We start from the raw sequence: 53259 nt of genomic DNA on the forward strand, positions 1-53259 counted from the left end.
GTACTACGCATACGACGCCGGACATGCGCCCACTTGGCCGGGCATGGAGACGTTCGCGGGGCGGGTGGTGCATCCGCAGCACTGGCCCGCCGGGCTCGACTATCGCGACAAGCGCGTCGTGATCATCGGCAGCGGCGCCACGGCCGTCACACTGCTGCCCAGCCTGGCCGTCACGGCGGCGCACGTCACCATGCTGCAGCGCTCGCCGAGTTACATCCTGTCGATGCCCCAGCGCGACGGGGTGGCCGACCGCCTTCGCGCCTGGCTGCCCGCCGGGGTCGCACACCGTATCGTTCGCATGAAGAACGTGCTGGTCACGCTGGCCTTCTACAACGCCGCGCGACGGTGGCCGAACGCCGTTCGCCGGGTGTTGATCCGGCGTGCGGCGCAACAGGTTCAGGGCCATGCCGACGTGGCCCGCGATCTCACCCCGCGCTACAACCCGTGGGACCAGCGGCTTTGCCTCGCGCCGAACGGAGACATCTTCAAGGCGCTGCGCGGCGAACGCGCCGCCATCGTGACCGACGAGATCGCGTCGTTCACGCCGCGCGGGCTCATGCTCAAGAGCGGCAAGACGCTCGACGCCGATATTGTCGTCACGGCCACGGGGTTGCGCGTGCAACTGATGGGCGGTGCGCGCCTGCTCGTCGACGGCAAACCCGTGGTGCTGTCCGAATCGGTCGCCTACAAGGGCATGATGTACAGCGACGTGCCAAATCTCGCGTCGATCTTCGGCTACACCAACGCCTCGTGGACGCTCAAGGCCGAACTCATCGCGCAGTACGTGTGCCGTCTCATCAATCACATGAACGCGTTGGGCGCGGATACGTGCGTGCCGCGTCTGCGCGACGGCGAGCATGCGGCACTGCCCGCCATCGGCCTCACCTCGGGCTACATCCAGCGCGCCGCCGGCGTACTGCCGAAGCAAGGCGGACGCAGGCCCTGGGTGTTCTATCAGAGCTATCTGCGCGACCTGAGACTCATGCGGTGGGGGCGCCTCGAGGACGGCGCGATGCAGTTCGAACGTCGCGCCACGCGAGCGGTCGAACGGGACGGACCGAAGGCTTCGGGGCCGGACGTGTCGAATGTGCCGGACGCATCAAACGTGTCCGATGCACCGACGGCGTGCCGCGAAGCCGGGGCGGTGTCGCGATAGCGCGCGCCCCGCCGCGCACTGCCCCAGCGAGCCCGGCGCCGCACGCCGACGATGCGGATTGACGAACGCTCTCCCCTCTCTTTTACGGCTGCCACCACATCATGCTTATCGCTTACCTTCTTGCCTGCCTCGTCCTCGTGACTGCCGTCGTCGTGCTGGTGCTCATGCGCCTGACACGCCGCGTGGCGCGTCGCGCGCAAGCGGCGATTCCGCCGGACGGCAAATTCCTGGAGATCGACGGCGAGCGTTTGCATTATGTGGATTTCGGCCATGGCCCGGCCGTCGTGTTCATTCATGGCCTGTGCGGCCAATTGCGCAACTTCGCCTATCTGCCGCTCGACGCACTCGCGCGCACCCATCGGGTGATCCTCGTGGACCGCCCAGGCTCCGGATACTCGACCCGTTCGCAACCTGACGACGCCGCGATCGCGACGCAGGCCGGCGTCGTGGCCCAACTGATCGACAGACTCTCGCTCGACCGGCCGCTGGTCGTGGGCCACTCGCTGGGCGGCGCGATTGCGCTCGCGCTGGCGCTCGACCATCCGGAACGCGTGGGTGCGCTCGCGCTGATCGCGCCGCTCACGCAGCCGGTACACGACGTGCCGGGGCCGTTCCGGGCGCTCGCGATTCGTAGCGCCTGGTGGCGCCGCTGCGTTGCCCACACGCTGGCCGTTCCCATGGGCATGCTGACGGGACGCGCGACGCTCGCGCACGTCTTCGCGCCGGAAGACCCGCCCGGCGACTTTCTCATTCGGGGCGGCGGCGTGCTCGGCTTCCGGCCGGGCAACTTCGAAGCGAGCAGCGGTGACCTGCTTGCAGCCGAGCGCGACATGCCCGGCCTGGCCGCGCGCTACAGCGCGCTGGCGGTTCCGGTCGACATTCTCTACGGCCGTCAGGACCGCATTCTCGACGCCCGAGTGCATGGGGAGTCGATGCCGTCGATCCAACCCCGTGTGCGGCTCTCGCTGGTGGATGGCGGACACATGCTGCCCGTGACGCAACCTGAAATGACGATGCAGTGGCTCCTGGACGTGGCGGCGCGCAACCCATCGGCGACGTACTACGGCGTACGCAACGCACCGACCGTCTCGACGCATACGGCCAACGACGCGGCTTGAGCGCCGCTTGTCGGCCACATTCCGGGAGAGTGCTGCCTGCGGTGGCGCGCATCCGGTGGCACACTACGGACTTCCTGACTTCGCACGCCGCGCCGCGGCTCGCCCCATGTCCGATCGTCCCGAAGCTTCTTCGGCCCCGTCCAGCCTTCGCCTGGCGGCCAGCCTCGTGGTGCTGCGCGAACGCGCGAGCGGCATGGAGGTGCTATTGCTGCGACGCGCCGTTCGCGCCAACGATCACAGCTCCGATGCGTACGTCTTTCCCGGCGGGGTCGTCGATGCCGGCGACCGGCGCGCCCACCTCACCTGCCCCCGGCTCGACGACGCCACGGCAAGCCGGCGACTGAAAGTGCCGCAGGGCGGTCTCGATTACTTCATCGGCGCGATCCGCGAGTGTTTCGAGGAGACGGGCGTGCTGTTTGCAGACGACCTCTCGGGTGCGCCGATCGACGGCGCACGGTTGGCGGCCATGCGGGCACAACGCGACGCCCTGCACGACGGCAAGATCGACATCGCATCGCTGTGCCGCGCGTTCGACGTCCATCTCGCGGTGCAGCGGTTGCAGTATCTGAGCCATTGGGTCACGCCGCTGAACCTGCCCAAGCGTTTCGATACGCGTTTTTTCCTGGCATCGGTTCCCGAGGGCCAGAACGTCGAGGTCGATGCGCTCGAGACCGTTGCACACCGGTGGATGCGTCCGGCCTACGCGCTCACGTATGCCGATCAGCTGCGATTGCTGCCGCCCACGCGCAAACTGCTCGAATGGCTCACTCGCATGAAGACGGTCGACGAAGCGATGTCGGCTGCCGCGGCGTTGGACCACGTGCCACGCATCCAGCCGCGCCTCGCGCTGGGCAAACGCGGGCGGTGGCCCGTCGCGCCCGACGATCCGGCATGGGCCGAGTTGGTGCTCACCGATCCGCAGGACACCGCCACCGGCAGTTACGAAATCGTGCCGGGCCGCGTGACGGCACTGATACCTGGCGTGCTGCGGGTGACCGCGGCCAATCCCGGGATGATGACCGGCCCCGGCACGAACACGTATCTGGTGGGCGGTGGGCCGGAGAATGCATGGGCGGTGATCGATCCGGGCCCCGACGATCCCATGCACATCGATGCGATCCTGGCGGCGGCGCCCGGCCCCATCCGGCAGATTTTCGTCACGCACACGCATCGCGATCACTCACCCGCCGCCCGAGCGCTGAAGCAGACGACCGGTGCACTGACCTACGGCATGCGCGCCCTGCATGACGACGGGCAGGACACGTCATTCGATCCGGACGTCGCGCTCGCGGACGGGGATGCCGTCACATTGCCCGATGGCCGGATCCTGCAGGCGATACATACGCCCGGTCATGCCGCCAATCATCTCTGTTACGCGCTTGACGGGGCGGGCCTCGTCTTCACGGGCGATCACGTCATGCAAGGCTCGACCGTCGTCATCAATCCGCCGGACGGTCACATGGCGACCTATCTCGCCTCGCTCGCCAAGCTCGCGGCACGGGCGCCGGCATGGCTGGCGCCGGGGCATGGCTTCGTGATGGATCGTCCGGCGCAGCGCATCGCACGGCTCGTCGACCATCGGCTTGCGCGCGAGGCCCGCACGGTCGACGCGCTTGCGCAACTAGGTGCGACGACGCTCGACGCGCTCACGCCGGTGGTGTATCGCGACGTGCCCGTGGGACGTCATGGGGTTGCACGCCGCTCGCTGCGCGCCCATCTCGACAAGCTGCGGGAAGACGGTCGGGTGCGCTTATCGGCGGATGGCGAATGGCAGCTGACGGGCGACGGCTGACCGTGGCGGCGATCAGGCGTCGCCTTCGCCGTCGCCGAGCAGTTCGTCGACAATGCGCTCGCCGGCCTTGCGCCCGGCCATTTCGGCGTCCTGGCGGTTGTCGCGATGCCCGTCCGGCGAGCGCACCTCCGGGCCTTCCGGTTTGCCGTGACGGATCACCTGCACCCGATAGTCCCAGGGTCCGGCGTATTCGTTCTGGAACGCGTGTACGCGAATCTGATAGCCCGCGCGATAGTCATAGACCTGCTCATGCGATGCGTAGCTCATGACGGACTCCGGTGGCGATGAGGACGGAATGCGGAAATGATGCCGGGGTGGCGGATATGTGGGACGAGATGCGCTCAGGCAACGTCGACGACGATCGGCTCGACGCTGGCGCCGCCCAGGATGGTGCGCGCAGCGCGCTGCACGATCTCCTCCTCGAGTGCTTCGAATCGCTCGAAGAGTGCCTGGTCGCCTGCCTGCGCGTCGGTGGCATCGGCGGCGTTGGCCAGACGATTGAGCGAGGCGCGGGCGATGTGGCAGGTCCAGACCTTGCCGTCGACGTTGACATTGAAGCGCACGAACTCGCCCCCGGGGACCAGTCCGATGCCACCATGCAGAAAGGGATCCATAGCTGTCTCCGCGGGGTTCTGGAATTCGAAAAACGTCCGGCTCGTCGAAAAATCGTAGCACGTTCGAATTCGATGGGTGACATCCAGCGCGACGTCGACAGCGCGGCCAGGGCGGCGCGCCCATGAAAAAAGACCCGCCTGAGGGAGGCGGGTCTAAAAGCCGGGATGCATGGGGCACCATGGCAACCCCGGGAAGACAGGGTCATGTGAACATGACGAGTCCATTATGGACGGGCAAATCCGCTGTGGCGCCGACCGGCGTACGCGGAATTAGACGTAGATCAAGGTTTGTGAATTTGCCGACCCTGGGCCGCCCTCGACGCGGGCGGAACCGTTTATCTCGGGCAGCCGGCAGGTGCGGCAACGGCTCGGAGGGTGCGCCAAAAGTGCCCACCTGCACCGGTCGCCGCCGCACTTGCCGGCGGAAGCCACCGATCGTGCCGGGCCTGCCGGGCCTGCCTGACTTGCCGGAATTCGGTCGCACCGGTTGATACGGACGGTCCATATGGGCGATCATGCCCTCCTCGGCCCTGCGATCCGGCAAGCGGCGCGATGCGAAGACGGCGCCATGGCGTTTACGGTTGCCGAACGCCCAGCGACATTGCGTCTCGCGATGAGATGCGCAGGCTTCAGGGCGTGCGGCCTGCGTCGCGGCTGTCGCGAGAGACAACAATATTCGACGAGTCTGATAACAACGGGGAATCTGGCATGAAAGCGAAACTCGCGCTGTTGCTGGCGTTGCTGTGCACATCCTTCGGGGCCGACGCCGCCGGTGAATTCACACTCTCATATTTTGGCGACGGCAAGCCAGTGGATTTGCCGACACTGGTCAGCGACCTCATCACACCGGAATACGTGAAGCGCTTTCCCGCGAACCAGTACGAGATCGTCCTGATTTACCACTGCACGCCGGTCTCGGCCCGGGGAGACATCGCATGCACGGCCACGTCCGGGGTGTCCCCGAAGATCAATGCAGCGGGCCGGACGGGTGGACTCGTGCCCCTGGTGCGCTTCAACACGGCGGCGATTGCGCCGAAGGGCGCGTCGGTGAGCGACATCGACGAAATCCGAAGCAAGGTGATCAGGGAAAGCATTCGCGCCATGATGGCGGATCTGCCCGCCGCCCCCAAGCCCCGAACCGACCGCCCTCGGATGTAAGCGGATTGCGTTGAGCGCGGCGACGCTGTGTTCCCCTGCGAAGTCAAGCGGCGACGGGTTCGCCATGAGGCTGCGCAATTGGCTTGGTCGCCACCATGGCGCAGTGAGTGTAGGGAATCCAGGTTCGGTGGCGAACCCGGCACTCTGCCACCGGGAAATGCGATGAGAACAAGGCCTGATAGCCCAGTGCGTCTCGGACGTTCTGGCCTCGATCCTTGCTCACCAGATATCGCGCGATGGCGGATTGTTGGGTGTCGTAGCAGGGATCGAGCGTAACGAGTCGACCGCCGGGGCGAAGCGCGTCGCGTGCAAGCGCAATGAATTCCGATGCGTCTTCGTCGTTCAAATGGTGCAGCAAGCCCACAGCCAGCACAATGTCCGCGGGCTGGATCCTGTTCGCATCGTCCCTGGTAAAGAGACGACAGTGAAATCGCCCTCGGCCTGCGTGACGCTGCTGCGCGGCAGCGATGTACCCGGGACTGATGTCGAACCCTTCGTAATCGACCTCGGGAAGAAACGGCAGTATCTCGGCGGTCCCACACCCTATGTCGAGAATCCGCTGGCCCGGCACGGGCCGCACGAATTCGGTGACAAAGTCACGCCGACCTCGCTTGGCACCCAGTGCATTCTGAACGAAATCGTAAACTGCTGGCGAAGAGAGAATCGCACGAATGCCGGTGGTGATCTGGGCCATCGATGAATGACGCGCTGCGGGCAGGAAAATGTTCCGCGATTCTATCAGTCAGGATCTTCCTGGAGACATGACGCCTCAATATTTGGCGATGCGACCGCGCGCGGCGTCATCCGCGAACACGGCAAATGCCGCGTGCCGCGGCGGCCCGGAGAGTCCCGCGCCGGGGCTCCAGATTTGCCAGAAATCGCCACTTCTCGACGCTACGTTTCTTCGGGGAGGAGGAGGTCATCCGGTATCTCCCCCCGCTCTTCCACATCAGGTTGCAATTGTTTGATGCATCTTAGGCGAACTCTGCAGCAATGCACCGTGACCCATCGTTTTCGGGCACAGTGCGGATTCTGTCGAACGCGTCGCCGTCAGTTGCTTCCGCGAACTCACATTTTGGCGGCGACAGGTAGTCGGAACGGGGCGCCGAGACGGTTGAAAGCGTTCATCGCGGCAATCGTTATCGTGAGATCGACGAGATCCTTCGGCGAGAACGCTGCCGAGACGTTCGCGTAGGCGTCATCCGAAGCATGGGTTTCGCTGACGCGAGTCACCTCTTCGGCCCAAGCCAAGGCGGCGCGCTCCTGATCGGAGAACAGGTGCGGGACTTCGTCCCACACCGGCACCAGCGTGACCTTGTCGATAGACATGGTCTTTCTAAGATCGCGACTGTGCATGTCGATGCAATGGGCACATCCGTTGATCTGTGAAACACGGAGGAACACAAGATGAATGAGTTCCTCGGGCAGGTCAGTGCTTTTGGTCACATAGTGATGGATACCGAAAAGCGCCTTTGCGCCGTCCGGGGCGATCTCGCTCCAGTTCAAGCGTGTCATTCTGGTCCTCTGCCATTTGGCCATGAAATAACGTCTCTTGCGTCGCGGGCGCGGTTGGCTATTTCGCTTTAGCGCCTGACTCATGACGTAAGGCGATGTTATTCGTTCGAGATTGCGGACAACAGGCGCAAGAATTGACGAAATGACTGGGCCAAAGCCCAAGCTTGCCATTGAGATGGACCGCAATGCGGCGGCGCCCGTTGGCGAGCAGATTTACGCGCACAACTCGCCAGTCACCTGGCCATCAGTCGGGAAAAGACGGAAGGCGGACTCGAGCGCTCTCATGCGGCACACCGAGGACTTGGTGCCGTGAGACATCCGTCCGCTGCGATTTCCGCCAGGCTCAAAGCCGCGCCGCCGACTCATCGGATGTTGCCGCGCACGCGAACCCTGCGATGACGCGCAAACATCACGACCATCGACGAGTCAAGGGCGCACTAGCTAAAACGTGAGCGGGCAAATCTGAATGCTTTCTGGAAAATTTCCCGGATCGGGAAAGGGAGATGCGTGGAACGCTTTGAACAACAAGGGAATTTTGGGGTGACCGATGGGACTCGAACCCACGACGACTGGAATCACAATCCAGTCTCGGAATGCCATTTTCCCGATGAAAATCAAACGCCTACGAAAATAATTTTCCCGCGCCGAGGCATTCAAGTGTTACGTGGGTAGCGGGTTTCCAAGGCAAGCCGGGAAAATTCCGCTCGCATAACGCGTATGGACCAGCAACCTTCGGAAGGGCCGCAGCGTTCATTATTTGAGCGCTTGCGAACCTTGCGGGGCTGCTGCGAGGCGGAAGGAGCCGGTGCCCCGCACTCTCGGATCACTGGGCAGGCGCGTAGACGTTCCCTTCAAACTCTATTCTCCCGGCAGGCAAGAAACAGAGTTGCCCACTCACGTTTTTATCCTTTTGGTCGCCAACGCCACTCCATCCGGCTATGTACACCATGTCATAGTCAAGGCTGCTGCCGTATGTGTTGTCATCGGTATAGTGCGTGAGGGATGCCTTAACCTCGACCTCCGCATCTGCCCACGCCGCGCCACCGCATATCATTTTGTAGTGACCCGCGAGACGATCTCCACTGGCAGTCGAGAATCGGAGTTCACGATTTGCAGTGCATTTCTGGCGGCTCGCATACGAGCTTCCCTTGAACGACTTGCCTTCAAGTTGCCGAATCCGGCTGTCTGTCCATCCCGTCGCGGATTGAACGTTCACTCGGTTTCTGGGGCCGCAGTCTGAAGCGGAAGCTATTTGCATGGCACCAAGAAGGGCAAGAAATGCGATCACTTTTTTCATCGTTTGTATTGAACGTCGCGTTCCCGGTGTTAAGAGCATTTCACTTGCTCTGCTAAGCGTCTGTTTCTGTTTCGGATTAGTCGACCGCCCGCTCTCGTGCGGTCGTTGGCGGCGGACCAAAGCGAACCGTCTGCCGTTGATCACGCAAGGCCAACTGGGCGTCACGCCCACCGCATGTTTGTTCGGCGCATGCTATTGACGGCAAAAATCGTCATCGTTATCCCCGAAGATGGATTCGACAACATGAAATGTCTCGCCGCGCCCATGGCACGTCTTTGCAATGTCGATCCTAATTTTCGTGATTGCGAGTCTAATCGGCCGCCTAAATTTTTTATATCCATCAAATGAAGTATGCGGACCGCGAACCCCGTGTGATAAGTTTTGCAGGGCACTCCAACGATGGGGGCTAAATAAATTAAACGGTGAGGGGAAATGAGAAGATTTATCTCCGCGGCAGTGGCAACATTGGCCCTGGTATGTAATGCCACGCTCGCAGCTCAGCAGATTTCACTCTCGGCTAGGCACCCTGATCGCGCTAACGCGTGCGATATCGCGAAGCGCCAGGCAAACGAAGCAGCGCGCCGCGCCGGAAAAACCTTGATTTCGACTGGGGCTTGCGACTGCTCAAAACGCGAGTTAGACCCGCAAAGTCCTGATGGCATCGCCGCAAAGGCTGCTTTCGGGTCGACAAGCCAATGGACCTGCCAGGTGGACGCAACGATTAACTGAGCCAGCGGTCCCAGCTTAATCACGCGATTCAGTTTAAGCCATGCCGGAGACAGGTAGGCGCCAGAGCGTCCATGATTTGAATGATTCAACTCTAATGGACTCATTGCGAGCCGCTACGCAGCGGCAGTGAGCGACCGCGAACTGGCCCACCAGCCACTGCCGCGTTGAAGTTCTAACTTCGACCGCCGGTCTCCACACGCGCGTTCATCGCGTCGAACACCTTCACGCCTGGCGGGATCTTCTCGCGAGGCACCATCCCGAAAGACGAAAGGTCCGAGCGCCGCCCGTCGCCGTCACGGCGAATGATCGGGGCGAAATAGTCCTTGTAGACCTCGTCGCGCCATTCGCCGATCGGTGCCGACGTGCCGTAGTACTCGCTGAATAGCTGCTTGTCTGGAACGCGGTAGTTGGTGCACATATTGCAGTTCCTGGAACGCGGACTCTTTCACATCTTTGTGGCTTCCCACTGGCACACACCTGCTGTCGCCGTCTGCGTATATGTACCCGAAATTCTGCCCGCTCCAATCACTCGCCCTTCCATTTGAATTTGGTTTCCGAGCCAGTTGCTTGCCTGAATTGTTACAACACTCCCTTCAATGCGACCGGAATTGATTTTGGCGTTGGAAAGGTTGCCGCTAATTGATGCGTCACCGGGATTTGCCTGCGTGATCGTCATGGTGCTTGTACCCGAACCATAACTGCACGTCTGAACAGAATTCCAGGTACCGCTTAAATCAATTTTCTGCGGCTGTTGGTCAGCCGAGGCTGCTCGCCCCGAATTATCAGTTGGGGCGCCCGCCCGCTTACATACCTGACATGAGACCGAGGACAGATTTGCTCGCGTGATCGGCTTCTGCCCGAACACCCGGTCTTCGCCGCGATTTCCCTGACTTAGTATTGTGAAATACGGCGTCCCGTCTACGTAGTAATCGACCTTCGAGCAGATGGGAGCACTGGACGTGAATTTCAGATCTGCGCCATAGCTACCTTTTGTCGATTCAGTGGGTATGACGCTCACAGATACGGCACATGTGCCAACGATTTGCTGGCAATCGCAATTGTTGCCTTGCCCAACGGCAATCGTGGTCACACTCAGTAGGCACGCTCCGATCAATCCTCGCATTCGACTTCCCCGTTTTGTGTTTTCGCAGATTCTACGACGCGGGCACAGGCTTACACATCGTCAAAGTGACGGATACAAATACTGTGTTTTTTATACAGTACTTGTGCTAGCTTACCTCCCTCACCAGCACCACGAGGGAGGCCGCCGTGCCGCTTTATCCGCGTCCATCCGACCTGACGATTGATCAGTTGCGGAGCCTATGGCTCACGAACAAGGATCCGGGTGAGGGAATCGTCGCTCTGCCGCGGGAATTACTTCAGCTCTTTTTTCAATTCCTCTTTCCAGCGTTCCACTTCTGGAAACTTCTTTGCTGCACGTTCGAGCGACTCGGGCCCGATTTCGGCCAAGGCCTTGGCAACATCCTTGTCCGTCAATCCAAGCTGATCTGCGAAGCGGAATGCGAGGTCCTTAAACGATTGCTGCGAGAGGATCCATTGGCAGTGCAACAATTGCTTCTGGTTGTAAGTGTCGCGGAAGGGGCCATTCGCATTGGCAATTTCGGCCATCGGCCTCGTCAGCAACCTCTTGTACCAATTGAGTTCCTCGCGAAGACGCGCGTTCTCCACTGACAGATTTCCAGAGCTGATGTTCGCCTGCTCCAGAAGCCCCTGTTGCTGACGGTTGAGCGTCTGCTGGTTGAAAATCTCCGCGTCCTGAATCGCCTGCTGATGCCGCAGGTCATTCAGCGCTGACTGCTGCTGATCATTCTCGTTTGCCAACCCAATAATTACTTGGTCGCGGATGGTCATGGTCGTCCCCGTTACATGTGCATCCCGAGATTAAAAGACAAATCAGCTCACACGTAAACGACGCCGCCCTATCAAAAGCGATAGTGCCGTGAGCAAGCACCGCGCACAGCGGGAACGGCGAACCTCGCAGCCGCGATATCCCGGGCTGGCGCTCGGTGGAAGCCTGAGCACCTTCAACTGAGCAGATCCGACGGCGGCGCGGCGTCCATATAAAGCCCGTATCCCATTTCCCCGATCTGATCAGGTTCTCAGGTCTGCTCTCTTGAGGGTCTTACAGCCATGGTCGTTCGAATATTCCCTTGAGCAAGACCAGAGCAAGGACGGTACCACGATGGTGGCATAAGGCTCTCCGAGGAGCCGTTGACAAAAGAATCGCGCTGATCTCGCCCAGACATTGACCTCTTCCGAAGTGCGGAATCAAACCTTCGCACTTTCCTTAGGTCCTGAAGCCTCCCGACGATAGGCTGGCACAATACTTGCCGTTTGGACCGGCTCGGCTGACAGTGTCGCGTTGCGGCAACTTTTTGCCGCTCGACTTGACCGTGGAGCGGTCATTCGAATTGCGGCTTCACGTTGGGATCATCCGATTCTGCTTGAGCCTCCCAGCTAGATATCGTCAACGATATGCTGTGCATCACTCTGAACGATTGAACCGGTGACCCATGCCCATAACCCATCGTCTTCCGTCTACGAAAACTGTCAAGGCGCTCTACGCCAACGCATATCGATGTGCCTTCCCGAACTGCAGGCGTCCGCTTTACCGTGTGGACCCAGAAACGGGAGACCGCACGCTGAACTCCAATGTGTCGCATATTTGCGCACGAAGCGAAAATGGTCCCAGGTGGGATGAAAACCAGACTGAAGCCGATAATCGTAACTTCAATAACCTGCTGTTGTTATGCCTCGAACATGCTTGGGAGGTAGACCAACCCAACCGCATGGACGTGTTTACGCCCCCCGTGTTGCGTGATTGGAAAGCTCAGCAGCTTGCGGATTTTGACGCCCTCGGACGACAGGGATGGGCTCTCACCGACGATATGGCTGAATCTGCATTACATACATCGATCAGCGTTGCGGCGGCCGCCATCTCCTTAGGCGGAGAAGGCGGGCGAGCGCCAGGCGCCGGCGGAGGTGGCGGCGGAGCCATCGGGGCAAACGCGAGAGGCGGAAATGGTGGTCCAGGTGGAAAGATAACCCTTGAAGGTTTCGCCGATTCGGCCGCAGCGGTACCAACTCTGCTTGATTCAGGGCATACAAGGCTCAACGACGGACAAGACGGTCCTGCTCATGGCGCAGGAGGCGGCGGTGCCGGCACGATCGGCGAGAATGCCGTTGGCGGAGATGGTGGTGGGGGCGGTGACAGAGTAATCGCGCGCATCTCAGAGGAAGAGATGGAGGCGCTTCGCGCGGAAGGTTTCGAGCGCATCGACTTCGTCATCCCTGAGGGGGGGAGAGCGGCGAAATACCCGGGAGAACATGCGGAGGACGGCGGAGAGACAGTATTGAACTTCGTCACTGCCAATGGGCGCGTTTTGCGCACAATTCGAGCTTCCGGAGGGAGGGGCGCTCAATCCACATGTGAAATCCCTGCCGGCTCTCGTGAGATTACACCTGCGGACATTTCTGCGGGTTTTCGGGTCAGTGCAATTCTGCCCGCGGATGTCGTGTATGTCCGAGACGGGGTGTGCAGCCTGTTGGGGGGAGGCTTCACGTTCAGCAACGTCGAAAGCATTCCAGTTGATATCTCATGGATTTTGCTATTAAAACTGGATTTCGGAGCTTCCGTCGACAACATGTCTCTCGCCATGTTTGTGACCGTAGACGATCCATATGGAAGAGAGGTGCTTCGATTGCCAGTGGTCGCACAGCGAGAACACGAGGCAGAGCCGGGTCGCGTTGCTTGCGTGTCGTTGAGATTCACTGCACGTAAGTCTGGACCGCACGCGATTCGAGTACTGTCTGGTCCATTCGTTTTGGCTCAGACGTCGATCGAGGTCAGGCCGTCAGCGGCGTGACTCGCACTGACTACTCTGCGTTCGATGGCGATGCAGGAAAATTTCAAAGGCGCTCAAATCCCGCAGAAATACTTCGCAATGGCGATGACACCCGCGACCGTGACGCTGCCAACGACCTTGATGATGTTTTCGAGCAGCCAGGATTTAAAGCGCATTAACCACGTCGGCCGAACGTGGGCCTCCTGCTGCCGAATGCCGGCCTCGTTATCAGTCGCCTTCAAACCGGGCGACCGAGACACTTTCGCTAAGGTTTCACCCGAAGTCCGGTTCCGTTCGAGGATAGTATTCGGAGATTCGTCGATGTCAAACATCGGTTTGTCACGGTCTTTCACGTGCGCCCCTCAATAATCTTTCTGATCAGGTAGGCAATTTTAGTCAAGCGAGGCTGGAATAGCGTAGAGGATACGTTGTCGCGCGCAACTAGATTCCGAATACGCTTCGCCTTGAGGGCAGTGCCTACGTTGATAAACTCGGAATCCGTAACAGAAACGTTGGACGCGTCTGACACGCGAATCGCAACGTCATACCCTTTGAATACATTGCCCGATATCTCGATATCGCTTCCACCGCCAATGTCTATGGCCATCGATGAAGCCCCCTTGTGTTGTTGAGAAAAGCTGAATAGCGATGGTAATTATAGGGCACAAACACTGTGTTTTTACACAGTGTTTGTGCTAGTTTACCTCCCTCTAAGTCCCCCGAGGGAGACCGCCATGCGAGATCTATTTACCACCAGATTTCTTGTCGTCCCTTTCCGCATAGGGAAAGGCGACGATTTGCTTCCCGTTGAAGTGCGGCCGGCCAGCACCAGCGTCGGCGCCGTGCGCGTCGCGCACTCAATGCGCGAGCGCCATGCCGGGGTGGCAGCCTACGAGGTTCTGTTCGACCCCGAGACGGGCGCTATGGAATCACCAAAGGTCCTATTCCAGCACGGCCGCGTTCCGGTGCTCGACGAGTTCGCGTCGGCGTAGCGAGGGGGCCGTGGTATGCCTCTCAATCCCCGCCCTTCTGACCTGACCATCGATCAGCTGCGCAGTCTGTGGCTCACGCACAAGGATCCTGATCTGCGGCGCGCGATCGAAGAAGTTGCCTTTCGTCGCCTCGATGCGGAGCGGCGAGACAAAGTACTCGTGGAAGTGGAAAAGCTGTACGCCATCATCCACCAGGCGTGGCGCGAGGAAGTCGGCGACACGCTCATCGCGCTCGAGTGTCTCCGTGCCCTGCTTTCGGATCAGCGACAACGCCGAGGCGAGTTGCCTGGTATCCCGGGGGCACCCAACCGATAAAAGATAATGTTGGATATCATTTTTCAATTTTTGATAACCATGATTATCTTTTTTGCTCATGAACCGTTCGGCGCGGAAAGCGTCCAGTGCGACGCGCCGCCCAAGCGGACGCCCCAGTACATGAGCCAGCGGCGCCAGGCCGGCACGCAGGTTGCGGCGGACGCTTCGCGTAGCACGCGGTCGGCCACCGCCCGGGTCACAAGTTTCGTCGTGTAAAGCCAGTCATGCACGGCGGCGGCCTCATTCGAGGTTCCGCCGGTGAGCCAGTAGACAACCGGCAGCCGCGGTACCGACGCGAGATCGGTGACGAAACCGCGCGGCACCGTGATCACCGCCCCTACGACATCCGATTGATAGAGCAGGTCCGCCACCAACCGCCACCGGCCGTCGTCGCAGCCGGTGGCATTCTCGATGACGAGGCGTGTCAGAAAACGGCTCATTTCGCCGCGGCGCCAGTCGCGACGTCTTGCGGCCACGCGGCGATCGCAGCCGCGAGCAAAATTTGCGCGGTCGTCACCCCCATCACGATTCGATCCTGATCCTGTACCGACAGCGGCGACGCCTTCACGACGGCGATGATAGCCGGCAGCCCTGCGCTCGCGAGCGACTGAAGATTCACCGCATCGACGGTCGAGCCCGCTGCACAGACCGCGTTAACGACCGGCTGCGCCTCGGCGAGCGATTGCAGCGCGCCGTTGCTCATGCCGCTGACCTGCTGCAGCGAGGCAATCGCGACCTCGACCGGCGGGCAGACCCGGGCTGCGACTTGCGATGGCGAGGGAACGGACTGGGCTGTCGTCGAGCAGGCCGCGAGGGCGCACGAAAGCATGGCCGCGCACGCGGCCAACATTGCAAAACGCTTCATGGTGATTTCCTTACGGGGTGGGAAAACTGATGGCTGCGGCAGCCGCACTCGTCACGGCAGCCGAAATGCTGGAAGCAATGCCGCCGCCAGCGGTGATCGGCGCGCTGGCCGACACGCCGGTTTCAGCGAAATCGAGGGTGAAACCCTCAGTGGTATTGGTCACGCGAACGGTGACGGCGCCAACGTCTTTGCTGCTCGAGACTGACGCCTCGCAGCAGATCAGCCGGCCGGCCGAGTCATAAAACGGCCGCACTTCGTACGAGGCGTTGCCCGCGCACGCGGCAAGAAGCAGCGCGCCCAGGCATGGGAAGGGCGCCCGTATCACTGCGGCGTACCGGGTGTTTGAGCGCTGTCGCCCTGCCCCTTCGTGGCCGCCCCCGCGTGCACAGCGCCAAGCGCCGCCAGCGCGGCACCTACTGCGGCGATGAAGCCGTCGGTGGGCGTCTTCCCGAACCAGGCGAACAATGCCCAGATGGCCAGCAAGCCGCCGTAGCAAAGAACCTTCACGCGGATGGTCATTTCGTCGCTTCCTTCTCGTGGTGGTGGATGATTTCGGTCGGAAAACAAAAAACCCGCCGAAGCGGGTTTAATCTCATCGTTCGTATGAACGTCTTGGCGGTGTGGTCAACGCCCTCTCAGCGGACCATCCAAGCCTGTGAATGCGCGCAATGATGGTGTTGTATGCGAGCCCTGTCTCGTCGGACCACTCAGCAACGGTTTGCCTCTTACCGGCATGTTCAAGAAAGGTATTGCTGCGTGTGTTGTTTGATTGGCGTTTGCGTGTGGCCCACACGCAATTCCCCGGCTCATATCCCTCATTCACCAGCACGCGCTCCAAGGTCATTCCATCTGGGCGCGGCCCCATGTCCTCGAGAAAATTCTCAAACGTGTGCCAACGCTCGCACACGCGGATGCCGCGGCCGCCGTAATCAGAGTATTTCGGGTGATTGCTGTTGGTGCAGCGCGTCATCATCGACGCCCAAGAGTAATACTCGGGGCTGAACCTGCGCTTTGTGACGTGACCGTGCCGTTTGTATGGCTCACCGGAACGCTGCAAACACCCGCAAGACTGCGTTTTGCCAAGTCGCACCTCGGAAAGCACGTAGTCACGAATTGTTCCGCAATCACAACGGGCATGCACGCGGCGATTCTTGTTCCCTTCGCGATACGGAGCATCTCCTAGGACGGTAAGCCGGCTGAACTTCTCACCGATCGGCGTAGGATTTCTCGCGGCCATCGTTTCGATTTCCAATATCGAGTGACTGTCCAGACTGCCATGGCGCGATCGCACATTGGCGGACCGCTTATTTTACGCCCACCTCGAAATGATGAATCGTTTCGATATCCGAAAATTTGTACCCATCCTTGGCATATTTTTGGGCCACCCACAAAGGAAACGGTAACGTGTGGATCCCAGTGTTCTTGGCCGTGTGGTGGTTGCGGCACACCAGCATCCCGTTGACGGTCATGTCATCGACGAACCGATACGGGTCGAACGGCCGGGCGGCCAGAAAGCCGTCCCAATCGAATGCCTGCGTGATCGGGCCCCACACACCGGCGCGGCAGTCTTCGGCCAATCGCGGCCAGTCGATCATGTTTGCCGTGCTGCGTTCGATCGGATGGTGATGGGCCTCGAGCGGGTGCCCGCTGTCCTGCTCAGTGCCACCGCAGACGAAGCACCTGCCGCGCTCTCGCTCGATCAGCGCGGCCCGCGTGTGCGTGAACAACGGTGTGGTGACGCGCGGATCGTGACCGGGCAGCAGCACGTCAACGGCGAGCGTCTCGCGTTCCTCATGGGTTTCGGTAACTGACATGGCATCACCCCCTATCACCGCGCATGAAACCGCCGGCCCTGCGCTTGAGCTGCAGTTCGATGAACTGCGCGCCGACCGTGCCGAGCACACTGCCGATACCGAGCAGCGCCAGCGGCGGGATATCCGGAATCTGGATCAGCACCACGCCGGCGATCATCGATGCGCCGGCGCCCAAAATCGCGCGACCGATGATCAGTCGCCACGTCAAAACCTCGTCGCTCACGAGCAGTTTCCCGATTCCCATAGCAGCTCCCAGCACCAGCAGGCACAGAATCGTCCAGGCAGTCTTGTGGTCATCCATTGATGGTTCCCCGGTTACGGTGCAATGACGCCACCCGCACGCCGATAGGCGTCGAGCAGAGAGTCGAGCGTGTTTTCGTGTTGTCCGTAGCCCGCGCCCGGCAGGCTCGCCCAGATGTTTCGGCACTTGGCAAAGGCCGCCGAGACTCGGCCGGCCAGAATGTCGGGCATGGCGCCCTGCTCGCGGATCTGGCGCAGCGCGATCAGATCCTGGCTGCGCGGCGAGAAGTCCGTCAGGCGCAGCAACGGCCGGTAGGCATCGAAGTACCGCGCAAGCAGCTGATAGCGCCCCGCCGCGGTCGATTGCAGCGGCTTGCCGTTGACGATCCGCGGCGCGCCGTTCTTGTCTCGGATCGTGACGAGGATGCGCGGGTGATCCTGATAACTGTTGAAGAGTGTCGGGCGCTGCGGCGAGCCGCCGACGATGACGTTGTAGCCGTCGTCAGAATTGGCCAGCCCGACGGCGGTGTGCTCGCTGAACGCGATCGCATCCAGAAAGGCGAGCGCGTTCCTGCCGCCTGCTGAGGCAGCATCGATTCGTGGCATGTTTTTCTCTCGAAGTGCGGGTAGGCTCAGGCCCAGTTGATGGCTAGGACCGCTTCGGCCGTGGTGGCAGCGCGCACTGCCGCCTTGAGGGTTTGCAGCTTGTCGAAGGCGACCTTGCCCTGACCGAGCATGACGGCATAGAGGCCCTTCAGGTCTTCCAGCGTGAAGGGCACCTGCGCGTTGTCACGAGCGACCCAGTAAAACCCTTCGGGCGTGGCGCCAACGAGGTTGTAGCCTGTCGTCGATACCAGCAGCGTCGACTGGCTGCTCTCATCGGCCTGGAACGTCTGCTTGACACCGGCCACGGTCTCGTATGTCACGTCCACGCGGGACGCCGCTTGATAGGCCGCATACAGCTCGCCCATCTTCTGAGCCGTTGCATCAGCCAACTGCAGCGGCGGGTTCTGAATGGCTCGCGCTGCCTCGTCGGAAATTTCCTCGCATCCACTCGGCAACAGAGAATCGAAGCCCGCCTCAATGTCTTCTTGGCTGAGAAAATGCAGCCCCTTCTTCGAGTCTTGAAAATATGGCATTCAGATCCCCTTATCGGTATTCCGTCCACTGGCTCACGCTCAACGTTCCGCCAGTCACCGTCACTACGTACGATGCCCCCGCAGGCACTGCCCACAGATAGCTCGTCGAGTTGTTCGCCAACGAGTAGTCGCCCTGACCGTACACCGGCGTTCCGTTGATGGTCAGAACCGTGAAATTGCCCGCGGTGCTATGCGAGCTGGTGATGTTGACGAGGATCGTTTTGCCGGTGGTGTTGTAGTACGTGGTGTTCGCGGCGCGGCTTCCGAGCACGTTCTGCCATGACTGACCGAATCCCACGCTTCCCGACTGCACCTGCCCGAGCGTCGCTGCGTGTTGCGACTGAGTGGCAGTGCCGACCTGCAGCGGGCCGCCTGTGCATTCGAGCAGCACCCACGAATTGATGTTTGCATTCCAGATCGCTGCGCAATTGCCGTTCGCGATGATCTCGCCGCCTTGCAGTGCGCTGTGCGCGGCGCCGACCATCGGCTGCGCGCCCAAGCCGCAGAGGTTCAACGTGGTGGCGCCAGTGTTCGTGGCTTTCGCCTTGAACCAGACCACCATGTTGTCGGTCAGCGTCTGGACGGCAGGAACGATGTTGACCGCACAGGCGTTCGCAACGCCCGTATCCGTGCCACTGACCAAAAGGTTCGCCTGAATAGCCGGCAAAATGCTGGCCGGCAGGATCGGCGCGCCAGCGTACTGTGCGATATTTCCGGCAGTGATCGATGCCTGCCCATTCGCAACCGTGACAACCCACAAGCCCGTCCAACCCGCGTCCGGTGACGGCGTCGCCTGCGTCCCGGTCGGCGCCGCAATACCCGCCTTCGCCTGAATTGCAACGATGCCCTGCCGGAATGTGTTGCTCGTCTGCCCGCTGTTATTCGGCCCTTGCCAGGGCTGCGACGGATTCGACGAGTTGTAATACTGCAGCACCACGGGTGCGGCGCCGCCCGTAGTGGGATCAAGGCTCACGTCCTTGTCCTGATACTGCACCTCGATCAGGTAATTGATCGCTTGGCCAGCCGTTGACGGAGGCGCGCATGTCACCAACGTCGAGTCGAGCAGAATGCCTTGCTTCACAACCTGGTGCGACGTGTCGACCGGAAGCGTGCCAAACACTGTCGATTCAAGCGCTGCAAGTGCATAGAACTCCCCCGGCCCAATGCTGACTTGCAGCGTGGCGGGTGAGGTCGGCGTGCACGGAAGGCCGTTTGCAATCGGCGAGGTTCCGAGGACGGCCGCCGTGAGTTTCCCCAAGGCCACCATGTTGTCCTGTGCCGGCTTGGTGAAGAACCATTCGTAGATAGACTGGCCAATCTGCGTAATAAGACGATTCAAGGATTGCCCCCGAAATGAAAAAGGGCCGCACTTGGCGACCCTGGTCATTAAAAAGTGCTGCTGTCAGCGGATGCCCACCCACATGACCGTGCCCACCGGCTTGACAGCGTCGACAGCGGCGTAGATATCGGCGTCGGACGCCGATGAACGGGTGTAAGACAAGGAGTTCGTGTAGGACGAAGCGAGCGGGGTGTTCAGCGCCGATTGCGATGGCGCGGCGCAATACGCAGCCCCGGCAGTGCCGCCCGTCGCCACCGGGCGAAATGCGGTAATCATCGCCGTATAGGGGACGGCCATCGAGCCTAACCTGGCGACGCCGCAATAGCCGGCAGATGTTGGCGAGTTCAGCGCGCCCATATCCTTCGGCCGGTTCGGCTCGAAGATGATCGGCGCTTGTCCGGTTACATCCTTCAGCACCTGGACCATCGCCGGCCGGGTACCCTTTCCCCGCAGCAGGTTGATGACGATCCGGAAACGGAACGAATCATCGGACTGCCCGGGCTCACGCAGTAAAGCGGCGCCGAAGAAGTCCCACGCGATCATGTCTAGCCAGCCGTCGGTGGCCGTCGCAATACGCGTCTGCTGTTTCGCGTAGGCCCACAGCGAATAGACAAAGCTCAGGGCGTACGCGATTCCCGCCAGCAGCGCGTCGAGGAACTGGGCGACGCCAGGGAACCAGGCCGTCGGAAGCAGCGCGCGCAGGCGCTGGAACATGTCCTGTTGGTCACCCGTCATCACGTCACCTGAACCGTACCGGATTTGATTGTCTGCTGCGACGTGGCAGCGAGGTCGGACGTCCCGCCGTTCAGCGTGACGCCGGTAACGTTCGTGACGCCATCCGATGCTGCGTAGGCGACCTGCGCGAGGCGCGTGAAGCTCAGCGACACGCCGAGTCCGAGCGTGTTGATGTAGTTCTGAATCGCCTCTGCCACGAGGGCGACGGTTGCAGCGTGGTCATACCCGCTCGCCGTCACGATTGCCATGACCACGTTGGCGATGACCGTATTGGGCCCGTACACGCCGTATGTCACACTCAGCGGGCGCACTTCTTCAATCGCATTGGCCGCTGACGCAAGAAGCGTCGACGAGGGGCTGCCCGTGCCGTCATCGACGATCACATAGAAGAACCCAAGTTGCGCCAAGCCGCTGCGCTGCTGGTTCTCGGTGACCGTGGCGCTGACGTTCTGTTGCAGCGAAAGCACGGCATACAGAACCGCCGCCTTCGTGGCCTTCGACAAACTGCCGATGTACGCGACGAAGCGGGCACGCAGAGCCGTGTCGATCTCCGCGTCGACGCCGTTGGTAAACGCTGCGGCGTTGGTCACCGTGTCGATGCCCGGCATACCCTGCACGATCGTGTTCACCGCACCGGCCACAACATTGCCCGACGCGCCAGCAACTTCAGCGACCACCGGTACCGTAGCCGAGGACGTACCGGAGCCCAACACATACGCGTTCTGTGTCGCGTCATACGCCGGGTTCGTTGCATCCAGCGTGACCGCGAACGTCTGCGTTCCGTCCCCCGTCTGCACGCGCGCACCGATCGGCACGATCGCATTGAGCGTCGGCGTAAACCGAGCGAACGTCACGAGCCCGCTGGCCGGGTCAGCAGGAATTCGGGTCACCCCGAAATCAGCCATCCACGAATCAAGGTCGGCACCGCTCGACGTCGACGCCCGCGTGATGACAAGCAACTGCAGAATCAGCGACTGCAGCCACAAGGCAACAGCTGCGGTCGCCTCGACGACCGCGCGCAGCGTCGAGCCGATGGTGAGGTCTACGAGCCCCGCAGCAGCGCCCTGAATGGCCGTCACCTGCTCGCGCACCAGCGTCACGAAGTCTTTCGTGGAAATGGTCATTGATTCACGTTGAAACTGAGGGTGGCGGGCTGGCCGGTGGCCGCATCCGTATAGCGAATCGACACGCTGACACCGCTCGCGATGGCTTGAACATCGATCACAGGGGCCGGCTGGCGGGCAACCGAGGCTTCTCGCAGGATCTGACCGCGAATCTTGGCGCGGATGCGCCCCGCATCGAGCGTACGCCCGACTTCGCGCGGCAGGCCCGCCCCGTAGTCCAGATGGAAGATGTAATCGCCGGGTTCCGGCGGCGTCCCGCCAACGGCAGGGCCCCGGGGGTTGGTCATGAGGCGGCGCAGGATACGCTGTTGCGTCTGGTCAGCTCCGTCGACTAGCTGCAAATCGCCCGAGGCCGAGACGGTAAGGTCTGAGCCCCACATGTGATTCAAATCGCTCATCAGGATGCCTTGACCGTAGACGTCATGTGCGCTGCCCCCATCTGTTGATTCGGGGCAGCCGTGACTGTCCCCGTCTCGTTGTGGGTGTGGCTGTTGAACAGGGACATGAACGCTGACGTAATGATGGAAAGCAGCGATTGGCCCGCCGCGCCAAGGTTGATGGCCGGCGCGGTGATGTTTGCCTGGCCACCGGCTTGCACGTTCACATTCGCGGTGGCCTGGATCACGATCGTCGGCGCCGTGGCATCGATCTCGACCTGGCTGTTGATCGCGACCTTCCCGTCGTTCGACATCTTCATGAACGCGCCGAATTTGTGCACCATCCAATACTCACCGGACGGCACCGGCATCGCCTGGTCGACGTCATTGAAGAATCGCGCCACCGCTACGGGCGTCTCGGCATTGCCGAGGACGAAATCGACCTTGACCGCGTCCCCGATGGAAGGGGCAAACACCGCACCCCACCCTACCCCGACGGCTGCTGCCGCGAGCTGGATCCAGCCCGTTTCCGTTCCCTCGGGCTGCAGAAGCACTTTGACCGCGTGCGCGACCGGGTCATAACTGCTGATCGTCCCGTCGCGCGATTCCGAGCGCGTGCCAGCATTAATTTGAGCCAGCCCGCGCATCGCGTTCGCAAGCGCATGAGGGTTCATAGCGTCACCGTCGAATCAGGGGTATGGTTTTTGGCGCTCAGCGACATCACGTAGCCATCGGGCATGCTCATTCGACGAACGACACTGTCCGGTAAATACTTCTGGTCCCAGGCCGTGTCCGTACCGGCAACTTCCACAATCGTTGTGACCCCGAGGATCGAGTCGGCAGGCATGCGGGAAATCTGAAGCTTCATTTCATGCGCGATCAATTCCGCATAGATCTTCTGGGCGCGTTGCAGCGCCTGCTCTTGTGTCAGGCCAGGAATGGTGTAGCTGTAGATCTGTGCGCCGCCGAATGGCTTCGCCTTGCCCGCCTGTGTCGTCTTGGCCTTGTTCGGGTACGACACCGTGAAGCCCTTCTTTTGCTTGGCGTTCCACGTCCGCACCACGACCTGGATGCCCCGGGACACTGTCAGCGCACGGCTGAATTTCATGTCCACGACATTCGCTTCTGGGTAGCCCTTCGTGTCGTCCGGCGGAACCCACTGAATCAGATAGGGCGTCGCATCGGGATCTGTCTTCGGCTCGAAGTGCAGTTCCTTGCCCTTGACGTACACGACGAAACCCTCGATGTGCGCGAGATATGCCAGCAAGTCCCACTCACTACGCTGATCGGTCAAGTTGACGTGATCGATCTCGTAGTACTTTCCAGCCTTGGCGCTCGTTGCGGTGACCACCGGTGTAAGGCCATGTCTCTGCGCGAGTTGGGTGGCGATCTGCGACGCGGTCAGGTTCGGCCACTTCTCGGTTGTCTTTGCGTCGATGAATACCGACGTGAGATCGCGCCCGACCAGCTCGATCGTGCCGGCCACGATGTCGAAATCGATATCGTCGACGCGGCCGTAAAGTTCGCTGACAAGGTCCGTTAACTCATACCTGTCTGGGTCATCCACATAGCCGCCGAAAAGCTCGACGAACATGTCCGACTGCTCGGAAAACCAGCGCGCGTCGCGGTCGCTCGGCAGCATGTCGGCGACGAACGTCACCCGAAAGGTGTCCGCTGAATAGAAACCGTTCGATTCAGCTTCCCAGCTCACCCAGCCCGTAATCAGCGTGTCATTCAGCTTTACGGCCCCTCGCGTCTGGGTGGCGGTCGCCGCCACGGGCACCTGGTTGAGGCTACGCATTGAACACGCCCCCCGTGGGCACGTTGTACGGCGGGATCTTCACCGAGTTCACGCCGTTCAGCACCGGATCGGTGATGCCGTTTGCCGCGGCGACGGTCGTCCACCCCATCGCGTCGTCATACTCGTTGGCGGCCACGCGATAGAGATTGCCGCCAGCGAGGGTCAGGCTCTTCGTTCCAGCGTTGATTGTGCCGAGGTTCTTGCCGAGGCGCCCGACCACAGTGTTGAGCTGAGCCAACACCGGCAGTTGCGTTGCAGCGGTCACCTGTTGAGTCAAGCGCGCGATATTCTGAGAAATCGGGTTGTTCGGCAGAATGCCGCCCAGTGTCGTGACATTGAGCAGCGTGTTGTTCGTCGACGCAATCAACGTCTGAACCCGCGAGCGCACCGCATTAAGCGGTTGTAGCACCCCGTTTATGGTGCTTTGCGCGGCCTTGGCGAAGCTCGACACCTGACCGATTGCCGTGTTGAGGCCACCTACTAGCGTGGACAGCGGACCGTCCCCGACCAGATCAGATAGGCCACTAATTGACAGCATGTCGTCACTCACGAGAGCGTCGATGCCCGCGTCCGGCACATCGCGCACCGAGCGCGTCAGATCCTCGACCACCTCGCAACTGATCCGGTACGGCAGTTGGTGCCAACGCTCGAAGTCGGCGACAAATTCGCGGATGATGACGAGGTAGTACAGCTCGGACCAGATCAGCTCGAGTTCCTGCCCCGACTCCTTCAAGGTCTTCAGGTACAGCGCCCGTTCGAGCGCCATCGAACCGAACAGCAGACCCGACCACGAAAGGGGCATTGGGTCGTCGCCCATCGCCTGAACATGCCTCACGCCACCGACCATCTTGTGGACGACAAGCGCCTGCTGGCCGCCGAAGGATATATGCTCGGGAATTTCAGTGCGCGCGAACGAGAAGTCGCCGAGCGTGAGAACGGTGTCAGGGGTCATTTTGCGTAGTTCATGCCCGCGGGAGGAAGCGCGAGGCCAAAGTCGTACATGCCTGAGCCCAGAGGGCGATTGAGCGCGCGCGCCTGATGTGTGCTGACCTGCTCGGCGATCGTTCGACCATCGAGCTTCAGTTCAGAATGGACCTGGACGGTCTGCGTGGGCTTTTGCGCAATATAGGTGCTTTCGTGGCCGCGCACCTCGTTCGAGTAGGTGGCTTGCGCGGGGTTTTGAAACGCGCCGACGGCAGCCTCGCCACCCTTGCCGCCCAGCCAGTTGCCGATAAATCCGCCGATCGCTGCGCCGGGGATCGCGCCGACTCCCCCGAACAGGCCGCCGATAGCACCTCCGATATACATTCCGGTCAAACTGCCGGCAACGCCTCCGGCGACACCACCATACGCGCGCTGCTTTGCCTTTCGATCAAGCGTTTCATCCTGACTTACCTGATAGGCGTCGACGGCCCCCATAGCTATTGCGATAGGGCCACCAAGCTTCAAGCCGCCCAACCCACCGGCGGCCATGCGGCCAAGCATGGACCCGCCCGCCGAAGCACCCGCGCCTACCGCACCGACTCCCGCCGCGCGCGACAAACTCTGTATAGCGAGCGTCAAGCCGCGAATCGACGCTGTGGCCATCGTCACGATGCCCGCGAATGCAAGCGCGCCAGAGAGCACCACGAAGCCACCCGCGAGGATCTTGACCTTCGCATGGTTCTTCTCGATCCACCCGGTAAGGTTTTCGAGCATCGGGATAAGTCGCTCGAGCGCTCGGATCGCCAAGGGCAACACCGTCTCGCCCAGGCGCAGCAGAAGATTGCCCCATTTCGCATGAAGGTCGATCTCCTTGCCCTGCAGCGTCCCCTTTCCGTTGTCGTACAGACCATCGATGCCCTGTGCTTTATGCGAGCGCTCGATGTACTTCTCTGCCAGCTTCTGCTCGCGCACGAATTGGTCGGCGAGGTTTGCGGCCGTTCGAATGCCGAGCAGTTTGGCAAGTGCGATGTTCAAGTCGTTGCCCTTGAGCCCCTGCGCCATCAGTTGCGGCACTGCGACCTTCGTCACCCACTCAAATGGGTTCTCGGTGAAGAGCTTCGCATCCTTGATACCCATCGCGTCGACGCGCTTGATATGCCCAGTCGTCCCATACTGGATCGCCTTCGGGTCGAGCAGGCCAACTCTCGCCATGTCCTCGGCAACACGTTGCGGCATGCGCCCCATCGCCCAGTTCTGGAACATCGACATCGAGGCGGTACCGGTGCGGGAGCCACCAGATTCCTGCATGAAGTGGCCAAGGCCGAAGAAGAACATTTCGTCGTTCATCAGCTTCGTGGACACCCCGCCCGTTTTGATCGCAGCGAGATAGTCCTGTGGCTTGACAGTACCGCCGCTTGCCACGTAAGCCTGCGTCATCATGTCGAGGACGCGCTTGAAATTTGGCAAGTCAACGTGGCCGGTTTCGCGGTCAATAAGGGCGCCGCGAAGTTCGGTTGTCTTGATCGCTGCCTGGAACATCTGCTCGAACTTGGCGCCTGAGCCCCCCGCCATGACCGACTCAATGCCGAATTTCATCTTGGCGAGAAGTGGCAATACCTCCTTGGCATGCCCGAAGTCTCCCATGATGGCCGTGGCCTCGCGCAGGAGCACCATATTGTCGCGCGCCGACGAGCCCATGATGTCCATGCCCTTGGCGAACTTCACCGCATCACGGTTGGTGGCATCGCCCAGACCGAGCGCGGTGAACTTCGCAACCTCGGTCTGAAACTGCTTCGCTTCTTCCAGAGGCCCCTTGAACAGCGCCAACCCACCCGCGCCAAGCGCAGTCATTGCACCGCCCGCGATCATCATGTTCTTGATCGATTTGATGCGGGATTCGAGCTTCTGCGCGTCCGATTCCGTGCGCAGGAAGTCTTTTGACAGGAGCGCCAGCCCCATGCTAGCGTGGTTGATCAGGCTGATCCGAACGCCGATCTTGTAGGCTTCAAACATGAGAACTTCCCTGCGTTATAGAGTGCACGAGTGGCTCGCCGATCGGGTGACTTGGATCCAGTACCCCAACATCCGAGCTGTGACGGACACCGCCAAACGGCGGCCAGCCTTGCAGTTCGCCGTCCAAATGCCGTGGTGGCAACGCATTACGCTGGTTGCCGTCTTTCTGCCGATCCTGATCGTCTGCGCCGTGGTGCTCGCTGTGGCGCTACCTGTGTTCTGGGCAGTTGTGGGCGCCGTATTCGGCTTCTAATCGACCTTGTGGTCGTATTCCAGGTGGGCTGGAATCGCCGCACCGCCCACCAGCCCGGCAACCAGCGCGCTCCCTAGCACCTTCCGAATGAGTTCGTGATTGCGCTCGACCGATGGCCCGAGGACTGGCCGCGGCGGGATCGTATCTGTGCCGAGCTCTTGGTAGACCATCACATCAGAGGTCGAACCAATGACCGCTTCGTGCCCCCTCACTTCATTTCCGAGCGAGTCGCGCAGTTCACCCGATCGAAGCAACGGGTCGTCGGGCGTGTAGCCGCGACGTTCGCGCTCGGCCTTCGTTGAATCAGCGAGCGGTGACCATCCCTCGAACGGACCGACAGCGGGCTGATACTCGCCAAACTCGGACCTGGCCGTCGCTTCCACCGCAACGGCTACACGCTTTAAGCCTCGGTGCAATTCAAGCGCGACACCGGCCTGAAGGCTGACCAAGTGCAAAGCGAATTGCCCGAGGCTGCCGAACTCTTTCATGTCGCTTCCTTGAACGCCATCGCACGGAAATCGAACTGATGGCCGTCCAGCTCCGAGAAGATGATCGACCAGCCGGCCCGCGTCACGTCATCGAGTGAGAACGCGACGTCGAAAGGCACCCCGTTTCGGACGAGAAAGAGCGCCTCACGAACCGGCGTCGATCGGACTATTTTTTTAGCGCGGTGCGGTCCTTTTCCGGATCCGCCGGCGGGAAGTGCTTTTCGACACCCTCCGAAACTGCGATCAGGCCGTCCTCGTCAAGGTTCTGCACGAGTGCCTCGACTTCGGCCTTTGTTCGGATGGCGGAAACGGGCACGCCGGCAACTGACGCGACATAGATCAGCGGCATGCACATCGCGATGTAGCCCGGGTTGGTCCCCCCCACGGCTTCCATCAGACGGAATTGCGCGAGGGCACCCGGCTTACGAAGCATGATCGGACGCCCCGCCACGTCATGGACGGTCACCTCGGCCATCGCTGCCTTGACGATCTGTTCACTCGGCGTGTCGGTATTCACAGTGAGTTTGGTCATATCACGACACCTTGATGCGGCGCGAAGCCACGAAAGAGACCTTCTGCTTCATGGTTTCGTCACCGGCGCCGTCACCAGCGTCGTCAAACTTGAGCAGCACGCCGAGATAGCGGAATTGGGAGACTGCGCCGGACGCTTCGGTGATGGTTTCGGTGATGGTGCCGCCCTGCTCATCGATGCCCGCGTAGTAGTTGTCCTCGTTCTGAGCGAAGTAATCATCGAGCTCAGGCCCCTGCCGCTCGATCTCGATATTTCCGGACCAACCCTGCGCAAAGCGGACATGGCGGGTGATCCCGTCCAAGCCCTTGATCTTCTTCTCCGTCGTGTCCTGCTTCTTCGAGAATTTCGTGATCAGACCGAAGGTCAGCGGCCCCGTCGCGGTGTTGAAGTCGAGCGAAATGTCACGTCCTACGGTAAAACCATTGATCGGCATGGCATGCTCCGAAATGAAAGCGGCCCGCGCGCGGCGGGCCTTAAATGAGAAAACCAGGCGGGCGCCGGTTTAGTTGTAACCACCTCGGATCTGAAATCCACGTGGCTCAATTCGGCGAAGGGGCCGCGATCCTTGAATGATTACGTCGGCTGCGTGCTCTGGCGCGTGACGGTGACTGACTGTCCGCCTTCGAGGTTGACGATGAATTTCTCGACGACGCCGAGATAGCGCACCTTGCAGTCGTCTTGCATGTAGCCGAGTGCGACCCGATTCGGCGGGTTGTTGCGGTCGTCGCATTGATTGGAAAAATCATCAATCATGCCGACGTTGTCGCCATCGCCCTTCATGGTCTCAAGCCAAGAACTGATCGTAGAGCCGGCCTGTCGTCGAAGCGGGTCGTTCTTCTGAGTTGACTGCAGCTTTCCGACGAACTTGCCCATTGCGCTGTTCAGCGTGTATGCGAGGTAGTTCGTCATCCGTGTGTAGTTGTCGCCATTGACCACGGGATTGCTGCTCGCGTTGTGGCCGATCCGTACACCGAACGAGTTTCCGGCGGGGATAGGGTTGGTGACCACGTCAATGCCTGCCTGCGCCAACGCGCCGATTTCTGCGGTCGCCGAATACACCTGGTTCTGCATCGACTTCTGCGTGCCGACGATGCCGTACAGCGGCTTGTTCAGGCTTGACTGCTCCGGCGAGAGGTTCGCGAGGCGCCCCGCCACGAAGCCCTGCGGCGAGACAAGGCGGATTACGTTGTTTACCGTGTCCTGCCAGTAGATCCAGTCGCCAAATAGCAGCTTCAACGCATACGAATCGATACCAGCGCTGGCTTTCGTAGCAGTGGCGTTGGCAATGGAGTCGCCAGCCGGGCCGACGGCGATCATGTAGATGCCCTCGGACAATCCGAAAGCGACTTGTGTCGTCCAGCTCGTCGACTCGTCACAATCTGCGAGCATGGCGATGCTCGTGAACGTATTGCGAAGCGCGTACATGCCCTTGCGCGGCACGGTGTCGACGCCGAGAAGCGTTGCGCTAGTGATGGTGGTCGCGCCGTCGGTACCACCGGTGAGCGTCGTGGTGCCCGCGGTAGGTGCCGTCGTACCGGTGCCCGCCGTAGCCACGATGAACTGCGACGGGCCACGCAGGCCAGACTGACCCGAATTGATGGCCGCAGCGATGTTTGCCCACAGCTCGGCGCCGGTGCCAGTGATGTTGTCGAACACTTCTGGCACCTGCCCGGGCATCGCCACCACTGCACGCCACGAATTAGCGGCCGAACCGGTACCCAGTGTCACGACCAGGCTATTGCCCAATGTGCCGGTGTATTTGGCCGTGAACGTGATATTCGTCGGCGACGTGCCGAGCGCTGCGCTGGCTGCGACGTCGGTACCATCCGTGACCCGCACGCAGCGGAAGTTGTTGGCGCCCTGAAGCGTGGCCACAGCCACCTGCGTGCCCATGTCGTATTTCCGGGCCATCACGGCGCCGAAATTCTGCGCGTACCCAGCCATGTCGCCGACGATGGTCGGCGAGTTCACCGGGCCCCACTGGGCCGTGCCAACGATGCCGAGGATGTTGGTCGGCAGGCCGTTGATCAGCGTGTTGCGCGGCGAGAGAATCTGGACATAGACGTCCGGGACGATCAGCGCGGTGGTATTCAGCGCGCCTTCTTGAAAAACCGGCATGAGTGCCTCCGGAAACGAAAAAACCGCCCGGAGGCGGCTTGAGAATGCGTGTGATCGAGCGGCTTACTTGCTGCTCTTCGGCTTGGCGGTGCTGGCTTCTTCGGGCGCCGCGACCTTCACGACGTACGTGGCTTGTTCCGAGTCGAGAATGGCCGCGACCTTATCGGCGTCGGTGATCCGGTCGCCCTTCTGGTATTCGCCGAAGGCGTGCAAAACAACGAGATTCATGAGTGCCTCACGAAGTGGGGGGTCCCAGCGTGTCGCCGCCGCCGACGACGAACGCCTGCGGGGCGACGACGCCGAAAGCGTTGTCAATCTGAGTGGTGGAATAGTCGATGCCGTAGATCACATCGCGGCGGTAAATGAGCTGCTTCTGCTGAGTGTCATCCTGCCGACTGCTCTGGTAATGAAAGATCGCCTGCGAGCCGTCGGGCAGCGTCGCGCGCACGAGCGGCCCGAGCGCCTGATCGATTGCCATACCTAGTCGGTCGCGGACATCGAAGCAATTGCCCCAGGCGGTGATCTGAAAGCCCTTCCGCTGGCGGCGCAGCTCGCGAATGATCGTGCCAGCGGTGCCGACACGCGCCTCGATCAAGTGTGCCCCGGGCACGGTAAATCCGGTACCAGACGACGTTGCCGGCTGGTCAGCGCTGATCATCGTGGCGAGCGCGGTCGCGATCGCCGACAACGTGTCGGTCGCCTGCACGCCGTAGACATAGGGCTTGCCGCCGACAACCGCCGCGACGTTCTGCGATGCCAGCACGGTGCCGCCCAGCGTCACGGTGACGTCGCTCACCGCGACGGTGACGGTCGGCGCCGCGATGGACTGCACTTCCCACTCCCGAACAGTCGAGCGCAAAACGGTTTCGGTCGGCAGCGGGTAGACGGAGACATACCCGATGTTGTTGGTGAAGTCTTCGCGCGTTGCCTCGGGCTGTGGCCACCCGGCAAAGACCTTGACGGCGCACCCCGCGATGGGCGAGATCGGATTCGCTGTGCCGTTCGGGTACAGGTAGGCCGCGACCTGCGCAACAAGCAGGTTGCTGACGTCTGAGAGGTCGGCCATTACGCGTGAAGTTCCGTGGTTGTCAGGCGCCAGCCCATGTCCGTCAGCTCGGCGCCCTGCACGACGTACCGTCGACCGAGGCTACACGAGACGGTGTCGGACGCCTGAATGATGACCGACTGCGGTACCGACTTCGGCAACAGGATGCGCCAGCCGATTTGCTGGGACGACGAAGGCAAGCCGCTGATGGACTTCTCGCGCTGCCCGAACAGCAGAATGGACGCCGGCCAGCCCGCGCCCGTCGCGTCCCCAATCAGGTAATTGTCACCCGCGGCGCCGGGCTCGCCACAGGGGCCGCCGTAGCCGACCGCCCCCACACCCGCAGGTGTCGCCACGCGGGACACGCGCACCGTGACGTTGCACTCGACGCACTGAATGGGCAGGTGCAACTGCTGACTGGCGATGAAGAATGTCCCGCCCGGGCCGATGAGATAGTCGCCGGCCTGGGTGAGCCTGCCGTCGAACAATCCGTACCAGACCGGGTTACCGTACCGATTTGGCTTGCCATAGGTCATGTCTTCCGCGTTGAACGCGGCGAGCAGACTGCCCTGCTGAAGCGACAGCGGGTTTGCCGCGCTCGCTGGTCGGTACTGGGCGTAGCTCAGACCGACACGCATCGCCGCCTTGGCGTAGCCGGCATAGATCCGGTTCTGAAGCGTGATTGCGTCCATGATGCGAGTTAACCGCGGCTGAGCGAAATTGTCGACCCGCCGGGGCCCAACATCGGGCCGGGCGCGATTCCGACAAAGGCGCACATGCGGCGGCGCCAAGTATCGAACAAGGCGAGCCGGTCACGAACTTCGTTATCGTTGTGGGTCCAGACAGCCGCCTTGGCGGTGTCCAGGTTGTCGCTGGCATCCGTGACAGCCGTTTCGAGGGCGGCAAGCTTCGTCAGGTACGTATTGACGATGATGGCTTCCTCTTCTGGCCGAAGGTGCGTCAGCCGGTGATTCAGCGTCTGCCAGATGCCCGGCGAGACCCAGCCATAAGCCAAGTCCCGCGAATCATCGACCTGCGTGTCGGCCAGCAGCGGGTATCCAGCGTGACGCCGGACGTCCGCCAACTGCTGGTCATTCAGCATTTACGCCTCCTCCCAACCGCCGACGCGGTAGTTGTCTACCTCGTCCGGGTGCACCTGTGCTTCGTGCGGCCCGTCGTACAGGTCCGCGTCGCGAATCATCGTCACGAGTTCGGGGCCGTCGTCGTCACCGTTCGCGCCGCCCTTCGGCGGGACCAATGCGGTCTCAGCCGTCGCCAGAATCTTGGCCTGCTCGTCCCCGGACAGAGCGGCGAACTGCTCCTCGGTCACGCCTGCGACGGCCAGCGCCTTGGCGCGCGCCTCTGCGGCTGCCTTCTCGGCCTTCTGGGCTTTAGTCAAACCTGCCATGTCGAAATCTCCTGCTGTCTGGGTGGCCGGGGCCTTCGCCCCGGCGTCGGATCGCTCTCGCGCGGCCGGTTAGCCGAGCAGCATGGCAGTGTGGGCGGGCTTGATGTTCGCCTTACCCCATGCCAGCGACACTTCGTATCGCACGCGGCGGTATTGCGGGTACATCGCGACTTCGAACGTCAGACCGGTACGCGGGTCCGTGACCAGCATGCGGTCCGTGGCCATGTCGCCTTCTTCCGGCAGCGCGGGGGCACGCGTGGCCAGCACGATCGCCGAGCGGCTGAAGCCCATGTTGCAGGTGGCAGCCGCAGCGACCGTGACGGTCGCGTTGGCGGATGCAGCCTGCATCAGGCCCGGGGCATTGATTGTCAGAGCCCCGCCGGACAGCGCAGCAGCGACGACGTACTTGCGGGCATCGCCGCCGATCGTGATCACGTCGCCGGCCAGGATCGTGCCGGTGCCGGTCTGCACGTTGATCGTCGTGGCGCCCTTGGCGTGCGCGCCGTTCAGCACGTAACTGGCGCCCGTGCCTGCGGCCGCCCGCGTTGCCACGCCGGCCGACTCGCGCATCTGGAAGCCGTGCAGCTCCAGCAGCGTACCCTGCTCGCGCAGTTCCTTCGTGCCGGCTTCGTTCGCCTTCGTCAGTTGCGCCAGCGTGCGGATGTTCGCGCCTGCAGTGGTGTCGATCACGCACTGCAGGTCGCTCTTCGGCGCACCGTTGTCCGCGAGGATCTTGAGCAGCTGCGCGGTGTCGCCGAGGTTCGATGCGAACGGCGTGGTGCCCGGCGTGCCAGTGGCGCGCGATGCGCCAACGAACAGGGTGCCGAGGTCGGTTTCGACTTCGTTCACCAGCGTGCGCATGGCTTGCGCGATCTGGTCACGGCGAATCGTCTTGTAGCCCGGGCCGCTGTTCACGCCTTTCTGTTCTTCACCTGTCCAGCGGAACGGCACCGTGCGCGACTTCGTGATCGAGAACGGGGTGTTCCCGACGTTCTGGTCACCGTCGTCCGGCGGCAGTTGCCCGGGCGTCACGTCTTCAGCCGCAGCGGCCGGCGTGATCGGGATACGGATCGCCTGATTGAGCGCCGCTCGCTCGGCACTCGCGTCGAGTGTCACCGACGGGATGAAGCCGGTCAGCTCGCGCGACACGACGTCCAGCGCTTCGTACAGATCGGGCACCAGACTGGTCAGGGTGTTGGCACCGAGCACCATACCGCCTTTAGCAGGGTGCACAGCAAGGCCATGAAACCAGCTCATGGCCATCGAAGCGACCTTTGCCATGGTCGCCATCGGGTAGACCACGACGGCAATTGCGATCGTGACCAGCGCCGTGCGGCGCAGGGTGGAAAGGAAACGCATCATGTGTATGAGCCTCTTCTAACGAAAAAAGCCGCGCAAGGCGGCCTCAGATTGGTTTCGGACAGATCAGTCCGTGATGGTCACGTTCGCGTCGCGCGCGGCGGCTGCCTGCTCTGCGGCCCCCATGCCCTCGAACTGCGAACGCGTGATCGTGCGTTTGCCACTGCCGCCACCGTTGCCGCCGCCACTCGCTCCGCCGCCGCTCGCCCCCGAACCCTTCAGGATGCTGTCGCGTTGCGGGTGGCCGTCGATCAGGATCGACAGCGCTTCCTCGAAGTCGGCCGGTTCGCCGTGGCGCGTGCGGCTGAACAACTGATTGCCGCTCGCATCCTTGGCGACGATCTTTCCGTCCTCGACCGTGAAATGCTTACCGAACGACGCCTGAACGAAGTCCGCCGGGATGGCAACCTTCTCGCCGATGAATTTCGAGCGCGCGAAAGCGCCGCCGATCTTCTCGTCGAAAAGTGCCGTCTTCAGCGAATCCCGTTCCTTCACGATCGGGTCATACTCGGCGCGAACCGATGCGATCGCTTGGTCTTTCACCTTCTGGACTTCGCCGGCATCCACCAGCTTCTTGTCGTTCAGGTTCTTGACCGTCTCCAAGGCTGCGATGGCTGCCGCAGGATCCGCGATTCCTTCGAACGCCTTCAGGGCGCCTTCGGCCTTCTCTGCTCGCTCGCGATGGCTTTTGGCCTCGCCATTGAGTCGGGAAATGTTGCCGAGCGTGGCATCAGCGTCGAACGGGGCTTCGCCGCCGCTCGCGTTGATGAAAACCGGCAGTTGCTGGCCGTTGACTTCCTGCGTGACGATCTTGCCGTCGGCATCGAATTTGAATGGCATGGTGACTTTCCTCGGGCATCCGCCCTTAATGCTGTGCGGCGTCCGCCGCATCGCGCCTTACGGCATCCGCCGATCGGGCAAAGAAAAAGGCCCCGGGCGGGATGCCAGGGGCCGTCGGTAAATCGTCCGTGCCGCTCAGTCCTGCAGCACAGGCGCGGCCGGACGTTTGAGATTCTTGGCGATGCGGTCCTTTTCGCCGTTCCAATCCAGTTCAGGACTGATCACCCCGCGTCGCTGCGCTTCTCGGAACAGAGTCTCGTCCGACAACGTCCCGTCGATGGTCATGTCCCGCAGCAGTTCGAGCGACGCCTGCGCGAGCGTGGCGGCGCCGAATTCCTTGTAAATCGTGACGTGGCCGCCCTGCGTCTCGCCGACCCACTCGGCCATCAGTTGCAGTGCCGCGTCGATCGCGTCCTCTTCGTCGTGAGCGATACGCTGCAGAGCGCACATGCCCTGCTCATTGTCAGCAAGGGTCTGAACCTCGGTGACGTTGCCGGGCTTTATCACTAGCAGCTCGGCACCTGCCTGGCGCATGCGGTCCTCGAGATCCAGCAGCGACAGCCGTCCAGCCTCAATGGCCTTTCCTGTGTGCTCGACGAACTTCATGTCGGCGTCAGGCCCGTCCGCCTTGATTGCGGTCGAAGCGCCGACTACGATCTGCGCGTCGCCCAAGTTCTTCGCGAACAGGATGGGCACACGCGCAACGTGCAGGATCGTCTGCTGATCGCTCTTCGACTGCCAGTGCTCAACGTTGGAGTGCGCCAGCTCCATGAGCGGCGGAACTGCCGTCATGAACCCCGTGCGCTTGCCATACACCGGAATAAAGGGAATACGCTTGAGTGTCGTGGTGCCAGATTGGTAAATCACCCAGATCTTTTTCCCTTCGGCATCGACCTGTTCGGTCTCGCGCCAAACTTCCCACTTCCCGATGTACAGAACGCGCACCTGCTCGATCGCCTTTTCGCCGAACGGGCCGTCGTCGATCGTCGCCTGCTCAAGCAGTCGCAATTGTGTGAGAGTTTCGACGCCCCTGACTCGCTTCGACCGCCAGCCGAGGATGTCGCCCTTTCGGATGTGCACGAAGTACGGTCGCAGCCCCGCCCGACGTTCGTCGGCTACCGTCTTCACGCCCTTGTCCTTCGTCGGGTAATCGACCAGGATTCCTGCCATTCCCTCGGCAAGCACAGCATCGGCGAGAGACGCCGCGTAGCTATGCAAGCTGCGGCCCTGAAGGTCGATATCTTCGGTCCAGTCACGCACGCGGGCCGGGATGTCGTCGCCCAATGTGATCGGGCGTGAGAACGGCTTTGCGGCCAGCACTTCGACCGTCCTGGCAAAAGCGGGAAACAGTGTTGCGGTGCGCAGGCGTGCGTCGAACGCGTCGTCCGACTCGTTCGGCCATTGCGGCAGGTAGGCCTTCCCCGCAGCTCGCATCGCTCGGGTCCCCCCCATCAGCGCCGCAATCAGAGCGAGATCCTCGGCCGCATCAGCCACAGCGGCGGTCGGGGTTCGGACGTTGGACATGCTCAGATTCTCGTTATGCGGCGAAGGACTGTACTGCGGCGTCACGCTTCACGATCGGCCAGCGAAACACGATGGGATAGCCTGCCGCGTCATTCGGGTGGTCATGGTCACCCGTTTTGTCAGGCTGACCGTTCTTGTCATACGTCTGTTGCTCAAGTGCGGCCGTCAGCACCGGACAGGCGTCAGTATTGACTCTCAGCCGACGCTCGCCCTTGTCGTTCAGGATCAGCGCATTCACAGCGTTCACTCGATCCTTCACGGCTGGGTTTGTCGATCGCACGTTAACTGTAAGTCCCGCCTGCCGCAGTATCGACAGGTCGCTCTCGCTTGCGCTCTTGCTGCTGGTGTTCTGACCGCTGGCATCTGGATAAACTCCGAGACGGCGGCCTTCGACCTGCTTCGGGTAGCGCTCACGCAGCAGACGGGCCATTTCCGGCGTATCCCGTACAGCAGTGAGCTCGTCAGCCGCGTGAGGCCAGCCATCGCGCAGCACATACACAATCGCCGCCATCTTATTGACGTTGAAATCCATGCCGACAAGCAGCGGTTCGCCGTCAATGACGGTCGTCGGTGCATGATTCAGTTCCCGGCTGAATTCGGGATAGACAGCGCCGCTGTTCAGGTTGACGAAGCGCCCTTCGAGGTATGCGTCGATCAACTGCGGCGGGTAACTCGCGCGCAGTGAGTCGATATAGTCATCCGGTAGGAACGGGTTCGTGCGCGTGGCCGCCTGCACCATCCGGTAGCCGGGCTTCGGATTCTTCGCCCACGTCTCGTAGACGAAGTTGAACCCTTCCGGCGTCGTGTAGACGCTGACCCGATTAAACGGGTCGAGCATCCCGCGAGGCTTCTGCCGATTGCGGGCGATGATCTTGCGCCACGCCAGCGTGGCTTGGTCCTTGCGCAGCGTGTCGATCTCGTCGACATGCGCGCGGTATGACTCGTAGCCAACGATGCGGGCCGGGTTATCCAACGTGCGCAGGACGAAGTCGCCGCAGCCACCGTTGGCCGTGTAGATGATGTTGTCGGTCTTGTGATACCGGTATCGAATGCCCAGATCGGTGAGCTTCTCCTCCATCCGGGGCGCCAAGATCAGGCGCACCAAATCGTATGTCGGCTCGTACAGGGCGATTAGGGCCCGGGACGATTCCAAAGCGTCACGCGTGGCACACATTGCCAATGCTTCGGTCTTTCCTGTGCCGAAGCCCCCGACGAACGCGGGGTATTTGTCCGCCAACTGGAAAAACTCAGCTTGCGGCTCGGTCATGGTCATGCGCAATTCACGCATTGGCCTGCTCCTTCACCACTTCGATGACGATCTTGCCCACCGGCTCGCCGTCATCCTTGCCCGCCTTGTCCTTCAATTCAATGCGCTTCAGGTCGGCGTCAAGCTTCATGCTTGCAATGAGCGCACGCCGTGCTTCGAGCGAGGCAATGCGAGCAGTGAGACGGTCAATGATCGTCACGTAATCGCGCGCCTTGGTGTGCACTTCGGCCGACGCTACCTGCGGGCCACCGCCCGTTCGCTTCACCGCCGACTCCAATTCCAACTTGCCGCCGCGCTCGTTTTCCTGTGCCAGCGCGCGGGCAAGCCGAATCTTCGTCAGGCGAATTTCGTCGTCGAGGCTACCCAGTTCGATCGCGTCGAACAGGGCCTGCTCTTCTTCGGTCAGGTGCTTGCTGTATAGCGAACCCGGCTTTACCGCGTTCTGGTTTGTCTTGGGCGTCTTTCCGCCGTGCATCCGGCACCGCCCGTTGGCCATAGCCCCGTTCTTACAGGTCGCGCCCGAGCGGGTTTTCGCCCCGCACAGTCGGACCATCGGGGCCTCCTATCGACGAGCCCCCGGCCCGTCTTGCATGGGGTGTATTTGCAGAACCGCAGGGTGCGGTCGTCGATCACTCGTCAGCTTCGGGAAATTCCACATTCGTCATATCGACCGTGCCGCACGCCGCGACGGCCTTCTTCCAGTCGCCCTTTACGAACACGAGGACGTTCTGGTGGACCTTGCCCAGCTTGCGGCTCGAGGCAAACTGTTTGCCTGCGCGGATTGGCGCGCTGCCCAGCGCCGTAAGCAGGATCGCTTCGTTGTAAAGCGTGAGCCCGGCGTCGAGGAAGGCTGCAATCGTGTCGGACACGAAATTGCGATACGCGCCACTGCGCGCCCGGACATCGCCCACAACGAAGCAGGCGAAACGGTCAGGCTTCAGCAGCGCCGCCGCGCCCGTGACGACGTCCCGGTACGCTGCAAGGAATTCGGGGTACTTCATCGTGGACAGGTCTTCCGGCCTGTCCGAGTAGCGTTCGAGGTCAGCGTATGGCGGGCACGAGAACAGGAAGTCGGCTTCGACGCCCTTGACCGCCTGGCCGATCTTCCGACTGTCGCCCACCGTCCACGCGGGCGCCGGATCGTCCGGCGCGATCAGGTGAAGCTGCTCGCGGTTGGCCGCGACCTGCTCGTCGCGCAGTTCCATGCCGACGTACTGACGCCCGAGGCGCGCCGCGACGATGCCGCGCACGCTGCCGCCGGCGAACGGATCCAGCACGATCCCACCTTCCGGGCAAAACCACCGGTAGGCCAGTTCGCACAGCACCGGGTCGAACACACTGGTTCGGTGCTGAGCCGTTGCGCCGCGAGCCGCCTTCTGTGCCTCGCTGGCATCGCCGTATGCTGGGGCGTCGCGGCCGACTTCGGACTGGATGCCCAGCGCAAGCCAAGCTTCCTTACGTTCCTGCCACGCCGCCGCGCGGGCATCGAGCGTGCTGAACGGCGGCACCATGAATAGTTCGGCGAGTGACCCATCCCCGCCGGGACCGGGTTCGCCGGGATCCGTGAATAGTTCGCGCAACTCAGCGTCGCTGAAGCCGATGACTGACAGGTCAAACCCGTCACCCTTCAAATCCGCCAGTTCGGCCGCGAGCAGCCCTTCGTCCCAGCCGGCATTCAGCGCAAGCTGGTTGTCGGCAAGGATGTAAGCACGTCGCTGCGTGGCGTCCAGGTGCGACAGGTCGACCGTCGGCACCTCGAACGGCTTGGGGCACATGGCGATGCTCTCGCCCGCTTCCCACATCCCGGTCGCCGCTTCAATGCGGCCATGCCCGGCGACAACCCCGCCGTCTGCGATCAGGACCGGATTGGTCCAGCCGAACTGTCGCAGCGATTCGCGGATCTGCTCGATCTGCGCCGCGCTATGAGTGCGCGCATTGTTCTCGTACGCGGCCAGTTCATCGGTCGATCGGTAGACGATCGAGAGTTGGCCGGGCTTCTTCATAAGCGGGAAAAATGTTAGAAGTCAAATGCTCAATGGTGAGCAGATAACTATTCGGACTTGAAATGATTCTCTGCAAGAAACCGTACTACTACCCCTTGGCAGCTACTCTGCCGCCAACGAACTCCGGGAAGACAGTCATTTGATCATCGCTATCGTGGATCCACAAAAGATGCTCGACCTCGCTCAAAAGACTGACTACAACTTCGAGTTAAAGGATGTCCGGAAGGCGGCATTGGCCTCGAAGTACCCGGCCAGTGGCTGGTTTGAGCTTCCCGAAATCAAGTTCCGCAACGGACGCGTCAGCTATGAGCAAGGGCGCCATCGAACTTTCGTATCTGCGCAATGCGATCTTCCTGCCATGCCGATGTTGGTGGACAAGAGCGCGGCGCAGGAACTACTTGCCATCGTGGGCGCACGAGTCAACGACGCTCATGCGCTCTACGATTTTTCCGGCGTCGCGGCGGATTACAACGTTGTCGGTCTACCCTGACGACTGGTTCAACCGAGGAAATGCACGCGCCCCTGCCGCCGATCCCCGCAGGAGGTACGGGTAGCGTCACATGGCGCGTTGCCGGGGTTGTTTCGGAAAGGATCGGGCACTGACCGGCTGGCCCGGGCAGCGACGCGGCGTTGTGGTCTGTGCCCCGACGGGCGAATCAACCGAGACGCGTCAACCTGCGCAAAATTCTCTTTACACAACGTTGTGTATTGTGTAAAGTTACACACATGACAAGCGCAGACATCATCAAACGACTGAAGGCCGCCGGGTTCACCGAAGTGTCGGTGCGAGGCAGCCACCACAAATTCCGGCACGAGAACGGTCGCGTGGTGATCGTCCCGCACCCGAAGAAGGACATGCCGATAGGCACCACCCGCTCGATCTTCAAGCAAGCGGGCATTGACTGGAGAAGCGAATGAAATATCCGATCTACGTGTGGCAAGAAGGCGATAGCGCCTTCGGCGCCACGTTCCCGGATCTTCCGGGCGTGCACACTGCAGCGGATACGCTCGACGACCTTGAGCGTATGGCACAGGAGGCGGTCGAGCTCATGTACGAAGACAGCGACGAGCAGATCCCGGCGCCGACATACGACATCAAGAAGCTGCACGCGAATGAAGTCGACGACGGCACTGGCTTCTGGATGTTCGTGGAAATCGACCTGTCAAAAATCAGCAGCAAGGCTGTTCGATTGAATATCAGCCTGCCGGAGCGCCTCGTGAGCCAGATTGATGCGGAAGCCGAGAAGCGCCATATGTCGCGCTCGGCATTTCTGGCACTCGCGGCACAGCGCGAGATGGAACACGCTTAATTCATCAACCCAGGGATACGCAATGGATAAAGCACTGATCGAAGCCACAATGACGACTGCGGGCAATACCCACGCAATTCTCGCAGCGATAATCGCTCTGCTGAGCACGACGGAACGAACGCCACAACTCGAGCAGGCCATGCATCACTGGATGGAAACGCTTCTGTCAGCGTCCCTCGGTGCTGGGTGGGCCGATACGCAAATCGAGGCATTCGAGAAAACGCGTGCGCTCATCGAAGGCTCGATCGGATCGGCGATAGCACCGAAACAATGAAAAAGCCCGCACTAGGCGGGCTTTGGGTGTACTCGCGGTGAGTATGGGCGAATCTTAGGTGCTTTGTCGCAAAACTGCAAGCCCTTTTTCCTTCGAAGTCCTTACGCTGCAACGGACTGCGCGAAGTCGCACGTGGGACGGTTTGCGGCGGGCACCACCCCGTGAAGGACGAAACCCGATTCAAGTCGCGCGACTGCCAGATTTTCGAGTTCGGTAAAGCGCCCCGCCATCCACTTCGCGGCACGGAAAGCCTTGTCCTTGGTCACCTTGTGCCGATCGGCCAGATCGCGAATCGACGCCCCTTCTCGCTGGGTGCGCGGCAGGTAATTCCACGCCGCCAGGTCTCGCAACAGGCCCACGGCAGTGATGCCGCTCGACTTCCGAGACCAGACGGCGAGCGTATTGATGCCTGCCACCTTCTCGTCACCGTGCGCGAAGCGCGCTAGCACCGCCGCGTATTCGGGCGACGGCAGCCGCGTGCGCGCCGCGTCCGTGATCATCGCGCACTGAGCGCGAAACTCCTCAAGCGTCAGCCTCTCGGGGTCGAACTCGCTCTGCGGCCCGCGAAGCTCGTTGAGCCATGTTTCCTGCGCCTTCGTGGGCCGGTCGATGGCTTCGAGGATCCGAATCAGCATGTTCCGGAAGGGCGCCTTTTGGCGCGGCGGTAGCGACAGAACGAGGTACGCCACGTGTAGCGCCTGTCGCGTGTCTTGAAATGCTTCGTTCATTGGCCTGTTCCCCCGTCAAAAGTGCCAATCCATCACGCCGCTTCAAGCGGCAACTGCTCGACCTGCACCCGCACACCGGGCGTCAGGCTGTAGCGCTTGCTGATGCGGTATTCCACCGCCTGGGCGTCGTCATTCCAGACGATGCCGTTCATTCCGTCCTTGACCGCCTTGAGCACGTTGTCAGCGTCGGGCTTCTTCGTGGCCGCGACCTTCCCTGCCACGGCTGCCGCCTGCTTCTTCTTCGACCAGCTCGCCGGGATCGTGAGTTCGATGTCGAGCCACAGTTCGACCGGCCCGTCGATCGGCGCGGCACCCGCCATTGCCTCGCCGGCGGCCAGCTTCACGAGCGTCTCGTAGTTCACGGTCTTCTCGGGCGTGTACGTGCGCACGAAGGCGCCCCGCCGCGCGAACTTGGGGCGCCCCTTCGCCACAGGCTGGCCGGGCACGGAGAAAACAACCCGGCGGAGCCGGGCGTCGTCGAACAACAGGCGGTTTTCGGTCATGCTTTCCTCGCTGCCCATCGGGCCTTCACTTCGTTCTCAATCTCGGCGGCAGCCGCCGCGCCCAGTTGCTCGCGCCACCTGGCCAGCGTCTCGCGTCGCATCTCTACCGATGGCTGCGCCATGAGGTGCCGGACGCGACAGCACGGCTTCGTGAAGTCGAGGCGTCCGGCATTGGCGAGGCACAGCGTGCACAGGTCCATCGTCAACCCCGCGGCGAGCGCTGAGCGCCCTTCTCTGCCCCTCGCGCGTACGCGAGGACGGAATCGGGGAGCAACTTCGCCACGGCGTCGGGGCGATCCGCAACCGGGAGCAACGCCTCGCGCGCACGCGAGAGCGAGCGTTCCGAGCGCCCCTTGCATCCCGCCAGAATCGTGGCGAGGTGCGCACGGCCGGTCGCCTTGTCCGTCACGGCTTTGCCGGGCGCAGGCAGCGCGGCCATCGCGGGCGGCACGGGCGGCACGTTGCCCTCGTCGCGAACCGCATCAAGCGCCGCCGCGAACCGCTTCATGAGCGCGTCGCGACCGAGGGTGCGCATCTCGTACCCGCCTACGCGCTGGGCCGCCCAGTAGACCGCGGGATCGGGCCAGGCGTCATTGCCGTCGGTGCTGCGACGATGCAACTGCACGACGGCGTAGTCGAGCAGTTCGCCAACGTGCTGGCGTGGGCGGCACAGCAGGCGAAATTCCGGGCTGGTCGGCACGTACGGGCGATCGCGCAAAGCGGCGATGCCGCGCTGCCACTCGGGCGGCGTCAGGTCCGCCAGGTCAAGCGCCCACTGCCGCTTCACGCCTTCGAGGTGTTGCCGCACAGTCTCAGGCTTCGACGGGTCACCGCCGCGCCACATGTCCGCGAGGCGGGCCCCGTAGCGCTGCCCAAGGATGGCGAACAAACGCTCGATGAGCCTTTGCGGTGCCGCGTCTTGCGGCCAGTCAGCCGACGACAGTCGCGTCGACGTCGATGGTGCCGGGGTCGTTCCCATACTCGTCTCCCAAGGGGTTACCGGCGAGGCCGGCGAGGATCGCTGCGTTTTCAGCGCTGCGCGGCGAGGCACGCGGTGCGCTCGTACTGGCCAGCACGCGGTCGACGTATGCCGGCAGGTAGGCAATCGGTTCGGTCGCCTCGGTGTATGCACGCTCGATGGCCTGACGCATCCGACCGAGCGTGATATCGGCATTCACCCATGCCGTCGCCAACGGGACGAACTTCCGCCGATCGTGCTGGCTGCTCACAGAGATCTCGATGCCGTACTCGGCGCCGAAGAACGTCGCCCATTCGGCCGGGTTGGCAGGCACGTACGCATCCGGAAGGCTGCGGATTTCATCGTCGCCGCTTACGGCGATTGAAGTACCACTACCGTTAACCTCTTGGTTCTTGGTTACTGGTTCTTGGTTGCCTTTCCAGTGGGTTTCGGATGGGCCGCCACTGGCATCCGAATCGGAACCGGATGGAAACCCACTGGGTTTCGATTGGGTTTCGTGTGGCTTCTTGTTGGACCCCGACTGGGTTTCCTTTGGCTTCTTGGGCGGACGACCACCCTTCGCCCCGTTCTCGCGGTTCTTTTCCGCATTTGCCTGATAGGCGGCGATCTCTGCCTGGCATCGCTCATGCACGTAACCGGCGTCGGTCTTCTTGAACTTGAACCGCAAGAGGTTCGCGACCATGCGCCGCTCGTCCTCGGTCGTCACGCCCACGTCGTAGCAGACTTTGTCCAAATCGAGCGAGAGCGGCTGCTCGGTGTCGTAGCAGACGTCGAGCAGGTCACGGTAGATCCAGCGCTCGACACGGCTCATGTTTACGGTGCCGGACCGGAAATCCCCGATGTGGTGAGGGTAATAGTTCATGGCGCCCCAGCCTCGCGGGCCTGTTCTAGTTCGACCTGAATGCGGACCGTCTGCACCAGGTCGCGCGCGTAATCAGCGCGCATATTCATCGTTTCTGCCTTCAGCGTCGCCAACGCGGCGCGCGCCGGGACCGTGTCGGTGTCGAACAGCGGCATGCCCACGTCGAGCTTGCGCGCCAAAAGGCGCAGCGGTTCCAGCGGCATGGCACGGCCGCAGCGGGATTCGTGGATTTCGTAGGCGTCGATAAAACCCGTCAGCGCGGGCACCATCTCGTACCAGCAACCGTCGTTCGTGTCCTGAAAAATTGGCGTTCCGTTCGGCGTGGCCGATACAGTGCCCTCGCCTTCCAGTTCATCGAGGATCTGCTCGAGGGGGCCGAACACGGCTGCCACCTTCCACGGCTCGGCGCGCAGGCGCACACCGCAGCCAGTGCGGCCCGGGCGATGCTGTTTGCGGGGGCGCTTGCTCACGGCCATGTCAGTCCCCCAGCGAGTGCTTGAGGAGCGTGCGCATCGCATCCTGGCGCTCGAGCATCGCCTCGTACTCTGCGCGCGGCATCGTGACCGTATCGACGTCTTCGGGTATTTCCGGCGCGCCTTCGAGCCGAGACAGATCCAGCCCGAGCAGCTCGAGCAGCTCGCAGAATTTTTTCAGCGACAGTCCGTGACCGCGGCTGTTGTGGAAGCGATTGAAGTTCGTGCGGTCGATGCCCAGGGCGTTTGCCACGGCGACCTGAGTCCGCTTCGCGATCAAGCCCACTACCACATTTTCGTTTCTCTCAGCAACCTTCACGTGTTGCTCCCAAGTGCAAAGCGTCGTCAATACGATGGATTCCAACGAGACGAACGAGGCGGCGCAGCGGCGCCGGGCTGAAATGGTGAGCACCACCGACCGTGCGAGAATCGAGTTTCCACACGTCAATCACTCTCATAGAAGGGGTGCTCATGGAAAACTTGGGGACGACCGTCATCGATCAGCCCGCGTCAGGGTCGCGATTCGTGCGGCCCTCACCTTTACCTGGGTTAGCTCGGCAACAAACGCATTCGCTCGAATCCGTGGTCGCCCTGTTGGAAGCCGAAGTAGCGAGAAGCCGAGCGTCCGAGAGGTCGCAACGGCGCATGGCCATCTTTGCGAACGTGATGGCGGCAATCGCTGCTGTGATGGCCATGATCGCTGCGATGCCGCTGATCGTGCAGTGGCTCAGATAGGTCATTTGCATTGCCCCCGATAATTTCTCAAGCTTGGAGACCCTCATGGATATTGGTTCGATCAGCTCGGCGCTAGGTGGTCTGAAAACCGCCTTCGATTTGACGAAAGCAGCGGTAGCCGCGCGCGATGACCACAAACTGGCCGAGGCGAAGCAGGCGCTGAATGAGCGAATCATTGACGTGCAGAACGCCGCGCTCCAGCTCCAGGAAAAGCACGCTGCGGCTCGAGATGAAATTGAGTCGCTGAAGGCGGACCTCCGAGACATGCGGGAAATGGTTCGTACGCTTGAATCCGCTCGCGACGACCGGGCGCAATACGAACTTGAAGAGGTCATCGCAGGACGATTCGCTTACCGGTTTCTCGGGCAGGGCGCCCATCACCTTGTCTGCCAGCCTTGTTTCGACGGACCAGACCGACGTAAATCTGTCCTTCAGCGCTACTGGGGAAACCACTGGGAATGCCTCGTTTGCAAAAGTCGATTCGGCCCCGACGACGTTGGTCTGTAACTTCGACATAACGAAGTGGACACCAAAGACGATGCGTGCAATCACCTTCGACGACATCATCGGCGCCCCCGGAACTGTTTCGGATCGTAGTAAGGACTGGGCGGCCGGCGATCAGCGCGATGCAGTCGCCATGCGCTGAAAATTGCGGCGACGGTGCCGAGCAGGCCGGTGCGGCGACGGATCGGGATGACCTTTCTCATGCCGGATTCGGCTCGCACGCCTTAGCGGCGGCGGTAAGCAAATCCGGCTTGGCGTGCTGAAGCGTCTGAAGGCGCGCCTTCGGAATTCCGGTTTTCTTCCATTCGGACACCGATGGGGGTTCGATATCGAAGAATTCGGCCGTTTTTGTTGTTCCGCCGAAGAGTTCGATGACAGCAACTGCGTAGGCATCCATCACTGGCTCCGATGACAATTTCTCGGAAGTTTAGGATTTCCTTACTTTTCAGTCAAGGAATTCCGAAGTCTCATTCTGTTAGGCTTACCTAATGTCTACACTCGCTGAACGTCTTACCGAATGTTTCGAGGATTCCGGGGCCAAGCCGGCGGAACTCGCACGCGCGTGCGGGATTAAGCAACCGTCTATCAACGACTGGATGTCCGGTCGCACGAAGAACATCAGCGGTGAAAACTTACTGCTGGCCGCTCAGTTTTTTAAGGTGAATCCTTGGTGGCTCGCTACAGGTAAGGGCCACAAAACCCTCGATGGTGGGACATCAGGCATCGGGAACGTTATGCCTGCGCCCATAGGGCAGCGCCGTATCCCGCTTATCAGTAGTGTCCAGGCCGGCAGGATGACTGAAGCGCTCGAGCCGTTTCCTCCGGGTGCAGCGTTCGAATACCTCCTGACCGACCTCGATCTGTCGGATCACGCATTCGCGCTGGAAATCGAGGGCCAGTCGATGGAACCCGATTTCAAGGAGGGCGACCGCATCATCGTCGACCCGGCACTGCAGCCGCAGCCCGGCGACTTCGTGGTCGCGAAAAACGGCCGAGAAGAAGCGACCTTCAAAAAGTACCGGCCCCGCGGTATCGGCCAGGGCGGCCGAGAAGTGTTCGAGCTTGTTCCGTTGAACGACGACTACCCGACTATCAACAGCGAACACGAGCCGGCTCGGATCATCGGCGTGATGGTCGAGCACCGCCGATATCGCCGGCGATAGGCGCTGACATGACCACGAACGCCAATACCTTCCCCGCGGCGACCCAGGCATGCGAGGGTCTCGCACAGCGCATTACGGCTATTCTGGGCGACGGTGGAATCACGCAGGAAGCGCTCGAGGCGGCAGCAGGCGTAGCACCGGGCACCGCGGCAAAATGGCTTTGCGGCGAGCTGCTCGATATTGGCCACGACCAGGCCGCACGCCTTCAAGAAGCATACGGCTTCAATATGTTTTGGCTTATCACCGGCAGGGGAAATCAACGCATTCCTTCGCTCATCGGGCCAGGGCAAAAGCCGGCCCCGAAGTACCTCAATTCATACCCCCCAGAGAGTTTCGCAGCCAGGCTGCGCTACGCGATGGGCCTGCGCGGTGTTCGGCAGAAGTCGGATATCGCAGAAGCCGGCGGCATCAGCACGGAAGCGGTTTCCCTATGGTTCAACGGCTCAGCGGACACGGTCGACGACGAGAAGGTGGTCGCGCTGGCGAAGTTTCTGCGAGTTGAGCCCGAGTGGCTGCGTGACGGGACTGGTCCCTTGGAGGGCCCGGTAAATGTTCGCCCCGCTGAAGTCGGGAAGCGCCGCGTTCCGTTGATCAGCAGCGTGCAGGCAGGACTGATGCATGAGACCGTGACGCCCTTCCCTGCCGGCGACGCGTTCGAATATCTGCTGACAGATCTGGACCTGTCCGATAGCGCTTTCGCGCTCGAGATCGAGGGGCGTTCGATGGAACCGGATTTTCGAGAAGGGGACAAAATTCTTGTGGATCCAGCCGTCCGACCGATCGCCGGGGACTTCGTTGTGGCGACGAATGGACGCGACGAAGCTACGTTCAAAATGTACCGGCCGAGGGGCACGAATGCAACCGGCATCGAGGTCTTCGAACTGGTGCCGCTGAACCCGGACTATCCGACGATCAGCAATGAAAGTGAGCCCTTGCGTGTGGTAGGGGTCATGATTGAGCACCGCCGGTATCGGCGCCGATGACCGTCGGATAAGAACACAAAGAATTTTGACTCGGGGAATTAGGCATGCAGGTATTGATTTGGATAGCAATAGTTGCACTAAACGTCCTTTGTGGCTTGTATGCCGCCAACAAAGGACGTCGTAGGTGGGTGTGGACAGTTACCGCTTTTTTGATTTCACCGTTCCTCACATGGATCGTCTTGCTGTTTCTGAGAGACGTCCGCAGCGGCGATGCCGTGGGGAAAATTGCGAAGCACAGCGCCCCGAATCGCGTTCTGCTGGCATACGCATCAGGGGCATTTCTCCTAGCCGTCATTGGCCTCGTTGGAATTGGTAAAAGCGATCCACCAGCAAGTAGTTCGCCTACGAAGCAGGCTGAATCGCCCCCCGCAGCGCAAGAGACGTCTGCCATCGCTTCCGCAGATTCGTCGGTCAAAGCTTCGGAACCGTCAAATCCATCAGCCTCCGATATCGCGAAGCAGATCAAGCCAGAAACACTCGTACGGTTTCCCAAGTCCGCTATCGCCTGCTTCACGAAGGACGATCTGCAGGAGGCAATGACCTACGCTACAAATGGGCAGAAAACGAAGATGGAAGCGATGATGTTTAGCCGTGAGAACCCGAGCGGTACGTGCATCGCACTATCTTCCGAGGACCGATACAAGGTCATTTCGTCGGAATACAACGTCCCAACGATGCCCGAACTAGGTATTCTCGAGATCGTCGGCGAGAAGACCACTTCCAAGAATGGTGCTTGGACATTCTCATGGGTCGCCGAGCCGGTTAAAAAGCCCTGACAGAAGAGTCCACATAGATGAGCGACCAAAGCAGCGGGAATTGCGGCTCAGCAACTACAGCCGACCACGACACCGCCTATCGGCGAAAGCTTTTTGACGCGTACTGGGTTGAACAGCAAACGCGCGAGCGGGCAAACCGGGAGAAGTATGACAATACGATTCTTGCATATTCCACGGGTGCACTCGCCCTGTCCATAACGTTTATCAAAGAGGTGGTTCCTCTTGCCAACGCGAGTTCCGTTTGGACGATCAAGACATCCTGGGTCCTGTTCGCGCTATCGTTGCTACTTATGTTGGCGTCCTTTCCGATCGCAGCAAAGGCGAATCGAGAAAGCGTTAGATTCGCTGAAGAGTATTTCATTGATCATATTGAGTCGTCGTATAACAAGGAGGGGATAGCAGCCAAAATTTTGAAGTACGTGAATGTCCTGGCAGGAATGGTTTTTTTTGCCGCTGCGGGCTTCACCATTGCATTTGTCTGGATCAACGTTCGCCCAAGAGAGGCCACAATGAGCGACCCAACGGAAAAACCAGCGACCGTCACCGTATCCTTAGTCATGGAGGGGGTTGGATCTGCCTCCATGCCGATCCTGCGCAAGGCGGCTCAGCCTACGCAGGCTGCAGCGAGCGGGGCTTCTGCAAAGCCACCCTCGGCGCCTTCCATTGCTGACACGCCCAAACCAGCCCCCACATCGACAAGTAAGTGAACTGCGCGTGCGACGCACGCCCGTCCCCTTTTTGAAGGAGCGCAAAATGGCAGACAATCGCAAAGCGAACGGAACAATTTCAGGGTATGCACAAGATGGCATGCCGTCAGCACTTATGAAGAAGATTTCATCGAATAACGCTACCGGCGCCCCCACCACGAAGTCACCGACCGTTCCGAGCCCGGCGACCGCCACGCCCCAAGGTACGTCGACGGATAGCTCGCAAGGGAAAACGTCGTAACCCCTGGCGTCATCGACACGATGATTCACAGGCCGCGCCTGCTCCTCTAACGACGGGCGCCGATAACACACACCGCTCTGCAGTCCTCATCATGACAAGCTCGTTTCCTCGCGAGCAACAGTCATACCCAGCTCGATAAGTATCGACGCTGTGCCGCAGTCCTCCACACCCTCCGTATAGCATCCCCTTCGCGCACGCTCGTGCCAGTACGCGCACATTGTCGCTGCCGACAAGCGCGCCGTTCCGCCCACACATTGTTTCCAGCTCAGAAGACTTAGGAGCCCCGAAATTATTTTAGGAATTCCTATTGACTGAAACATAAGGATTTCCTAATATTCACTCCAACGCAGCACACAACCCACCCCAATCCGCTGACTGACGAGTCATGACGCGGGGTCGCCGGGCCGGGAACCGGTAGCTGCGTCAGCCGCGCGAAAGCGCATTCGGAAGTGAACGCACGAAGGGGCCAGCGCGATGAACGTCAGCTACGTCGAGAGCATCGAGGAACAGCGGTATCAGACCTCGCTCGACGTGGCCGACGATCTGGCTGCCTACGCGGAAGAGCACGGCCTGACGATCGGGGAAGCGCGCGATGAGCTGCGCGACCCCGATTCGATCAGCGGTGACCTGCGCCGCCTGCTCGTGCGCCGTTTTACGGGGGAATGACATGAGCGACATGACCATCGACACCGTGCAGGCACGAATCGCGGGACTCGACGAGGACACGCAGAAGAAAATGGTTTGCGCGCTCGTCGGTCATACCAAGATCGTCGAGATGTGCATTGGCTACGTCCACTGCGCGAGATGCGGCGTCCAGATCGGCGACACCCTCGCCGGCATCTGGGATGCCGAGACGGCCGTGATCGTCGGCCATGATTGCGTCACGTGCCACAAGAACTTCGCCGCGCTGGACTGGCGCCACACGTTCAAGGCACCGTGGCCATTCGAGGGCGAACAGCCGGTGGAAAGCGAGGGTGGTGAAGCATGATCCGCCTCGCCATCGACTTCGGCGCGTTCTGCGCGCGCATGCTCGCGGTCCTCGCCTTCCTGTTCCTGCTCGTCGGCATCTTCAAGTACAGCGCCGACTCGTATGCAGCGGACGTCCCGACCTACGGGCGCACCGCGTAATGGCCGCCGCCGCTCGCTTCGCGCTCGCCCTCTCGCTGATCGTTGCCGTCCTTGCCTTCGTGGCGTGGCGCGAGGTCCAGAGTTGGAACACCTGCCGCGCCGCGCACGCCACGACGTACTGCCTGACCACCTGGGAGAACTGACCGTGCACATCGAACTGACCTGGGCCGAGTACGTGCGCCTGCAGCGCGCCGCCGGCTTCCGCCTCACCGGCCGCTGGCTCGCCACCGGCCCCGAGTTTGTCCGCATCCACTGAGAGAACCGCCATGCAAAGCATCTACACCGTTCGCGCTTCGAGCTGGGGCGCCCTCTTCGACTGCTCGTACCGATGGGAAGGAATTCACCTGCTCAAGCTGCGCAATGTCGTCGGCCTGCGCGCGGCACTGGGCACCGCCATCCACGCGGGCACTGCCGTGTTCGATCAGGGCCGCCTGGATGGCGCTGGGCTCACCGCGGACGACGCCGCCGGCGCGCTCATCGACAAGCTGCGCGATCCGGAAAACGAGTTTGATCCGTCGCAGGACGATCTGACGATGTCCGAAGCCGAGCGCATCGGCATCACGCTGCTGACGAAGTACTGCCGCGAGGTGTCGCCGCAATTCGAGTTTGTGGCCGTGGAAATGGAAACGAAGCCGCTCGACATTGATTGCGGCAATGGCGTCATCGTTCGCCTGACCGGAACCATGGACCGGGCACGCGTACGCCGTACCGCCGCAGGCGTCGGCATCGCCGACCTGAAGAGCGGATCGGCCGCCGTGCAGAAAGGCGCGGCCGTGACGAAGGGCCACGGCCCGCAGGTGGGCACGTACGAGATTCTCTACGAGCACTCCACGGGCGACGTGATCGGCGACGACGCCGAAATCATCGGCCTCAAGACGAAGGGCACGCTCGAAATCGCCACCGGCACGATCAAGAACGCCAAGCGCGCCATGCTCGGCACCGAATCGACGCCTGGCCTGATCGAGTTCGCGGCCGACATGTTCAAGACCGGCCGCTTCTATCCCAACCCGAAATCGCTGCTGTGCTCAGAGAAGTACTGCCCGCGCTACGCCGCCTGCCAGTTCCACGACTGAGGCACGACCATGAATGCACCGACCACCCTGGACACTCTCCGCTCGCCCGCGCCGCGCGAGGCCAACCTTCCCGCCGTCACACCTGGCTTCAGCAGCCTGCAATCCTTCGAGCTCATGCAGCGCGCCGCCAAGCTGCTTTCCAGTTCCACGCTCGTTCCCGTCGCCTACCGCGCGTGGGACGAGAAAAAGGGCGAGAACCAGAACGCGCTCGCCAATTGCGTCGTGGCGCTGAACATGTCGCAGCGCATGGGCGCCGACCCGCTCATGGTGATGCAGAACCTGTACATCGTCGAAGGCCGGCCGTCGTGGTCGTCCCAGTGGATCATCGCGGCGATCAATGGCTGCGGCCGGTTCTCGCCGCTTCGCTTCGACCTGAAAGACCTCGGCCCGAAGGAAGTCGAGTACGAGGTGACGAAGTGGGTGGAACGTCAGCGCGTGACCTCGAAACACAAGGCCACCGTGCAGAACCTCGAGTGCGTAGCCTGGGCGGTGGAGAAGGAAACCGGCACGCGCATCGACAGCCCGAAAGTGTCCGTCGAAATGGCGGTCAAGGAAGGCTGGTATGGCAAGAGCGGCAGCAAGTGGCAGACCATGCCCGAAGTGATGCTGCGCTACCGCACCGCCAGTTTCTTCGGGAAGCTCTACGCCCCCGAACTGCTGATGGGCCTGCAAACCGTCGAGGAAGCCCAGGACATCATCGACCTGAATCCCGATGGCTCATATGTCGTGCAGTCCACCACGATGAGCGAGATGCGCGCCAACGCAGCACAGCCGGCCACGCGCGCCGAGCCTGCCGACGTCGTCGGCGAACAGGCGCCCCAACACGCGGCCGCCGCAGACGATGGCCAGCAGCCTGGGCTCGACATCGATGGCAACGATGATGCCGGCCACGATGGCGACTCCCCGACGTTCAAGGACATCAACCGCGAACTGCTCACCGCGTCAACCGTCGAGGAATTGGACCTCGCCCGCAGCATGATTTCGGGCCTCGCAGACGAAGCGTACAAGGCCACGCTGAACCAGGTCGCCGCCCGCCGGGTGCGCGAGCTGATGAAGGCTG

General features: G+C 61.5%; 73 protein-coding genes (2 of these 73 cut by a window edge). 21 read left to right on the plus strand and 52 right to left on the minus strand.

Translation table 11 applies throughout. The features are described 5' to 3' along the window. From LV28_RS38020 to LV28_RS38030, 3 genes are all read left to right on the plus strand, one after another. A protein-coding gene (locus LV28_RS38020) for a flavin-containing monooxygenase (RefSeq protein WP_081326896.1) crosses the window boundary here: on the plus strand, positions 1 to 1156 show its 3' portion. 470 nt of this gene lie to the left of the window's left edge; 1156 of the gene's 1626 nt are visible here — the last part of the coding sequence; the start codon falls outside the window, past its left edge; its stop codon occupies positions 1154 to 1156. Positions 1157 to 1257: 101 nt separating this feature from the next. Then, positions 1258 to 2274 (plus strand): alpha/beta fold hydrolase, encoded by a 1017-nt coding sequence (locus LV28_RS38025; RefSeq protein WP_048806316.1) that lies wholly within the window; start codon positions 1258 to 1260, stop codon positions 2272 to 2274. A gap of 106 nt (positions 2275 to 2380) precedes the next feature. Then, positions 2381 to 4066, plus strand: a complete 1686-nt coding sequence (locus LV28_RS38030) for an MBL fold metallo-hydrolase (RefSeq protein WP_038617184.1) — start codon at positions 2381 to 2383, stop codon at positions 4064 to 4066. 12 nt (positions 4067 to 4078) lie between these two features. Here LV28_RS38030 and LV28_RS38035 read toward each other — a convergent pair whose 3' ends face one another. Both LV28_RS38035 and LV28_RS38040 read right to left on the minus strand, forming a co-directional pair. Further along, positions 4079 to 4333, minus strand: coding sequence for a hypothetical protein (locus tag LV28_RS38035; protein WP_023596412.1), 255 nt, complete (start codon positions 4331 to 4333; stop codon positions 4079 to 4081). 74 nt (positions 4334 to 4407) lie between these two features. After that, a complete protein-coding gene (locus LV28_RS38040; protein WP_023874054.1) occupies positions 4408 to 4680 on the minus strand; it encodes a hypothetical protein in 273 nt (90 codons plus the stop codon). A gap of 708 nt (positions 4681 to 5388) precedes the next feature. Between LV28_RS38040 and LV28_RS38045 the strand changes: the two genes are divergently transcribed. Beyond that, positions 5389 to 5838 (plus strand): hypothetical protein, encoded by a 450-nt coding sequence (locus LV28_RS38045; protein WP_023596414.1) that lies wholly within the window; start codon positions 5389 to 5391, stop codon positions 5836 to 5838. A 43-nt stretch (positions 5839 to 5881) separates the two neighbouring features. Here the strand turns inward: LV28_RS38045 and LV28_RS38050 are convergent, their stop codons facing one another. From LV28_RS38050 to LV28_RS38070, 6 genes are all read right to left on the minus strand, one after another. After that, entirely contained in the window at positions 5882 to 6532 is a 651-nt protein-coding gene (locus LV28_RS38050; protein ID WP_048806315.1) for an SAM-dependent methyltransferase, read from the minus strand. 374 nt (positions 6533 to 6906) lie between these two features. Further along, positions 6907 to 7353 carry a carboxymuconolactone decarboxylase family protein gene (locus LV28_RS38055; protein ID WP_025249312.1) on the minus strand — a complete coding sequence of 149 codons (447 nt, stop codon included), beginning with the start codon at positions 7351 to 7353 and terminating at the stop codon, positions 6907 to 6909. 823 nt (positions 7354 to 8176) lie between these two features. After that, complete coding sequence (locus LV28_RS48755) at positions 8177 to 8650, minus strand: hypothetical protein (RefSeq protein ID WP_147291561.1); 474 nt, start codon at positions 8648 to 8650, stop codon at positions 8177 to 8179. Between the two features lie 901 nt (positions 8651 to 9551). Beyond that, entirely contained in the window at positions 9552 to 9797 is a 246-nt protein-coding gene (locus LV28_RS38065) for a hypothetical protein (protein WP_052408597.1), read from the minus strand. 27 nt (positions 9798 to 9824) lie between these two features. Next, a complete protein-coding gene (locus LV28_RS48760; protein ID WP_147291560.1) occupies positions 9825 to 10055 on the minus strand; it encodes a hypothetical protein in 231 nt (76 codons plus the stop codon). 698 nt (positions 10056 to 10753) lie between these two features. After that, positions 10754 to 11251 carry a hypothetical protein gene (locus LV28_RS38070; RefSeq protein WP_038617170.1) on the minus strand — a complete coding sequence of 166 codons (498 nt, stop codon included), beginning with the start codon at positions 11249 to 11251 and terminating at the stop codon, positions 10754 to 10756. Positions 11252 to 12015: 764 nt separating this feature from the next. Here LV28_RS38070 and LV28_RS48765 point away from each other — a divergent pair. Beyond that, positions 12016 to 13266, plus strand: coding sequence for a hypothetical protein (locus tag LV28_RS48765; protein WP_147291559.1), 1251 nt, complete (start codon positions 12016 to 12018; stop codon positions 13264 to 13266). 53 nt (positions 13267 to 13319) lie between these two features. On the opposite strand, the gene LV28_RS38075 is transcribed toward LV28_RS48765, so the two are convergent. The 5 genes from LV28_RS38075 to LV28_RS38100 all read right to left on the minus strand — a co-directional run bounded on the left by LV28_RS38075 (position 13320) and on the right by LV28_RS38100 (position 15381). Beyond that, a complete protein-coding gene (locus LV28_RS38075) occupies positions 13320 to 13598 on the minus strand; it encodes a hypothetical protein (protein ID WP_147291558.1) in 279 nt (92 codons plus the stop codon). Further along, a complete protein-coding gene (locus LV28_RS38080; RefSeq protein ID WP_038617165.1) occupies positions 13595 to 13852 on the minus strand; it encodes a hypothetical protein in 258 nt (85 codons plus the stop codon). Before LV28_RS38080 ends, LV28_RS38075 begins: the two co-directional genes overlap by 4 nt. Positions 13853 to 14186: 334 nt before the next feature. Beyond that, complete coding sequence (locus tag LV28_RS48770) at positions 14187 to 14612, minus strand: hypothetical protein (RefSeq protein ID WP_147291557.1); 426 nt, start codon at positions 14610 to 14612, stop codon at positions 14187 to 14189. After that, positions 14609 to 14992: a DUF1353 domain-containing protein gene (locus LV28_RS38095; protein WP_052408596.1), complete on the minus strand. Its 384-nt coding sequence runs from the start codon at positions 14990 to 14992 to the stop codon at positions 14609 to 14611. Before LV28_RS38095 ends, LV28_RS48770 begins: the two co-directional genes overlap by 4 nt. Next, entirely contained in the window at positions 14989 to 15381 is a 393-nt protein-coding gene (locus LV28_RS38100) for a hypothetical protein (RefSeq protein ID WP_155765753.1), read from the minus strand. The genes LV28_RS38095 and LV28_RS38100 overlap by 4 nt, the downstream gene beginning before the upstream one ends. Before the next feature lie 65 nt (positions 15382 to 15446). On the opposite strand from LV28_RS38100, the gene LV28_RS48775 reads away from it, so the two are divergent. Continuing rightward, positions 15447 to 15659, plus strand: a complete 213-nt coding sequence (locus LV28_RS48775; protein ID WP_147291555.1) for a hypothetical protein — start codon at positions 15447 to 15449, stop codon at positions 15657 to 15659. Between the two features lie 79 nt (positions 15660 to 15738). Here the strand turns inward: LV28_RS48775 and LV28_RS38110 are convergent, their stop codons facing one another. The 14 genes from LV28_RS38110 to LV28_RS38170 all read right to left on the minus strand — a co-directional run bounded on the left by LV28_RS38110 (position 15739) and on the right by LV28_RS38170 (position 26923). After that, on the minus strand, positions 15739 to 15936 hold the full coding sequence (locus LV28_RS38110) for a hypothetical protein (protein WP_038617151.1): 198 nt from the start codon (positions 15934 to 15936) through the stop codon (positions 15739 to 15741). A 73-nt stretch (positions 15937 to 16009) separates the two neighbouring features. Next, positions 16010 to 16669 carry a hypothetical protein gene (locus tag LV28_RS48780; protein ID WP_147291554.1) on the minus strand — a complete coding sequence of 220 codons (660 nt, stop codon included), beginning with the start codon at positions 16667 to 16669 and terminating at the stop codon, positions 16010 to 16012. A gap of 52 nt (positions 16670 to 16721) precedes the next feature. Beyond that, positions 16722 to 17183 (minus strand): hypothetical protein, encoded by a 462-nt coding sequence (locus tag LV28_RS38115; protein ID WP_257125729.1) that lies wholly within the window; start codon positions 17181 to 17183, stop codon positions 16722 to 16724. Positions 17184 to 17235: 52 nt separating this feature from the next. Then, a complete protein-coding gene (locus LV28_RS38120) occupies positions 17236 to 17532 on the minus strand; it encodes a phage holin family protein (protein WP_038617144.1) in 297 nt (98 codons plus the stop codon). 14 nt (positions 17533 to 17546) lie between these two features. Continuing rightward, positions 17547 to 18077, minus strand: coding sequence for a glycoside hydrolase family 24 protein (locus LV28_RS38125; RefSeq protein WP_038617141.1), 531 nt, complete (start codon positions 18075 to 18077; stop codon positions 17547 to 17549). A gap of 26 nt (positions 18078 to 18103) precedes the next feature. Next, on the minus strand, positions 18104 to 18610 hold the full coding sequence (locus tag LV28_RS38130; protein ID WP_038617139.1) for a DUF4376 domain-containing protein: 507 nt from the start codon (positions 18608 to 18610) through the stop codon (positions 18104 to 18106). Between the two features lie 10 nt (positions 18611 to 18620). Beyond that, the gene (locus LV28_RS38135; RefSeq protein WP_147291553.1) at positions 18621 to 19997 is read right to left on the minus strand and encodes a hypothetical protein; all 1377 of its coding nucleotides are present in this window, start codon (positions 19995 to 19997) and stop codon (positions 18621 to 18623) included. Between the two features lie 15 nt (positions 19998 to 20012). Further along, on the minus strand, positions 20013 to 20684 hold the full coding sequence (locus LV28_RS38140) for a UCP028438 family phage-derived protein (protein WP_255315154.1): 672 nt from the start codon (positions 20682 to 20684) through the stop codon (positions 20013 to 20015). After that, positions 20684 to 21784: a baseplate J/gp47 family protein gene (locus tag LV28_RS38145; RefSeq protein ID WP_306628975.1), complete on the minus strand. Its 1101-nt coding sequence runs from the start codon at positions 21782 to 21784 to the stop codon at positions 20684 to 20686. Before LV28_RS38145 ends, LV28_RS38140 begins: the two co-directional genes overlap by 1 nt. 20 nt (positions 21785 to 21804) lie before the next feature. Further along, on the minus strand, positions 21805 to 22206 hold the full coding sequence (locus LV28_RS38150) for a hypothetical protein (RefSeq protein ID WP_038620876.1): 402 nt from the start codon (positions 22204 to 22206) through the stop codon (positions 21805 to 21807). Further along, the gene (locus tag LV28_RS38155) at positions 22206 to 22859 is read right to left on the minus strand and encodes a phage baseplate assembly protein V (RefSeq protein ID WP_052408642.1); all 654 of its coding nucleotides are present in this window, start codon (positions 22857 to 22859) and stop codon (positions 22206 to 22208) included. The genes LV28_RS38150 and LV28_RS38155 overlap by 1 nt, the downstream gene beginning before the upstream one ends. Further along, positions 22856 to 23986 (minus strand): hypothetical protein, encoded by a 1131-nt coding sequence (locus tag LV28_RS38160; protein ID WP_038620873.1) that lies wholly within the window; start codon positions 23984 to 23986, stop codon positions 22856 to 22858. Before LV28_RS38160 ends, LV28_RS38155 begins: the two co-directional genes overlap by 4 nt. Further along, a complete protein-coding gene (locus tag LV28_RS38165; RefSeq protein ID WP_038620871.1) occupies positions 23979 to 24938 on the minus strand; it encodes a hypothetical protein in 960 nt (319 codons plus the stop codon). The genes LV28_RS38160 and LV28_RS38165 overlap by 8 nt, the downstream gene beginning before the upstream one ends. Beyond that, positions 24935 to 26923, minus strand: coding sequence for a phage tail tape measure protein (locus tag LV28_RS38170; RefSeq protein WP_038620870.1), 1989 nt, complete (start codon positions 26921 to 26923; stop codon positions 24935 to 24937). The genes LV28_RS38165 and LV28_RS38170 overlap by 4 nt, the downstream gene beginning before the upstream one ends. On the opposite strand from LV28_RS38170, the gene LV28_RS38175 reads away from it, so the two are divergent. Continuing rightward, a complete protein-coding gene (locus LV28_RS38175; RefSeq protein WP_038620868.1) occupies positions 26922 to 27176 on the plus strand; it encodes a hypothetical protein in 255 nt (84 codons plus the stop codon). The genes LV28_RS38170 and LV28_RS38175 overlap by 2 nt on opposite strands. On the opposite strand, the gene LV28_RS38180 is transcribed toward LV28_RS38175, so the two are convergent. The 16 genes from LV28_RS38180 to LV28_RS38245 form a co-directional block, all read right to left on the minus strand. After that, positions 27173 to 27664, minus strand: coding sequence for a phage virion morphogenesis protein (locus LV28_RS38180; protein ID WP_038620866.1), 492 nt, complete (start codon positions 27662 to 27664; stop codon positions 27173 to 27175). The genes LV28_RS38175 and LV28_RS38180 overlap by 4 nt on opposite strands. Then, positions 27661 to 27783 carry a hypothetical protein gene (locus LV28_RS49405; RefSeq protein ID WP_255315221.1) on the minus strand — a complete coding sequence of 41 codons (123 nt, stop codon included), beginning with the start codon at positions 27781 to 27783 and terminating at the stop codon, positions 27661 to 27663. Before LV28_RS49405 ends, LV28_RS38180 begins: the two co-directional genes overlap by 4 nt. A 47-nt stretch (positions 27784 to 27830) precedes the next feature. Then, positions 27831 to 28181, minus strand: coding sequence for a hypothetical protein (locus LV28_RS38185; RefSeq protein WP_255315220.1), 351 nt, complete (start codon positions 28179 to 28181; stop codon positions 27831 to 27833). A gap of 16 nt (positions 28182 to 28197) precedes the next feature. After that, positions 28198 to 28629, minus strand: a complete 432-nt coding sequence (locus LV28_RS38190) for a hypothetical protein (RefSeq protein ID WP_038620861.1) — start codon at positions 28627 to 28629, stop codon at positions 28198 to 28200. Between the two features lie 140 nt (positions 28630 to 28769). After that, positions 28770 to 30314, minus strand: a complete 1545-nt coding sequence (locus LV28_RS38195) for a tail protein (protein ID WP_038620859.1) — start codon at positions 30312 to 30314, stop codon at positions 28770 to 28772. A gap of 63 nt (positions 30315 to 30377) precedes the next feature. Continuing rightward, a complete protein-coding gene (locus LV28_RS48990) occupies positions 30378 to 30542 on the minus strand; it encodes a hypothetical protein (protein WP_169834578.1) in 165 nt (54 codons plus the stop codon). A 7-nt stretch (positions 30543 to 30549) separates the two neighbouring features. Continuing rightward, positions 30550 to 31380, minus strand: coding sequence for a hypothetical protein (locus LV28_RS38200; RefSeq protein ID WP_048806610.1), 831 nt, complete (start codon positions 31378 to 31380; stop codon positions 30550 to 30552). Next, entirely contained in the window at positions 31380 to 32051 is a 672-nt protein-coding gene (locus LV28_RS38205; protein WP_038620856.1) for a hypothetical protein, read from the minus strand. The genes LV28_RS38200 and LV28_RS38205 overlap by 1 nt, the downstream gene beginning before the upstream one ends. Positions 32052 to 32059: 8 nt before the next feature. After that, positions 32060 to 32461 (minus strand): hypothetical protein, encoded by a 402-nt coding sequence (locus LV28_RS38210; RefSeq protein WP_038620853.1) that lies wholly within the window; start codon positions 32459 to 32461, stop codon positions 32060 to 32062. After that, complete coding sequence (locus LV28_RS38215) at positions 32462 to 32767, minus strand: hypothetical protein (protein ID WP_038620851.1); 306 nt, start codon at positions 32765 to 32767, stop codon at positions 32462 to 32464. 69 nt (positions 32768 to 32836) lie between these two features. Beyond that, on the minus strand, positions 32837 to 34129 hold the full coding sequence (locus LV28_RS38220; RefSeq protein ID WP_038620848.1) for a major capsid protein: 1293 nt from the start codon (positions 34127 to 34129) through the stop codon (positions 32837 to 32839). Positions 34130 to 34192: 63 nt separating this feature from the next. After that, positions 34193 to 34966: a DUF6651 domain-containing protein gene (locus LV28_RS38225; RefSeq protein ID WP_038620845.1), complete on the minus strand. Its 774-nt coding sequence runs from the start codon at positions 34964 to 34966 to the stop codon at positions 34193 to 34195. A 135-nt stretch (positions 34967 to 35101) separates the two neighbouring features. Further along, positions 35102 to 36490, minus strand: coding sequence for a DUF4055 domain-containing protein (locus tag LV28_RS38230; protein WP_038620842.1), 1389 nt, complete (start codon positions 36488 to 36490; stop codon positions 35102 to 35104). Positions 36491 to 36503: 13 nt separating this feature from the next. Continuing rightward, positions 36504 to 37778 (minus strand): terminase large subunit domain-containing protein, encoded by a 1275-nt coding sequence (locus LV28_RS38235; RefSeq protein ID WP_038620840.1) that lies wholly within the window; start codon positions 37776 to 37778, stop codon positions 36504 to 36506. Next, on the minus strand, positions 37771 to 38310 hold the full coding sequence (locus LV28_RS38240) for an HGGxSTG domain-containing protein (protein WP_038620837.1): 540 nt from the start codon (positions 38308 to 38310) through the stop codon (positions 37771 to 37773). Before LV28_RS38240 ends, LV28_RS38235 begins: the two co-directional genes overlap by 8 nt. A gap of 76 nt (positions 38311 to 38386) precedes the next feature. After that, positions 38387 to 39760, minus strand: coding sequence for a ParB/Srx family N-terminal domain-containing protein (locus LV28_RS38245; RefSeq protein WP_038620835.1), 1374 nt, complete (start codon positions 39758 to 39760; stop codon positions 38387 to 38389). A 139-nt stretch (positions 39761 to 39899) separates the two neighbouring features. Here LV28_RS38245 and LV28_RS38250 point away from each other — a divergent pair, with 139 nt between their 5' ends. The 4 genes from LV28_RS38250 (at position 39900) to LV28_RS38265 (ending at position 41344) form a co-directional block, all read left to right on the plus strand. Further along, a complete protein-coding gene (locus tag LV28_RS38250; RefSeq protein ID WP_058371660.1) occupies positions 39900 to 40250 on the plus strand; it encodes a hypothetical protein in 351 nt (116 codons plus the stop codon). Between the two features lie 236 nt (positions 40251 to 40486). Then, a complete protein-coding gene (locus LV28_RS38255; protein ID WP_038620832.1) occupies positions 40487 to 40678 on the plus strand; it encodes a type II toxin-antitoxin system HicA family toxin in 192 nt (63 codons plus the stop codon). Beyond that, a complete protein-coding gene (locus LV28_RS38260) occupies positions 40675 to 41070 on the plus strand; it encodes a type II toxin-antitoxin system HicB family antitoxin (RefSeq protein WP_038620831.1) in 396 nt (131 codons plus the stop codon). The genes LV28_RS38255 and LV28_RS38260 overlap by 4 nt, the downstream gene beginning before the upstream one ends. Before the next feature lie 22 nt (positions 41071 to 41092). Continuing rightward, positions 41093 to 41344 (plus strand): hypothetical protein, encoded by a 252-nt coding sequence (locus tag LV28_RS38265; RefSeq protein WP_038620829.1) that lies wholly within the window; start codon positions 41093 to 41095, stop codon positions 41342 to 41344. A 101-nt stretch (positions 41345 to 41445) separates the two neighbouring features. On the opposite strand, the gene LV28_RS38270 is transcribed toward LV28_RS38265, so the two are convergent. From LV28_RS38270 to LV28_RS38310, 9 genes are all read right to left on the minus strand, one after another. Then, entirely contained in the window at positions 41446 to 42072 is a 627-nt protein-coding gene (locus LV28_RS38270) for a hypothetical protein (RefSeq protein ID WP_048806609.1), read from the minus strand. A gap of 32 nt (positions 42073 to 42104) precedes the next feature. Next, a complete protein-coding gene (locus LV28_RS38275; protein WP_038622431.1) occupies positions 42105 to 42575 on the minus strand; it encodes a RusA family crossover junction endodeoxyribonuclease in 471 nt (156 codons plus the stop codon). Beyond that, positions 42572 to 42775 (minus strand): hypothetical protein, encoded by a 204-nt coding sequence (locus LV28_RS38280; RefSeq protein ID WP_058371661.1) that lies wholly within the window; start codon positions 42773 to 42775, stop codon positions 42572 to 42574. Before LV28_RS38280 ends, LV28_RS38275 begins: the two co-directional genes overlap by 4 nt. A gap of 2 nt (positions 42776 to 42777) precedes the next feature. Continuing rightward, the gene (locus LV28_RS38285; RefSeq protein WP_048806608.1) at positions 42778 to 43554 is read right to left on the minus strand and encodes a hypothetical protein; all 777 of its coding nucleotides are present in this window, start codon (positions 43552 to 43554) and stop codon (positions 42778 to 42780) included. Then, positions 43505 to 44416 (minus strand): YdaU family protein, encoded by a 912-nt coding sequence (locus LV28_RS48395; protein WP_081326897.1) that lies wholly within the window; start codon positions 44414 to 44416, stop codon positions 43505 to 43507. The genes LV28_RS38285 and LV28_RS48395 overlap by 50 nt, the downstream gene beginning before the upstream one ends. Next, on the minus strand, positions 44413 to 44892 hold the full coding sequence (locus tag LV28_RS38295; protein ID WP_038620828.1) for a hypothetical protein: 480 nt from the start codon (positions 44890 to 44892) through the stop codon (positions 44413 to 44415). The genes LV28_RS48395 and LV28_RS38295 overlap by 4 nt, the downstream gene beginning before the upstream one ends. Before the next feature lies 1 nt (position 44893). After that, complete coding sequence (locus tag LV28_RS38300; RefSeq protein WP_145929451.1) at positions 44894 to 45304, minus strand: hypothetical protein; 411 nt, start codon at positions 45302 to 45304, stop codon at positions 44894 to 44896. 392 nt (positions 45305 to 45696) lie between these two features. Beyond that, a complete protein-coding gene (locus LV28_RS38305) occupies positions 45697 to 46191 on the minus strand; it encodes a hypothetical protein (protein ID WP_038620825.1) in 495 nt (164 codons plus the stop codon). Positions 46192 to 46327: 136 nt separating this feature from the next. Then, positions 46328 to 46525 (minus strand): helix-turn-helix domain-containing protein, encoded by a 198-nt coding sequence (locus LV28_RS38310; RefSeq protein WP_038620822.1) that lies wholly within the window; start codon positions 46523 to 46525, stop codon positions 46328 to 46330. Between the two features lie 91 nt (positions 46526 to 46616). Here LV28_RS38310 and LV28_RS38315 point away from each other — a divergent pair, with 91 nt between their 5' ends. The 10 genes from LV28_RS38315 to LV28_RS38350 form a co-directional block, all read left to right on the plus strand. Further along, the gene (locus tag LV28_RS38315) at positions 46617 to 47291 is read left to right on the plus strand and encodes a LexA family protein (protein WP_038620819.1); all 675 of its coding nucleotides are present in this window, start codon (positions 46617 to 46619) and stop codon (positions 47289 to 47291) included. A gap of 8 nt (positions 47292 to 47299) precedes the next feature. Continuing rightward, complete coding sequence (locus LV28_RS49410; RefSeq protein WP_255315219.1) at positions 47300 to 48274, plus strand: LexA family protein; 975 nt, start codon at positions 47300 to 47302, stop codon at positions 48272 to 48274. A gap of 44 nt (positions 48275 to 48318) precedes the next feature. Next, positions 48319 to 49050 (plus strand): hypothetical protein, encoded by a 732-nt coding sequence (locus tag LV28_RS38325; protein ID WP_038620817.1) that lies wholly within the window; start codon positions 48319 to 48321, stop codon positions 49048 to 49050. Between the two features lie 17 nt (positions 49051 to 49067). Next, positions 49068 to 49757, plus strand: coding sequence for a hypothetical protein (locus LV28_RS38330; protein ID WP_038620814.1), 690 nt, complete (start codon positions 49068 to 49070; stop codon positions 49755 to 49757). A 715-nt stretch (positions 49758 to 50472) separates the two neighbouring features. Next, positions 50473 to 50664 (plus strand): hypothetical protein, encoded by a 192-nt coding sequence (locus LV28_RS38335; RefSeq protein ID WP_038620811.1) that lies wholly within the window; start codon positions 50473 to 50475, stop codon positions 50662 to 50664. 1 nt (position 50665) lies between these two features. After that, positions 50666 to 50986, plus strand: a complete 321-nt coding sequence (locus LV28_RS38340) for a hypothetical protein (RefSeq protein WP_038620809.1) — start codon at positions 50666 to 50668, stop codon at positions 50984 to 50986. Continuing rightward, entirely contained in the window at positions 50983 to 51126 is a 144-nt protein-coding gene (locus LV28_RS48785; RefSeq protein ID WP_155765754.1) for a hypothetical protein, read from the plus strand. The genes LV28_RS38340 and LV28_RS48785 overlap by 4 nt, the downstream gene beginning before the upstream one ends. Further along, the gene (locus LV28_RS48790; RefSeq protein WP_155765755.1) at positions 51126 to 51269 is read left to right on the plus strand and encodes a hypothetical protein; all 144 of its coding nucleotides are present in this window, start codon (positions 51126 to 51128) and stop codon (positions 51267 to 51269) included. The genes LV28_RS48785 and LV28_RS48790 overlap by 1 nt, the downstream gene beginning before the upstream one ends. Before the next feature lie 123 nt (positions 51270 to 51392). Continuing rightward, complete coding sequence (locus LV28_RS38345; protein WP_038620807.1) at positions 51393 to 52199, plus strand: RecB family exonuclease; 807 nt, start codon at positions 51393 to 51395, stop codon at positions 52197 to 52199. A gap of 9 nt (positions 52200 to 52208) precedes the next feature. After that, on the plus strand, positions 52209 to 53259 hold the 5' portion of the coding sequence (locus LV28_RS38350) for a hypothetical protein (protein WP_038620804.1). The gene runs 68 nt beyond the window's last position; only the first 1051 of its 1119 coding nucleotides appear in the window; its start codon is at positions 52209 to 52211; its stop codon lies off the right edge, out of view.

This window comes from Pandoraea pnomenusa (genome assembly GCF_000767615.3).
In the GTDB taxonomy this organism is placed as follows: domain Bacteria; phylum Pseudomonadota; class Gammaproteobacteria; order Burkholderiales; family Burkholderiaceae; genus Pandoraea; species Pandoraea pnomenusa.

Bases quoted from the DNA above. Each gene is read 5' to 3' on its own strand.
- LV28_RS38330 (WP_038620814.1), top strand. From the start codon at position 49,068: ATGAGCGACCAAAGCAGCGGGAATTGCGGCTCAGCAACTACAGCCGAC.
- LV28_RS38280 (WP_058371661.1), bottom strand. From the start codon at position 42,775: ATGGACCTGTGCACGCTGTGCCTCGCCAATGCCGGACGCCTCGACTTC.
- LV28_RS38140 (WP_255315154.1), bottom strand. From the start codon at position 20,684: ATGACGGGTGACCAACAGGACATGTTCCAGCGCCTGCGCGCGCTGCTT.
- LV28_RS38170 (WP_038620870.1), bottom strand. From the start codon at position 26,923: ATGTTTGAAGCCTACAAGATCGGCGTTCGGATCAGCCTGATCAACCAC.
- LV28_RS38345 (WP_038620807.1), top strand. From the start codon at position 51,393: ATGCAAAGCATCTACACCGTTCGCGCTTCGAGCTGGGGCGCCCTCTTC.
- LV28_RS38285 (WP_048806608.1), bottom strand. From the start codon at position 43,554: ATGGGAACGACCCCGGCACCATCGACGTCGACGCGACTGTCGTCGGCT.
- LV28_RS38230 (WP_038620842.1), bottom strand. From the start codon at position 36,490: ATGTCCAACGTCCGAACCCCGACCGCCGCTGTGGCTGATGCGGCCGAG.
- LV28_RS38225 (WP_038620845.1), bottom strand. From the start codon at position 34,966: ATGCCATTCAAATTCGATGCCGACGGCAAGATCGTCACGCAGGAAGTC.
- LV28_RS38070 (WP_038617170.1), bottom strand. From the start codon at position 11,251: ATGACCATCCGCGACCAAGTAATTATTGGGTTGGCAAACGAGAATGAT.
- LV28_RS48760 (WP_147291560.1), bottom strand. From the start codon at position 10,055: ATGACGATCACGCAGGCAAATCCCGGTGACGCATCAATTAGCGGCAAC.
- LV28_RS38235 (WP_038620840.1), bottom strand. From the start codon at position 37,778: ATGCGTGAATTGCGCATGACCATGACCGAGCCGCAAGCTGAGTTTTTC.
- LV28_RS38150 (WP_038620876.1), bottom strand. From the start codon at position 22,206: ATGAGCGATTTGAATCACATGTGGGGCTCAGACCTTACCGTCTCGGCC.
- LV28_RS38035 (WP_023596412.1), bottom strand. From the start codon at position 4,333: ATGAGCTACGCATCGCATGAGCAGGTCTATGACTATCGCGCGGGCTAT.
- LV28_RS38310 (WP_038620822.1), bottom strand. From the start codon at position 46,525: ATGGATGCCTACGCAGTTGCTGTCATCGAACTCTTCGGCGGAACAACA.
- LV28_RS48785 (WP_155765754.1), top strand. From the start codon at position 50,983: ATGATCCGCCTCGCCATCGACTTCGGCGCGTTCTGCGCGCGCATGCTC.
- LV28_RS38040 (WP_023874054.1), bottom strand. From the start codon at position 4,680: ATGGATCCCTTTCTGCATGGTGGCATCGGACTGGTCCCCGGGGGCGAG.
- LV28_RS38080 (WP_038617165.1), bottom strand. From the start codon at position 13,852: ATGGCCATAGACATTGGCGGTGGAAGCGATATCGAGATATCGGGCAAT.
- LV28_RS38030 (WP_038617184.1), top strand. From the start codon at position 2,381: ATGTCCGATCGTCCCGAAGCTTCTTCGGCCCCGTCCAGCCTTCGCCTG.
- LV28_RS38160 (WP_038620873.1), bottom strand. From the start codon at position 23,986: ATGCGTAGCCTCAACCAGGTGCCCGTGGCGGCGACCGCCACCCAGACG.
- LV28_RS48770 (WP_147291557.1), bottom strand. From the start codon at position 14,612: ATGAGCAAAAAAGATAATCATGGTTATCAAAAATTGAAAAATGATATC.
- LV28_RS49410 (WP_255315219.1), top strand. From the start codon at position 47,300: ATGACCACGAACGCCAATACCTTCCCCGCGGCGACCCAGGCATGCGAG.
- LV28_RS38335 (WP_038620811.1), top strand. From the start codon at position 50,473: ATGAACGTCAGCTACGTCGAGAGCATCGAGGAACAGCGGTATCAGACC.
- LV28_RS38200 (WP_048806610.1), bottom strand. From the start codon at position 31,380: ATGGCCGACCTCTCAGACGTCAGCAACCTGCTTGTTGCGCAGGTCGCG.
- LV28_RS38045 (WP_023596414.1), top strand. From the start codon at position 5,389: ATGAAAGCGAAACTCGCGCTGTTGCTGGCGTTGCTGTGCACATCCTTC.
- LV28_RS38325 (WP_038620817.1), top strand. From the start codon at position 48,319: ATGCAGGTATTGATTTGGATAGCAATAGTTGCACTAAACGTCCTTTGT.
- LV28_RS48775 (WP_147291555.1), top strand. From the start codon at position 15,447: ATGGCTGCGGCAGCCGCACTCGTCACGGCAGCCGAAATGCTGGAAGCA.
- LV28_RS38110 (WP_038617151.1), bottom strand. From the start codon at position 15,936: ATGACCATCCGCGTGAAGGTTCTTTGCTACGGCGGCTTGCTGGCCATC.
- LV28_RS38120 (WP_038617144.1), bottom strand. From the start codon at position 17,532: ATGGATGACCACAAGACTGCCTGGACGATTCTGTGCCTGCTGGTGCTG.
- LV28_RS38205 (WP_038620856.1), bottom strand. From the start codon at position 32,051: ATGGACGCAATCACGCTTCAGAACCGGATCTATGCCGGCTACGCCAAG.
- LV28_RS38135 (WP_147291553.1), bottom strand. From the start codon at position 19,997: ATGACCAGGGTCGCCAAGTGCGGCCCTTTTTCATTTCGGGGGCAATCC.
- LV28_RS38125 (WP_038617141.1), bottom strand. From the start codon at position 18,077: ATGCCACGAATCGATGCTGCCTCAGCAGGCGGCAGGAACGCGCTCGCC.
- LV28_RS38260 (WP_038620831.1), top strand. From the start codon at position 40,675: ATGAAATATCCGATCTACGTGTGGCAAGAAGGCGATAGCGCCTTCGGC.
- LV28_RS38245 (WP_038620835.1), bottom strand. From the start codon at position 39,760: ATGAAGAAGCCCGGCCAACTCTCGATCGTCTACCGATCGACCGATGAA.
- LV28_RS48790 (WP_155765755.1), top strand. From the start codon at position 51,126: ATGGCCGCCGCCGCTCGCTTCGCGCTCGCCCTCTCGCTGATCGTTGCC.
- LV28_RS38065 (WP_052408597.1), bottom strand. From the start codon at position 9,797: ATGTGCACCAACTACCGCGTTCCAGACAAGCAGCTATTCAGCGAGTAC.
- LV28_RS38165 (WP_038620871.1), bottom strand. From the start codon at position 24,938: ATGACCCCTGACACCGTTCTCACGCTCGGCGACTTCTCGTTCGCGCGC.
- LV28_RS48990 (WP_169834578.1), bottom strand. From the start codon at position 30,542: ATGAATCTCGTTGTTTTGCACGCCTTCGGCGAATACCAGAAGGGCGAC.
- LV28_RS38270 (WP_048806609.1), bottom strand. From the start codon at position 42,072: ATGAACGAAGCATTTCAAGACACGCGACAGGCGCTACACGTGGCGTAC.
- LV28_RS38275 (WP_038622431.1), bottom strand. From the start codon at position 42,575: ATGACCGAAAACCGCCTGTTGTTCGACGACGCCCGGCTCCGCCGGGTT.
- LV28_RS38130 (WP_038617139.1), bottom strand. From the start codon at position 18,610: ATGCCATATTTTCAAGACTCGAAGAAGGGGCTGCATTTTCTCAGCCAA.
- LV28_RS38050 (WP_048806315.1), bottom strand. From the start codon at position 6,532: ATGGCCCAGATCACCACCGGCATTCGTGCGATTCTCTCTTCGCCAGCA.
- LV28_RS38100 (WP_155765753.1), bottom strand. From the start codon at position 15,381: ATGCTTTCGTGCGCCCTCGCGGCCTGCTCGACGACAGCCCAGTCCGTT.
- LV28_RS38195 (WP_038620859.1), bottom strand. From the start codon at position 30,314: ATGCCGGTTTTTCAAGAAGGCGCGCTGAATACCACCGCGCTGATCGTC.
- LV28_RS38055 (WP_025249312.1), bottom strand. From the start codon at position 7,353: ATGACACGCTTGAACTGGAGCGAGATCGCCCCGGACGGCGCAAAGGCG.
- LV28_RS48395 (WP_081326897.1), bottom strand. From the start codon at position 44,416: ATGAACTATTACCCTCACCACATCGGGGATTTCCGGTCCGGCACCGTA.
- LV28_RS38155 (WP_052408642.1), bottom strand. From the start codon at position 22,859: ATGAACCCTCATGCGCTTGCGAACGCGATGCGCGGGCTGGCTCAAATT.
- LV28_RS38095 (WP_052408596.1), bottom strand. From the start codon at position 14,992: ATGAGCCGTTTTCTGACACGCCTCGTCATCGAGAATGCCACCGGCTGC.
- LV28_RS38305 (WP_038620825.1), bottom strand. From the start codon at position 46,191: ATGATGTCGTCGAAGGTGATTGCACGCATCGTCTTTGGTGTCCACTTC.
- LV28_RS38190 (WP_038620861.1), bottom strand. From the start codon at position 28,629: ATGCCGATCAATGGTTTTACCGTAGGACGTGACATTTCGCTCGACTTC.
- LV28_RS38255 (WP_038620832.1), top strand. From the start codon at position 40,487: ATGACAAGCGCAGACATCATCAAACGACTGAAGGCCGCCGGGTTCACC.
- LV28_RS38180 (WP_038620866.1), bottom strand. From the start codon at position 27,664: ATGAAAGAGTTCGGCAGCCTCGGGCAATTCGCTTTGCACTTGGTCAGC.
- LV28_RS38295 (WP_038620828.1), bottom strand. From the start codon at position 44,892: ATGGCCGTGAGCAAGCGCCCCCGCAAACAGCATCGCCCGGGCCGCACT.
- LV28_RS38265 (WP_038620829.1), top strand. From the start codon at position 41,093: ATGGATAAAGCACTGATCGAAGCCACAATGACGACTGCGGGCAATACC.
- LV28_RS38240 (WP_038620837.1), bottom strand. From the start codon at position 38,310: ATGGTCCGACTGTGCGGGGCGAAAACCCGCTCGGGCGCGACCTGTAAG.
- LV28_RS38025 (WP_048806316.1), top strand. From the start codon at position 1,258: ATGCTTATCGCTTACCTTCTTGCCTGCCTCGTCCTCGTGACTGCCGTC.
- LV28_RS48755 (WP_147291561.1), bottom strand. From the start codon at position 8,650: ATGAAAAAAGTGATCGCATTTCTTGCCCTTCTTGGTGCCATGCAAATA.
- LV28_RS38220 (WP_038620848.1), bottom strand. From the start codon at position 34,129: ATGATGCGTTTCCTTTCCACCCTGCGCCGCACGGCGCTGGTCACGATC.
- LV28_RS38315 (WP_038620819.1), top strand. From the start codon at position 46,617: ATGTCTACACTCGCTGAACGTCTTACCGAATGTTTCGAGGATTCCGGG.
- LV28_RS38340 (WP_038620809.1), top strand. From the start codon at position 50,666: ATGAGCGACATGACCATCGACACCGTGCAGGCACGAATCGCGGGACTC.
- LV28_RS38175 (WP_038620868.1), top strand. From the start codon at position 26,922: ATGAGAACTTCCCTGCGTTATAGAGTGCACGAGTGGCTCGCCGATCGG.
- LV28_RS38210 (WP_038620853.1), bottom strand. From the start codon at position 32,461: ATGCTGAATGACCAGCAGTTGGCGGACGTCCGGCGTCACGCTGGATAC.
- LV28_RS38215 (WP_038620851.1), bottom strand. From the start codon at position 32,767: ATGGCAGGTTTGACTAAAGCCCAGAAGGCCGAGAAGGCAGCCGCAGAG.